The sequence below is a fragment of the Thalassospira sp. TSL5-1 genome, assembly GCF_001907695.1.
Taxonomy (GTDB): Bacteria; Pseudomonadota; Alphaproteobacteria; order Rhodospirillales; family Thalassospiraceae; genus Thalassospira.
Window position 1 is genome coordinate 1,786,630 of the sequence record NZ_KV880637.1, and the last position, 57,671, is coordinate 1,844,300.

General features: G+C 52.2%; 53 protein-coding genes (2 of these 53 only partly in view). 14 read left to right on the plus strand and 39 right to left on the minus strand.

What is annotated here, in order from left to right; all coding sequences use genetic code 11:
- On the plus strand, positions 1-759 hold the 3' portion of the coding sequence (gene recQ / locus LF95_RS08470) for a DNA helicase RecQ (RefSeq protein WP_073954522.1). It extends 1,107 nt beyond the left edge of the window; only the last 759 of its 1,866 coding nucleotides appear in the window; its start codon lies off the left edge, out of view; it ends in the stop codon at positions 757-759.
- A 14-nt stretch (positions 760-773) separates the two neighbouring features.
- On the opposite strand, the gene LF95_RS08475 is transcribed toward recQ, so the two are convergent.
- From LF95_RS08475 to dapA, 4 genes are all read right to left on the minus strand, one after another.
- The gene (locus LF95_RS08475; protein ID WP_252509697.1) at positions 774-1,262 is read right to left on the minus strand and encodes a glutathione peroxidase; all 489 of its coding nucleotides are present in this window, start codon (positions 1,260-1,262) and stop codon (positions 774-776) included.
- A gap of 106 nt (positions 1,263-1,368) precedes the next feature.
- Positions 1,369-2,028, minus strand: a complete 660-nt coding sequence (locus tag LF95_RS08480) for a sulfite oxidase-like oxidoreductase (RefSeq protein ID WP_073954524.1) — start codon at positions 2,026-2,028, stop codon at positions 1,369-1,371.
- A gap of 126 nt (positions 2,029-2,154) precedes the next feature.
- Complete coding sequence (gene smpB, locus LF95_RS08485; RefSeq protein ID WP_073954525.1) at positions 2,155-2,631, minus strand: SsrA-binding protein SmpB; 477 nt, start codon at positions 2,629-2,631, stop codon at positions 2,155-2,157.
- A 30-nt stretch (positions 2,632-2,661) separates the two neighbouring features.
- Positions 2,662-3,540: a 4-hydroxy-tetrahydrodipicolinate synthase gene (gene dapA, locus LF95_RS08490; RefSeq protein ID WP_073954526.1), complete on the minus strand. Its 879-nt coding sequence runs from the start codon at positions 3,538-3,540 to the stop codon at positions 2,662-2,664.
- Between the two features lie 176 nt (positions 3,541-3,716).
- On the opposite strand from dapA, the gene LF95_RS08495 reads away from it, so the two are divergent.
- Entirely contained in the window at positions 3,717-5,792 is a 2,076-nt protein-coding gene (locus LF95_RS08495; protein WP_073954527.1) for a lytic transglycosylase domain-containing protein, read from the plus strand.
- 91 nt (positions 5,793-5,883) lie between these two features.
- Entirely contained in the window at positions 5,884-6,573 is a 690-nt protein-coding gene (locus LF95_RS08500) for a haloacid dehalogenase type II (protein WP_073954528.1), read from the plus strand.
- Positions 6,574-6,732: 159 nt separating this feature from the next.
- Here LF95_RS08500 and LF95_RS08505 read toward each other — a convergent pair whose 3' ends face one another.
- Positions 6,733-7,185: a bactofilin family protein gene (locus LF95_RS08505; RefSeq protein WP_073954529.1), complete on the minus strand. Its 453-nt coding sequence runs from the start codon at positions 7,183-7,185 to the stop codon at positions 6,733-6,735.
- On the minus strand, positions 7,145-8,485 hold the full coding sequence (locus LF95_RS08510) for a M23 family metallopeptidase (RefSeq protein ID WP_073954530.1): 1,341 nt from the start codon (positions 8,483-8,485) through the stop codon (positions 7,145-7,147). The genes LF95_RS08505 and LF95_RS08510 overlap by 41 nt, the downstream gene beginning before the upstream one ends.
- Positions 8,486-8,709: 224 nt before the next feature.
- Here LF95_RS08510 and LF95_RS08515 point away from each other — a divergent pair, with 224 nt between their 5' ends.
- Both LF95_RS08515 and LF95_RS08520 read left to right on the plus strand, forming a co-directional pair.
- Complete coding sequence (locus tag LF95_RS08515) at positions 8,710-9,201, plus strand: phosphatidylglycerophosphatase A family protein (RefSeq protein ID WP_073954531.1); 492 nt, start codon at positions 8,710-8,712, stop codon at positions 9,199-9,201.
- Positions 9,198-9,722, plus strand: coding sequence for a CinA family protein (locus LF95_RS08520; RefSeq protein WP_073954532.1), 525 nt, complete (start codon positions 9,198-9,200; stop codon positions 9,720-9,722). The genes LF95_RS08515 and LF95_RS08520 overlap by 4 nt, the downstream gene beginning before the upstream one ends.
- 44 nt (positions 9,723-9,766) lie before the next feature.
- Here LF95_RS08520 and LF95_RS08525 read toward each other — a convergent pair whose 3' ends face one another.
- From LF95_RS08525 to tpiA, 12 genes are all read right to left on the minus strand, one after another.
- Positions 9,767-10,228 carry a type II toxin-antitoxin system RatA family toxin gene (locus LF95_RS08525; protein ID WP_073954533.1) on the minus strand — a complete coding sequence of 154 codons (462 nt, stop codon included), beginning with the start codon at positions 10,226-10,228 and terminating at the stop codon, positions 9,767-9,769.
- Positions 10,229-10,278: 50 nt separating this feature from the next.
- A complete protein-coding gene (lipA, locus tag LF95_RS08530) occupies positions 10,279-11,253 on the minus strand; it encodes a lipoyl synthase (protein WP_073954534.1) in 975 nt (324 codons plus the stop codon).
- 125 nt (positions 11,254-11,378) lie between these two features.
- A complete protein-coding gene (gene lpdA / locus LF95_RS08535; protein WP_073954535.1) occupies positions 11,379-12,776 on the minus strand; it encodes a dihydrolipoyl dehydrogenase in 1,398 nt (465 codons plus the stop codon).
- Between the two features lie 90 nt (positions 12,777-12,866).
- Positions 12,867-14,186 (minus strand): pyruvate dehydrogenase complex dihydrolipoamide acetyltransferase, encoded by a 1,320-nt coding sequence (locus LF95_RS08540; RefSeq protein ID WP_073954536.1) that lies wholly within the window; start codon positions 14,184-14,186, stop codon positions 12,867-12,869.
- A gap of 65 nt (positions 14,187-14,251) precedes the next feature.
- Positions 14,252-15,697: a pyruvate dehydrogenase complex E1 component subunit beta gene (locus tag LF95_RS08545; RefSeq protein WP_073954537.1), complete on the minus strand. Its 1,446-nt coding sequence runs from the start codon at positions 15,695-15,697 to the stop codon at positions 14,252-14,254.
- Positions 15,698-15,754: 57 nt separating this feature from the next.
- A complete protein-coding gene (gene pdhA, locus LF95_RS08550) occupies positions 15,755-16,765 on the minus strand; it encodes a pyruvate dehydrogenase (acetyl-transferring) E1 component subunit alpha (RefSeq protein ID WP_073954538.1) in 1,011 nt (336 codons plus the stop codon).
- Between the two features lie 382 nt (positions 16,766-17,147).
- A complete protein-coding gene (locus LF95_RS08555; protein WP_073954539.1) occupies positions 17,148-17,477 on the minus strand; it encodes an FtsB family cell division protein in 330 nt (109 codons plus the stop codon).
- Between the two features lie 286 nt (positions 17,478-17,763).
- On the minus strand, positions 17,764-19,038 hold the full coding sequence (eno, locus tag LF95_RS08560) for a phosphopyruvate hydratase (protein WP_073954540.1): 1,275 nt from the start codon (positions 19,036-19,038) through the stop codon (positions 17,764-17,766).
- 113 nt (positions 19,039-19,151) lie between these two features.
- The gene (gene kdsA, locus LF95_RS08565) at positions 19,152-20,009 is read right to left on the minus strand and encodes a 3-deoxy-8-phosphooctulonate synthase (RefSeq protein WP_073954541.1); all 858 of its coding nucleotides are present in this window, start codon (positions 20,007-20,009) and stop codon (positions 19,152-19,154) included.
- A gap of 28 nt (positions 20,010-20,037) precedes the next feature.
- On the minus strand, positions 20,038-21,666 hold the full coding sequence (locus tag LF95_RS08570; RefSeq protein ID WP_073954542.1) for a CTP synthase: 1,629 nt from the start codon (positions 21,664-21,666) through the stop codon (positions 20,038-20,040).
- Positions 21,667-21,781: 115 nt separating this feature from the next.
- On the minus strand, positions 21,782-22,138 hold the full coding sequence (gene secG / locus LF95_RS08575; RefSeq protein WP_073954941.1) for a preprotein translocase subunit SecG: 357 nt from the start codon (positions 22,136-22,138) through the stop codon (positions 21,782-21,784).
- Between the two features lie 415 nt (positions 22,139-22,553).
- A complete protein-coding gene (tpiA, locus tag LF95_RS08580; RefSeq protein WP_073954543.1) occupies positions 22,554-23,312 on the minus strand; it encodes a triose-phosphate isomerase in 759 nt (252 codons plus the stop codon).
- Positions 23,313-23,642: 330 nt separating this feature from the next.
- Here tpiA and LF95_RS08585 point away from each other — a divergent pair, with 330 nt between their 5' ends.
- Both LF95_RS08585 and trpE read left to right on the plus strand, forming a co-directional pair.
- Positions 23,643-25,535, plus strand: a complete 1,893-nt coding sequence (locus LF95_RS08585) for a SurA N-terminal domain-containing protein (protein WP_073954544.1) — start codon at positions 23,643-23,645, stop codon at positions 25,533-25,535.
- 89 nt (positions 25,536-25,624) lie between these two features.
- Complete coding sequence (gene trpE, locus LF95_RS08590; protein ID WP_073954545.1) at positions 25,625-27,121, plus strand: anthranilate synthase component I; 1,497 nt, start codon at positions 25,625-25,627, stop codon at positions 27,119-27,121.
- A 101-nt stretch (positions 27,122-27,222) separates the two neighbouring features.
- Here the strand turns inward: trpE and LF95_RS08595 are convergent, their stop codons facing one another.
- A complete protein-coding gene (locus LF95_RS08595; RefSeq protein ID WP_252509698.1) occupies positions 27,223-28,299 on the minus strand; it encodes a divergent polysaccharide deacetylase family protein in 1,077 nt (358 codons plus the stop codon).
- 334 nt (positions 28,300-28,633) lie between these two features.
- Here LF95_RS08595 and LF95_RS08600 point away from each other — a divergent pair, with 334 nt between their 5' ends.
- The 5 genes from LF95_RS08600 to lexA all read left to right on the plus strand — a co-directional run bounded on the left by LF95_RS08600 (position 28,634) and on the right by lexA (position 32,423).
- Positions 28,634-29,206 carry an anthranilate synthase component II gene (locus LF95_RS08600; protein WP_073954546.1) on the plus strand — a complete coding sequence of 191 codons (573 nt, stop codon included), beginning with the start codon at positions 28,634-28,636 and terminating at the stop codon, positions 29,204-29,206.
- 32 nt (positions 29,207-29,238) lie between these two features.
- Positions 29,239-30,273 carry an anthranilate phosphoribosyltransferase gene (gene trpD / locus LF95_RS08605; protein WP_073954547.1) on the plus strand — a complete coding sequence of 345 codons (1,035 nt, stop codon included), beginning with the start codon at positions 29,239-29,241 and terminating at the stop codon, positions 30,271-30,273.
- Positions 30,270-31,067 carry an indole-3-glycerol phosphate synthase TrpC gene (gene trpC / locus LF95_RS08610; RefSeq protein WP_073954548.1) on the plus strand — a complete coding sequence of 266 codons (798 nt, stop codon included), beginning with the start codon at positions 30,270-30,272 and terminating at the stop codon, positions 31,065-31,067. The genes trpD and trpC overlap by 4 nt, the downstream gene beginning before the upstream one ends.
- Before the next feature lie 43 nt (positions 31,068-31,110).
- Positions 31,111-31,590: a cyclic pyranopterin monophosphate synthase MoaC gene (moaC, locus tag LF95_RS08615; protein WP_073954549.1), complete on the plus strand. Its 480-nt coding sequence runs from the start codon at positions 31,111-31,113 to the stop codon at positions 31,588-31,590.
- Between the two features lie 119 nt (positions 31,591-31,709).
- Positions 31,710-32,423: a transcriptional repressor LexA gene (gene lexA / locus LF95_RS08620; protein ID WP_073954550.1), complete on the plus strand. Its 714-nt coding sequence runs from the start codon at positions 31,710-31,712 to the stop codon at positions 32,421-32,423.
- Between the two features lie 18 nt (positions 32,424-32,441).
- Here lexA and LF95_RS08625 read toward each other — a convergent pair whose 3' ends face one another.
- Positions 32,442-34,451: a ComEC/Rec2 family competence protein gene (locus LF95_RS08625; protein WP_143181970.1), complete on the minus strand. Its 2,010-nt coding sequence runs from the start codon at positions 34,449-34,451 to the stop codon at positions 32,442-32,444.
- Positions 34,452-34,699: 248 nt separating this feature from the next.
- Between LF95_RS08625 and gltX the strand changes: the two genes are divergently transcribed.
- Together gltX and LF95_RS08635 are read left to right on the plus strand one after the other, a co-directional pair.
- Positions 34,700-36,109 (plus strand): glutamate--tRNA ligase, encoded by a 1,410-nt coding sequence (gene gltX, locus LF95_RS08630; RefSeq protein WP_073954552.1) that lies wholly within the window; start codon positions 34,700-34,702, stop codon positions 36,107-36,109.
- 112 nt (positions 36,110-36,221) lie between these two features.
- Positions 36,222-37,529, plus strand: coding sequence for a citrate synthase (locus LF95_RS08635; RefSeq protein WP_073954553.1), 1,308 nt, complete (start codon positions 36,222-36,224; stop codon positions 37,527-37,529).
- A 179-nt stretch (positions 37,530-37,708) separates the two neighbouring features.
- Here LF95_RS08635 and LF95_RS08640 read toward each other — a convergent pair whose 3' ends face one another.
- The 19 genes from LF95_RS08640 to LF95_RS08730 all read right to left on the minus strand — a co-directional run.
- Positions 37,709-38,149, minus strand: a complete 441-nt coding sequence (locus tag LF95_RS08640) for a VOC family protein (RefSeq protein ID WP_073954554.1) — start codon at positions 38,147-38,149, stop codon at positions 37,709-37,711.
- Positions 38,150-38,268: 119 nt separating this feature from the next.
- On the minus strand, positions 38,269-39,468 hold the full coding sequence (gene lpxB, locus LF95_RS08645; protein WP_073954555.1) for a lipid-A-disaccharide synthase: 1,200 nt from the start codon (positions 39,466-39,468) through the stop codon (positions 38,269-38,271).
- Positions 39,461-40,306: an LpxI family protein gene (locus LF95_RS08650; RefSeq protein ID WP_073954556.1), complete on the minus strand. Its 846-nt coding sequence runs from the start codon at positions 40,304-40,306 to the stop codon at positions 39,461-39,463. Before LF95_RS08650 ends, lpxB begins: the two co-directional genes overlap by 8 nt.
- The gene (gene lpxA, locus LF95_RS08655) at positions 40,287-41,090 is read right to left on the minus strand and encodes an acyl-ACP--UDP-N-acetylglucosamine O-acyltransferase (protein ID WP_073954557.1); all 804 of its coding nucleotides are present in this window, start codon (positions 41,088-41,090) and stop codon (positions 40,287-40,289) included. The genes LF95_RS08650 and lpxA overlap by 20 nt, the downstream gene beginning before the upstream one ends.
- Positions 41,091-41,092: 2 nt before the next feature.
- A complete protein-coding gene (fabZ, locus tag LF95_RS08660) occupies positions 41,093-41,542 on the minus strand; it encodes a 3-hydroxyacyl-ACP dehydratase FabZ (RefSeq protein WP_073954558.1) in 450 nt (149 codons plus the stop codon).
- A gap of 11 nt (positions 41,543-41,553) precedes the next feature.
- On the minus strand, positions 41,554-42,573 hold the full coding sequence (gene lpxD / locus LF95_RS08665) for a UDP-3-O-(3-hydroxymyristoyl)glucosamine N-acyltransferase (RefSeq protein WP_073954559.1): 1,020 nt from the start codon (positions 42,571-42,573) through the stop codon (positions 41,554-41,556).
- Positions 42,573-43,151: an OmpH/Skp family outer membrane protein gene (locus LF95_RS08670; protein WP_073954560.1), complete on the minus strand. Its 579-nt coding sequence runs from the start codon at positions 43,149-43,151 to the stop codon at positions 42,573-42,575. The genes lpxD and LF95_RS08670 overlap by 1 nt, the downstream gene beginning before the upstream one ends.
- Entirely contained in the window at positions 43,151-45,418 is a 2,268-nt protein-coding gene (gene bamA, locus LF95_RS08675) for an outer membrane protein assembly factor BamA (RefSeq protein WP_252509699.1), read from the minus strand. The genes LF95_RS08670 and bamA overlap by 1 nt, the downstream gene beginning before the upstream one ends.
- A gap of 50 nt (positions 45,419-45,468) precedes the next feature.
- Positions 45,469-46,575: an RIP metalloprotease RseP gene (gene rseP / locus LF95_RS08680; RefSeq protein ID WP_073954562.1), complete on the minus strand. Its 1,107-nt coding sequence runs from the start codon at positions 46,573-46,575 to the stop codon at positions 45,469-45,471.
- Positions 46,576-46,604: 29 nt separating this feature from the next.
- Positions 46,605-47,771 (minus strand): 1-deoxy-D-xylulose-5-phosphate reductoisomerase, encoded by a 1,167-nt coding sequence (locus tag LF95_RS08685; protein WP_073954563.1) that lies wholly within the window; start codon positions 47,769-47,771, stop codon positions 46,605-46,607.
- A gap of 40 nt (positions 47,772-47,811) precedes the next feature.
- On the minus strand, positions 47,812-48,627 hold the full coding sequence (locus tag LF95_RS08690) for a phosphatidate cytidylyltransferase (protein ID WP_073954943.1): 816 nt from the start codon (positions 48,625-48,627) through the stop codon (positions 47,812-47,814).
- A complete protein-coding gene (locus LF95_RS08695) occupies positions 48,611-49,351 on the minus strand; it encodes an isoprenyl transferase (protein WP_073954564.1) in 741 nt (246 codons plus the stop codon). Before LF95_RS08695 ends, LF95_RS08690 begins: the two co-directional genes overlap by 17 nt.
- Before the next feature lie 2 nt (positions 49,352-49,353).
- Positions 49,354-49,917 (minus strand): ribosome recycling factor, encoded by a 564-nt coding sequence (frr, locus tag LF95_RS08700; RefSeq protein WP_073954565.1) that lies wholly within the window; start codon positions 49,915-49,917, stop codon positions 49,354-49,356.
- 2 nt (positions 49,918-49,919) lie between these two features.
- Positions 49,920-50,651 (minus strand): UMP kinase, encoded by a 732-nt coding sequence (gene pyrH, locus LF95_RS08705; protein WP_073954566.1) that lies wholly within the window; start codon positions 50,649-50,651, stop codon positions 49,920-49,922.
- Between the two features lie 161 nt (positions 50,652-50,812).
- On the minus strand, positions 50,813-51,736 hold the full coding sequence (gene tsf / locus LF95_RS08710; protein ID WP_073954567.1) for a translation elongation factor Ts: 924 nt from the start codon (positions 51,734-51,736) through the stop codon (positions 50,813-50,815).
- Positions 51,737-51,825: 89 nt separating this feature from the next.
- Entirely contained in the window at positions 51,826-52,608 is a 783-nt protein-coding gene (rpsB, locus tag LF95_RS08715) for a 30S ribosomal protein S2 (protein WP_073954568.1), read from the minus strand.
- 197 nt (positions 52,609-52,805) lie between these two features.
- Positions 52,806-56,291 (minus strand): DNA polymerase III subunit alpha, encoded by a 3,486-nt coding sequence (dnaE, locus tag LF95_RS08720; protein ID WP_073954569.1) that lies wholly within the window; start codon positions 56,289-56,291, stop codon positions 52,806-52,808.
- Between the two features lie 93 nt (positions 56,292-56,384).
- Positions 56,385-57,119, minus strand: coding sequence for an ABC transporter ATP-binding protein (locus LF95_RS08725; RefSeq protein WP_073954570.1), 735 nt, complete (start codon positions 57,117-57,119; stop codon positions 56,385-56,387).
- A protein-coding gene (locus tag LF95_RS08730; RefSeq protein WP_073954571.1) for a lipoprotein-releasing ABC transporter permease subunit crosses the window boundary here: on the minus strand, positions 57,112-57,671 show its end. The gene runs 691 nt beyond the window's last position; the window shows 560 of its 1,251 coding nt (coding positions 692-1,251); its start codon lies off the right edge, out of view — the gene reads right to left on this strand; the stop codon is at positions 57,112-57,114. Before LF95_RS08730 ends, LF95_RS08725 begins: the two co-directional genes overlap by 8 nt.

The following is a 57,671-nucleotide window of genomic DNA, read 5'->3' on the forward strand; positions in this document are numbered from 1 at the left end:
CCCGATGCCCAGAAACGCATTGAACAACGCAAGCTCGATGCCCTGATCGGCCTGGCTGAAACCACGAAATGTCGTCGGCAGGTTATTTTGTCCTATTTCGGCGAGACCGACACCAAACCTTGTGGCAATTGCGACACCTGCCTGGAACCCGTTGACACATGGGATGCCACTGATGCGTCTCGCAAGGCCCTGTCAGCAGTTTATCGCACCGGACAACGATTTGGCCCTGGCCATGTCATCGAAGTGTTGATGGGCCGTAATACCGAAAAAATCCGCCAAAATGGCCATGATAAAACCACTGTGTATGGATTGGGCAAGGACATCGCCCAGCCACAATGGCGGTCGGTTTTTCGCCAGCTGCTGGCAATGGGTTATTTGCAGGTCAATGAAGAAGGCCATGGCGGCGTATACTTAACCGAAGACTCCCGTCCGGTGCTGCGTGGTGAAAAGGTCGTTGAAATGCGGCTTGATGCCAGCGAACGTAAACGTGCCACAACACAACGCCTGCGAGATTTTGATACCTTTTTCGAGGACGAAAGCGACCGCGAAATGTGGGAGGCCCTAAGGCGGCTAAGGCGCGAACTAGCACAGGAACAAAATGTGCCGCCCTATGTCATTTTTAATGACCGGACACTTTCCGAAATGGTGAAATTCAAGCCGCGCAGCTTAAACGAAATGGCCGCCATTAATGGTGTTGGCGCCAAAAAGCTGGATCAATACGGGCTTGTCTTTCTCGACATTACCGATGGGCGCAAATAGAACAGGCAACATCATCACTGCTTTTTTGACAGGGCATCCGTAATCGCCTGTTGCAGTTTTTCATCACCCGGGGTCACGGCACTTGAAAAACTCGCCAATAACTGACCATCCCGCCCAACCAGATATTTGTGAAAATTCCATTTTGGTGCCTGTTCCGGGCCAAGCTCATCCCGCGCCCATTTATAAAACGGATGTGCTGCCTCCCCGCGAACAGACTGGCGCGTGGTCATGGGAAAATCGATGTTAAAGCTGGTGGTACAGAAATCGGCAATTTCCTGATTATCTTTGTATTCCTGCCCGCCAAAATCACCAGACGGCACGCCTAACACGACAAGCCCTTCATTCTGGCGTTTCTGCCAAAGGCTTTCCAACCCGTCATATTGAGGTGTGAAACCACAAAAGGAGGCCGTATTCACAATCAACACCGCCTTGCCGGCAAAAGATTTCAACGGCAGTTCTCCGCCATCGATAGACTGAAAGTTAAAATCATGGGCACTTGTCATTTCGCCTCCTGTGGCGGGCAGTGTTCCTACAAAAACGACGCCAGTAAAAAATAGCCAGTTTCTTATGCGTGACCACATACCTCACCTCTCATTCAGGGCTGGGGCATCAGCTATATCTTTGTTCAGTCCAGGGGGCTGCATTATTGTGATACCCGCGCGTTTCCCAGAAACCCGGCTTGTCGGTGGCAGAAAAAGTAATTTCGCGGACCCACTTTGCGCTTTTCCAAAAATATAACTTCGGAATAATCACGCGCACCGGGCCGCCATGTTCGTCGGTAAGGGGCTTATCCTGCCAGTGATGTGCCAGTAACACATCCTCATCTAGAAATTGCTCGCGTGTTACATTGGTTGTGTAACCATCATGGGCGGTAAACAGCACATATTTTGCTTTATCTGTCGGGCGCACCAGCCGGGCCAGTTCCAAAGCAGAAACACCCTGCCAGTGGTTATCGTAACGCGACCAGGATGTGACACAATGAATATCGCTTTGATCATAAAAGGCTGGCAAATCGAGGAACTGTAACATTGTCAGGGAAACCGGATTTTCCACTTCACCGCCAATTGACAACGCCCAACTTGACGGATCGACATGCGGCGTAATCCCAAGATCAAGCACCGGCCAGTCCTTGACCTCGCGCTGGCCGGGCGGCAAACGGTTCTCGCGATTGACATCCTGTTTTCCGGTTAACAGGCGCCCTTTTTCTGCCCATTGCTGCTTGGCAGCAATCAGCTTTTCACGAATGGCACCCGAGAATGTTTCGGTCATGTCCTGCTTCCTCCTGCCCACCTGATACGAAAAATGGCACAGACACGTTCACCATGTCTGTACCATTTTATGTTTTTCAGCCTGCGACATTGATCACAACTTCATGATCAAACAGAGCAAGGCATCTTATCCATGATCGCGAAGAATACGGGCCTTGTCGCGTTGCCAATCACGTTCCTTGATGGCATCGCGTTTATCTGCCTTGCGTTTACCTTCGGCAATGGCAAGTTCCAGCTTGGCAATTCCGCGATCATTGAAATAAATTTTCACCGGCACCAATGTCGTGCCCTTTTTATTGACGGCATCCGACATCTTGGCGATTTCACGTTTATGCAGCAGCAATTTACGCGGGCGTCGCTCTTCATGCCCAAAGGGCATCTTACTTTGGTATTCGGGGATATAGGCATTGATCAGCCACACTTCCCCATTCTTCGGTTCGGCATAGGATTCCTGAATGTTCCCCTTGCCTTCACGAAGCGATTTCACTTCGGTACCACGCAAGGCCAGCCCCGCCTCGAATGTTTCCAACAGGAAATAATCAAAACGAGCCCGGCGATTTTGCGCCACCAACTTATTGTTGCTGTTCTCTTTTTTTGCAGCCATATCAAAAACTTGTTGGCCGGCCCCTGTTTATCAGGAAAGAATACCGGCTGATTTCAGTGCGGTTTCAACGCGCCGTTTGGAGTCGTCGGCAATTTCAACCATCGGCAGGCGCATTTGCGCCGTGCAAAGCCCCAGAAGCGATGCCGCATATTTGACCGGACCAGGATTGGCCTCGCAGAACATCGCCTTATGAACCGGCATCAGTCGATAGTTCAACTCCTGAACCTTGGCGATGTTCCCGTCACGCCAGGCATTATGCAAATCAGCGCACAAACGCGGTGCAATATTGGCGGTAACAGAGATACAGCCATGACCACCCTGTGCCAGAAACGGCACAATAGACCCATCCTCGCCAGAGAGCTGGCAAAAATCAGGCCCGGCAGCGATACGCATCATGGCCGGGCGTTCCGGATCACTGGTTGCATCCTTCACCCCAACAATACGCGGCAATTTCGCCAGTTCGGCCATTGTTGCAACGGTCATATCAATCACCGACCGGCCCGGAATATTATAAATAATAATCGGAATATCGGTCGAATCGTGAATGGCCTTATAATGTGCCAACAGGCCAGCCTGGGTTGGCTTGTTATAATACGGCGTCACAACAAGGGCCGCATCGGCACCGGCATTTTGCGCATGGCGCGTCAGCGAGACAGCCTCAACCGTCGAGTTTGACCCCGTTCCCGCAATCACCGGGACACGCCCTTTTGCAACTTCAAGTGCCAGTTCAACAACGCGATGATGCTCTGCATGGCTCAGCGTTGGGGATTCGCCCGTGGTTCCGACCGGCACCACACCGGTCGTGCCCTGTTTTATCTGCCAATCCACAAAAGACTGGAACGCTTTTTCATCGATCACTCCGTCCGTGGTGAACGGTGTAATCAAAGCGGTAATCGAACCTTTAAACATCGATGTCTCCAAATCGTAATGCGGATTAAAAAGCGTCGCGAAAATAGCCGTACTTAGCGCCTATCGCAAGCATCAGAACGAATTGTTTTGTCACTGTTTGGCTTTTGTCGGTTTCACTGCCATAATAGCAACCGTCTTGAGCGCAATTTCCGCCCTGAGGCATGAGGGGTTTTTCGATGGCGAATATCACTTTCCGCCGGTTTTCTGCGTGTGCAGCAACCTTTGGCGCTGTCTGGCTTATCACAGCTGGCAGTCCTTATAATTTGGCACGTGCAGCAACGCCCGAGCCATCACCGCTTGTTCTTTCGCCGCCTTCGCCAGCTTTTTCCAAAGTCAGCCGGGCACGATTGAACGTTTTTCTTGATGCCCTGGAAAACGGGGATACGAAAAACGTTGCCGATCTGCTGCCGTCATTTGACGACCCGCTTTTGCAAAAGGCGGTTGAGTGGATGTGGCTGATCAGCCCCAACTCCAATCGCTCCTTTGCCGAAATTACCTCGTTTATTGACGCCAACCCCAACTGGCCCAGCCAGGCTCTGCTGCGCCAGCGCGCCGAAGAGGCCATGACCGACGCCGTACCGGATTTTGAAATTCTGGCTTGGTTCAAACGCTCGGCCCCTGTTACGGCGGATGGCGCAACCCGACAAATTTCCGCCCTTTTATCGGTTGGCGAAAAGGATGCCGCCATTACCCTGATCCGCCATAGCTGGATTAACGAAGATTTTGGCACAGGCCAGGAAAAACGTTTTATCGACCGATATGGCAAATATATTGATGAAGTGACACACGAGGCCCGCCTCGACCGCCTGTTGTGGGAAGGTAGAACACACCCTGCCAGCCGCATGATGAAATACGTCAATGCGGATTACAAAAAACTGGCCGAAGCCCGCCTGGCACTGCGCGAACGCAAAAGCGATATCGACGCAATCCTTAAAAGTGTTCCGCAAAAGTACCGCAACAACCCCGGCCTTATGTATGAACAGGTCCGCTGGCGGCGCATTAATGACGACGACAAGGATGCCCGCGACCTGTTGCTGCACAAGGCAAATGATCTGGCCTATATTTCGATCCGGCCGGAATACTGGTGGACGGAAAAGGCTATTCTTGCCCGCCGTGCGCTGCAGGAAGGGTATATTACCGATGCCTACCGGTTGGTTGCCAATCACGGACAAACCGAACCGGCCGACATTGCCGGTGCGGAATGGTTGGCAGGCTGGATCGCGCTTGAATTTTTAGGCGATTCGCAAATCGCCCTGCAACATTTCCAGAACCTGTATGATGTGGTGCAATATCCCATTAGCCAGTCACGCGGGGCCTATTGGGCCGGGCGGGCCTGCAAGGCAATGGGCGACAGGGAGCGCGCCAACAAATGGTTCCACCTTGCCGCGGACCATGCCCACACATTCTATGGCCAGCTTGCCAATGATGAATTGGGTGGTGCCGTCCATTATCAGGTGGAACAGGCGCACCCGACGCCAGAACAGCGCAAGCGGTTTGAAAACAATGAACTAACCAAAGTTTCGCGCGAACTTGGGGATATGGGCCTGGGCAATATTATTCGTCCCTTTATCATGGCGCTGGTGGACCAGGCTGACAGCCCGGAAATGCTGGCAATGGCAACCGGGCTTGCCTCGGAATATGGTCGAACCGACCTGGCTGTGATTGCCGCAAAGCGGGGCATTCGTTCAGGCGGCGGCTATCTTGATGCTGCCTACCCCGTTTATGACTTGGTACCTGGCGGTCAAGAACCTGATCCGGGCCTCGTGCATGCCATCATGCGTCAGGAAAGCCTGTTTAACCCCGGTGCGGTTTCCTATGCCGGTGCACGCGGCCTGATGCAGCTTATGCCTGCTACGGCCAAGCGTATGGCAAGTCATTTAAACATGCCCTACAGCGTTAACCGACTGACCGAAGACCCTGGCTTTAATATTCAACTGGGGCGTCACTATCTGTCCAAGTTGCTGGATCGCTGGAATGGTGCCGAAATTTTGACCATCGCGTCCTATAATGCCGGTCCGTCGCGGGTGAAGGAATGGATTGAAGAATATGGCGATCCACGAGACCCGGAGGTGGACCCGATCGACTGGATCGAGATGATTCCCTACAAGGAAACCCGCAATTATGTTCAGCGAGTGATGGAAGGCACATATGTCTATCGCCGCCGTTTTGCCCGTGATGAAATTGCCATGAGCCAGGAAAACGCTGCCGAGGTCGATAAATCAGCAAAGCCAATAAACAAGCCGCAAAAATAGGATAGCGCCTGATCGGCTATCCTCGAAGGGTTGCCAATTGCAGTTTAAATGACACCTAAAATCCAGGTGACAGAAAACGAGGCCTGACCAAATGACTGAATCCGCTATCTCTTCCTGCCGCGCCTTTGTGTTTGATGCTTATGGCACATTGTTTGACGCAAATTCTGCCATCAAACGCTGTCAGGAAAATCTTGGGGACGACGCCGAAAAACTGTCGGAACTGTGGCGCCGCAAGCAGCTTGAATATACATGGCTGCGCAGCCTGATGGGTGACTTTTCGGACTTCTGGAATGTCACGGGCGATGCACTGGATTATGCAATGGCGGCAATTGGCAAAGACGACCCCGTGTTACGTTCACGCCTGATGGAAACCTATCTTTCCCTTGATACCTTTCCTGAAGTCGCACAAAGCCTACAAACACTAAAAGAGAATGGCCACAAATTGGCAATCCTGTCGAACGGGGCACGGCATATGCTGATATCGGCGGCAAAATCATCGGGAATTTTATCGCTGTTTGATGAAATATTGTGTGTTGATGACATACGCACCTACAAACCCCATCCCAGTGTTTATCAGTTGGCGACAGATAAATTCGAACTCGAGGCTGGCGACATTTCATTTCAGTCGTCAAACGGCTGGGATATTGCCGGGGCCGGACATTTTGGTTTCAAGACAGCTTGGATCAATCGTTCCGCTCTGCCCGTCGATCATCTGCCGCACAAAGCCGACTTAACGTTAAACGGGCTTGACGAACTGCCACCCCTGACACGCAAGGCATAGGTGCCTTAAAGCGATTTGTCTTTAAACACCTAGCGGTGCAACATCCTAAAAAACAGCCAGGTTGCGACCGCAGCCTGGCTGTTTTAACAATGTCTCTGTAGCATGTGGCTTCCGTTCCATATTGCGAACAGAACCTAAAAACGTTGTTAAAGTAAAGACTTATACCTCTTTTTTCACGTTTGAGGCGACAATCTTTCCTGCCTGGATGACCGTCAGACCATTCTCTTCAACATTTTCGATCCGGCGACAGTGACCTTCAAGATGGGCACCCGGTTCAATGGACAGAGTCTCGTGTAAAATATCGCCAATCATCTTGGCTGAATCCGCCAAAGAAACGTCTTTGGCTCTGATCTGACCCGTTATTTTACCGCAGACCCGTACTCTGTCCGCAATAATTTCACCGCGGACTTCCCCATGCTGACCAATGGTCAGGTTACGTGTCCGAATATCTCCATCGACAAATCCATCGACCTGTACATCGGACTCAGAAATCAAATCTCCAGAAATCCGAAGATCGGAACTGATGACTGAAAGCCCCCCTGCCTTTGCAGAAGACGAAGAGGCATTGGTGTTATTTGTGCTCGTTTGTGTCTTGCTTGATTTTGAAAACATATTGTCCCGCCTTTATGAACTTGATGGGATCGATCTGTTTACCGTGTAGCAGGACTTCATAATGGACATGACTTCCTGTACTGCGGCCCGTACTCCCCATCAACGCTACTTCGTCTTGATATTTGACCTTCTGGCCCTTCTTAACGAGGACCTTCATAAGATGGCCATACCGGGTTTTAAGGCCGTTTCCATGATCAATTTCGACCATTTTGCCGTAGCCACCCGTCCAGCCAGCATGTGTCACCACACCAGGTGCGGTAGAATAAATTGGTGTTTTCATTGGTGCAGCCAAATCAACACCCGAATGAAAAGACCATTTTCCGTTAAAAGGATCCTTACGTTTACCAAAATTGCTGGAAACGTAATAATTCTCCGTCGGCTCCCCCAAGGGCAAACGATTAATCACTTTCTGCAGGCTTGCCAGTTGGTCCATACGGTTGCCAACCGCCAAAGCCGCATTCATAAACAATTCGTCTTCCGGCGTTTCCGGTTCAAACTGAATAAACGGCCCGCCCACACCGGCATCAAATACACGTTTCACATCACCATTCATCGCATCGTCGGTCAGTTCCTTGATAGGAACCCCGGTCATTTTCAAGACCGATTTCAAATCGGCAATCGATGATCCCGCATGCGCGGCAACCCGTTCCAGTGCCTGTTTTTGCACCGTATGCAAGTCGGTTATGCGTTGATGCGCCTGAGCCAGTTCACCCTGAAGGGCTTTAGAGCGCGAAATCGCCTGATCACGTTCGCGCATCACCCGCGTCATGACCGTTTCAACAGTTTCAAGTTCATCACGCAGCGCAATATTGCGATTGGTTAAACCGTCAATCTGCTGGCCCAGCGCATTCATCTGGTTATCCATAGATGACCGCAATGAGGAAATACGGCCTTTTTCCTTTTCACTGTCCGCCAGTTTCAAGCTAAAGTCCTGGACACGGGCCTGCAACTTCAGGTTCTTTTCCGCCATATTCAAAAGATTGTGGTGCGTATCCTCCATCTGAGAAGTGATTTCGCTAAACTTCTTTTGACTTTCGGCAACCCGGTTTACCAATTCGCTATAGGCCATCTCGCTGCGAAAAAGCTGTTCTTCGCGCATATCAAGCCGATGGCTAAAATAGTAACCAACACCTGTCGCAGAAACCGTCCAGACAATTGTCAGCGCGCCAACAGTACCAACAACCAATTGTCGACGACGTCCCAACCGAACCTGTGTTACAGAATCATTGGACCGAACAAGAATTTCTCTGTCCGGAAACCACTTCTCAATTATATGCTCGAAACGTCCCACCAATGACATCTGTCCGGCTGCACCTTAATTTTTATGTCTCATTTTCAACATCAATGCCGGAACCCCCCGATTGATGCTGACGTTTATCCCAAAACCCAATAAAGTCACGCTACCTTCTAGAAAGCAGCGTGGCAAGTACGTTAACACTTCTTTAATCCCAAAAAGCCTCGCGTCTCCGCCAATTGGCTATATAAGTCAAATCGCCATATCCATTAGCCATATGCGAAAGTGTTATGCGTCTAAACCAAGTTATTATAACCGCATCTGCCACCTGGTTTTACAGTGGCAAGTTTCCCAAGGCCCCCGGAACAGCGGGTTCATTCGCAGCTCTGCCTTTTGGCTGGCTGCTTATCGCAACAAGTGGCAACACAGGGCTCTTAATCGCAACGGCCATTGTCTTTATTTATGGTGTATTCGTTGCAGATTCCTATAGCAAAATGATCGGTATTCACGATCCCGGTGAAATTGTGATCGATGAAGTCGCGGGTCAATGGATGTGTCTGCTGCCGTTACCACTATCCTCAGGTCCGATGGATATTGTCTGGATGCTGTTGGCTTTTGTTGTTTTTCGGTTCTTCGATATCTGGAAACCCTGGCCCATTCGCTGGGTTGACCGTCGTGTCGGCGGCGGATTTGGCATTATGCTGGACGATATTTTTGCCGGTGCCTTTGGCATGATACTCCTTGCCGGTATTGTTCATCTCGCAGGAGGTTTTCTAAAATGATTCCCGATCCGGAAATACTTGCTGCTGCGAGCACCATCATCAACTTGTGCCGACGTCACGGCGAAAAAATTGCCACTGCCGAAAGCTGTACCGGCGGACTGATCGGCGGCTGCCTGACGGCGGTTGATGGCAGTTCCAGCGTGGTCGATGGCGGCTTCATTACCTATTCAAACGAAGCTAAAATGGCCATGCTTGCTGTTCCTGGCAACATGCTGGCCGAGTTTGGCGCCGTATCGGAACCCGTTGCCCGGGCGATGGCTGAAGGTGCGTTGCGCCACAGCCCACTTGCCACACTTACAATTGCCGTCACTGGCATTGCCGGGCCCGGTGGTGGCAGTGAGGAAAAACCGGTCGGACTGGTTCATTTCGGCTGTGCGGCGTCAGATCGCCCCACCTTGCATCAATCCCACATTTTTAAGGGCGACCGTCACGCTGTCAGGCGACAAACAATCCTGATGGCATTTGATATGATTCAGGAAATGCTGACGTTACACGGTACTGATAAAAGTTCAGCGCTATGATTAAGGATTTTCTTCCTGCTATATTCAATCACTGACGATGCAATTTATGAAATCCGGGAAGAAGCGATACCATTATCGCCATAAACCTGCCGGGCGCGATTTTCAAACGAACCGACCATCAATTTGACCGCTTCGTTAAAAACCATACCGATCATTTTTTGCAAGATGGCGGATTTAAATTCAAAATCCACATAAAAATCCAGCAAGGTGCCACCGTCCTCAGACGGCTCAAATTCCCAATGATTATTGAGATATTTGAAAGGTCCTTGCAGATATTCAACATCGATCCGTTGGGGACGATCCAGCGTCACCTTTGAGGTATATTTCTCGCGGAACATCTTAAAACCGATCACAAGATCGGCATGCAATTCATTACCGTCACGTTTACGCACCCGCGATGCAGCACACCAGGGCAGAAACTCAGAATAGGAATCGATATCAGCCACGAGATCGAATAACTGTTCCGGCGTATAGGGCAGCTTTCTGCGCTCCGCATGCGTCGGCAAAGGAAACTCCTACAGGTGTGAACGGTAAAGTGATTGCAAATCGGCGCTGCTTATTCAGCAGCGCTCGGCTTTGCTGTGGCGGCCAGTTTCTTTTCGCGGGCGGCCCGCATCTCAGCAAAATCACGATCCGCATGATAGCTGGACCGCGTCAACGGCGTTGAGGCAACCATCAAAAAGCCCTTGGCGCGCGCCATCGAAGCATATTCCTTAAACTCATCGGGCGTAACAAACCGGTCCACCGGAGCATGTTTCAGGGTGGGCTGCAAATACTGGCCAATTGTCAGAAAATCAACATCGGCAACACGCAGGTCATCCATCACCTGGCTCAGTTCATGGCGCTGTTCCCCCAAACCAACCATCAGGCCGGATTTGGTAAAGATCGTCGGGTCAATCTGCTTGACGCGATCAAGGATTCGCAGTGACTGATAAAAACGGGCACCCGGACGAATGGACGGATAAAGCCGCGGGACAGTTTCCAGATTGTGGTTAAACACATCCGGGCGTGCCTTGGCGACGATCTCGACGGCACCGGGTTTATCACGGAAGTCCGGTGTTAGAATTTCGATGGTGGTTTCCGGCGATTTATGCCGAATGGCCTCGATCACGCGGGCGAAATGCGTTGCCCCGCCATCGGCAAGATCGTCACGGTCAACCGACGTAATCACAACATGCTTGAGGTCCATGTCAGCAACCGCCATTGCCAGATTTTCCGGCTCGAACGGGTCAAGCGCATTGGGCATACCGGTTTTAACATTACAAAACGCACAGGCACGGGTGCAGGTATCGCCCATGATCATGAAAGAAGCATGCTTTTTCTGCCAGCATTCGCCGATATTCGGGCAGGCAGCCTCTTCACAAACCGTATGCAGCTTCAGGCCTCGCGCCAGATCACGCGTTTCCTGATACCCTTTCGAGGTTGGTGCCTTAACGCGAATCCATTCCGGCTTGCGGCCAGAAGGGCGATCCGGGTTCTTTTGCTTTTCAGGGTGCCGAAGAGCTCGCACCTCGTTGCGCGTCGTGGACATTTAAACCTCCGAAGGGTGGAACGGGCGGCAATGTGCCGCCCTCCCGCCAAATTGTCAAACCGACATTCGACATAGCCGATACGACAGATCGTCACAGAGATCAGCCGTATTGGCAATATAGTAGCTTAGAAATGAATTGCACGGCCATAGGCATCAAGAACAGACTCATGCATCATTTCCGAAAGGGTCGGATGCGGGAAGACGGTGTGCATCAGGTCTTCCTCGGTCGTTTCAAGGCCCATCGCCACAACAAATCCCTGGATCAGTTCAGTCACTTCCGCACCCACCATGTGGGCGCCGAGCAATTCGCCGGTCTTGGCATCAAAAACGGTCTTTACCAGACCTTCCGCTTCGCCCAAAGCGACTGCCTTGCCATTCCCAATGAAGGGGAATTTGCCAACCTTGACGTCATAACCGGCTTCCTTGGCTTTTGCCTCGGTCAGGCCAACACTGGCAACCTGCGGATGGCAATAGGTGCAGCCCGGAATTTTGCGCGGATCAATCGGATGAACGTTTTTAACGCCAGCAATTTTTTCAACACAAATCACACCTTCATGCTCGGCCTTGTGAGCCAGCATGGGCGGGCCAGCGACGTCACCAATCGCATAAATGCCCGGTTCCGCCGTGCGGGAGAATTCATCCGTGCCAATCACATTGCGATCAACCTTGACCTTGGTGGTATCCAGACCAAGATTTTCGGTATTGCCAATGACACCAACAGCAGAAATCACCCGGTCAACCGTCAGTTCCTGTTTCTTGCCGTCTTTGGTTTCAATCGTGACAACAACATTATCCGCATTGCGCTTCAGATTGGCGACCTTGGCTTCGGTCAGAATTTTCATCCCGTCCTTGGTCATCATCTTTTGCGCCAGCGCAGCGACTTCCTTGTCTTCGACCGGCATGATCTGCGGCATGATTTCCACCACGGTCACATCCGTACCCATGGTGTGATAGAAGCTGGCAAATTCAATACCAATCGCGCCAGAGCCGATAACAACTAGGCTTTTGGGCATTCTGTCAGGCGTCATCGCCTTTTTATAATCCCAAACCACCTTGCCATCGGCTTCCAGCCCCGGAAATGCACGTGCACGTGCGCCAGTGGCAATAATGTAATGCTTCGCCGTGTAGGTACCTTTGTCTTTGCCTTCAACAACGACCTTTTTCGGGCCATCGAACTTAGCTTCACCATTGATGACAGTGACCTTGTTCTTTTTCAAAAGATGGCCCACACCACCGGCAAGCTGCTTGGAAACACCACGCGAACGCTGAATAACGGCCTCAAAATCAAAGGACGGCTTTTCGCACGACAAGCCATATTCTTTGGCATGCGTCATGTTGCGATAAACTTCGGCCGAACGCAGCAGCGCCTTGGTAGGAATACAGCCCCAATTCAGGCAAATACCACCCAGATGTTCACGCTCAACAACAGCCGTTTTCAGACCAAGCTGGGCTGCGCGGATGGCTGTTACATAACCACCAGGGCCAGCACCAATCACAATAACGTCGAAATTACTATCCGCCATTTTGCATCTCCTTAATCTGTTTAACTCAACAAACAGATATTTAATTCAAAAGTTTGCGGGGACTTTTTAAAGTCCCCGCCTAACCCGTCCTTAAAGCAGCATGCTTAGCGGATCTTCGATCAGTTTTTTGAATTCAGCCATGAATTCGGCGCCAACGGCACCATCAACCACACGGTGGTCAACCGACAGCGTGCAGCTCATGACTGTTGCAATGGCAAGCGCACCATCCTTGACGACCGGGCGCTGTTCGCCAGCACCAACAGCCAGGATACAACCCTGCGGCGGGTTAATGATGGCAGCAAAGTCCTTGATGCCAAACATACCCAGATTGGAAACCGAGAACGTTCCGCCCTGGAATTCCTGGGGCTGCAACTTGCCGTCGCGTGCCTTGGCAGCCAGTGCTTTCATCTCGGTCGAGATTTCGGCAAGGCCCTTGCCTCCCGCATTACGGATAACCGGCGTGATCAGGCCACCATCAATGGCAACAGCAACGGAAATATCCTGCTGCTTGCACTGCAGAATAGCAGCATCGGTCCAGACTGCATTGGCGGCCGGAACGCGCTTGAGCGCGATCGAGGACGCACGAATGATCATGTCATTGACCGAAATCTTGACACCCTCGCCCGCTTTTTCATTCAGTTGCTTGCGAACGGAGAGAAGATTGTCGATTTCGCAATCGATGGTCAGATAGAAATGCGGAACCTGTTGTTTGGATTCCGTCAGACGACGGGCAATCACCTTGCGCATCGTCGTATTCGGAATTTCCTCATATTCAGGCAGCCCAGTCAAATCCGGGTTCCAGCCAGAAGCAGCCGGAGCCTTGGACGCCGGTGCGTCAGCTTTGGCTGCAGCAGGGGCGTCGGCCTTGGACTCAGATTTGGCAGCGGATTTGTTACTAAGGGCGGCTTCAATATCGCGTTTGACGATACGGCCACGCGGACCGGAGCCATCTACACCCGAAAGCTCCAAACCTTCCTGCGATGCAATGCGGCGGGCAAGCGGGCTTGCCTTGATGCGCTCACCATCCTTGCTGGAGGTCGGAGTGTTAGACGTTCCCAAAGCAACATCCTTGCTCTCGGATTTTTCTTCCTTCGGTGCCGATTCTTCGGCATCACCGCCAACATCGGGACCAGATGTATCAGCGCCCTCAAGCGCCGATTCATCCTCGTCTTCTTCCAAAAGAAGGGCAATAACGGCATTTACGGCAACACCCTCGGTGCCTTCCGACACGAGGATTTTACCAATTTTACCTTCATCAACGGCTTCGACTTCCATCGTCGCCTTGTCGGTCTCGATTTCGGCAAGGACATCACCGGACTCAACCGTGTCCCCTTCCTTGACAAGCCACTTTGCCAAGGTGCCTTCTGTCATCGTCGGCGAAAGCGCCGGCATCAGAATTTTAACTGGCATTGATGCAATCTCCCGGTAACCGGGGCGGCAGCAGATTCACTGCGCCAACCCCTGTCCGTTTTTGTTTAACGATAGCATACGGCCTTGGCCGCATCGACGATGTGCTGGTCCTGCGGCAATGCCAGGACTTCAAGGTTGGCCGCATAGGGCATCGGCACATCTTCGCCGGTCACACGGGCAACAGGCGCATCGAGATAATCGAACGCATGTTCCATGATAACCGATGCGATTTCCGCACCAATACCGGCAAAGTGCCAGCCTTCTTCACAGGTGACGATACGGTTGGTTTTCATCACCGAACGCACAATCGTGTTCACGTCAAGCGGGCGAATGGTCCGAAGGTTGATAACTTCGGCCGAAATCCCCTCTTCTGCCAACTTCTCAGCAGCCTTAAGCGCCTTGCCCACCATGATCGAGAATGCAACGATGGTCACATCCGTGCCTTCTCGTTCGATCTTGGCCTGTCCAATCGGCAGGACGAAATCATCATCATCCGGCACTTCAAAGCTCTGGCCATAAAGGATTTCGTTTTCAAGGAACACAACAGGGTTCGGGTCACGAATGGCAGCTTTCAGTAGGCCTTTTGCATCGGCGGCCGAATAAGGTGCAATCACCTTCAACCCCGGGCAATGTGCATACCAGGAAGCATAGCACTGCGAGTGCTGTGCACCCACACGGGCAGCAGCACCGTTCGGGCCGCGGAACACAATCGGGCAACCAAGCTGGCCACCGGACATGTAAAGCGTTTTCGCAGCCGAGTTGATGATATGGTCAATGGCCTGCATGGCGAAGTTGAAGGTCATGAATTCAACAATCGGACGCAAACCCATAAAGGCTGCACCTGTGCCAAGGCCGGTAAAGCCATATTCAGTGATCGGGGTGTCAACAACACGCTTGTCACCGAATTCGTCCAGCAGGCCCTGAGTAACCTTATAGGCCCCCTGATACTGCGCAACTTCTTCACCCATGACAAAAACATTTTCGTCGGTCCGCATTTCTTCGGCCATTGCATCACGCAGGGCCTCACGAACGGTCTGGGTTTTGAATTTGGTGTAGGTTTTTTCATCGCGTGTCTCGTTCATGACACTCATGGCACGCGGTTCGTTCTCGGCACGTTCAATGGCGCCTGACGCCTGAACCGGCGCAGCAGACGACGATGAAGAAGAAGACTTCTCGGAAGATTTTTCTTCCTTTTCGTCGGCATCATCGGCCTTCTGTGCGGCCTTGGCCTCACCCGGGTTGACATTATCAAGGGCTGATGCGTCTTCACCTTCCTCAAGGATATAGGCGATAACGGCATTGACCGCGACATTTTCAGTCCCGGCATCAACGATCAGCTTGCCAATGGTGCCTTCATCGACGGCTTCAACTTCCATTGTCGCCTTGTCGGTTTCAATTTCGGCAAGAACGTCGCCAGACTGGACGGTGTCGCCCTCTTTGACGTTCCACTTGGCAAGGGTGCCTTCGGTCATTGTCGGCGACAATGCAGGCATCAAAACTTCAATCGGCATGGTTCCCCCTCTTTGCGGGAAAATTTCTGGTCAAAAGCGGATTTTGCAAAGTCAGGGTCAGACTTCGATCAAAATATCGGTAAACAGCTCGGACCGATCCGGTTCCGGGCTGTTCTGCGCAAATTCCGCTGCTTTGGCGACCTCTGCCTTAACTTCCTTGTCGATCTCCTTGAGACCGTCTTCATCAAGGATGCTTGCATCGATCAACAGCTTCTTGACCATGTCGATCGGGTCATGTTCCTTGCGCATCTTGTCGAGCTCGTCTTTCGTCCGGTATTTCGCCGGGTCAGACATGGAATGCCCGCGATAACGATAGGTTTTCAGCTCAAGAATGAAAGGCCCGTTACCGTCGCGGCAATGCTTGATTGCGCGTTCACCAGCTTCCTTAACGGCCAAAACATCCATGCCGTCCACCTGTTCGCCGGGAATACCATACGCTTCGCCACGCTGATAAAGATCCGGGCTGGCCGAGTGGCGCTGGGTCGAAGTGCCCATGGCGTACTGGTTGTTTTCAATGCAGTACACAACCGGCAACTTCCAAAGAGCCGCCATATTGAAAGATTCATAAACCTGCCCCTGGTTGACAGCGCCGTCACCAAGATAGGTCAGACAAACCTTGTCTTCACCGCGATATTTATAATTAAAGGCAATACCGGTACCCAGCGGAACCTGTCCGCCAACAATACCGTGGCCGCCATAAAAGTTCTTTTCCTTCGAGAACATGTGCATGGAGCCGCCCTTGCCGCGAGAGTAACCACCCTCACGACCGGTAAGTTCCGCCATGACACCAGCGGAATCCATGCCGCAGGCCAGCATGTGCCCATGATCGCGGTAGCTGGTGATCACACCATCATCGCCCGATGTTGCAGCTTGCATACCTACAACGACAGCTTCTTGACCGATATAGAGGTGACAGAAGCCACCGATCAGCCCCATGCCATAAAGCTGGCCGGCCTTTTCTTCAAAACGGCGGATCAGAAGCATGTCGCGATAATATTTAAGGAGATCGTCACTGCTCGCCTGGTTGTCGGCGCGCGTCGTGGCACGTTTGCGTTTTGTGGTCGCCATGATTCCTCCCGGTGGATGGCTCGCTTAAGCTTCTTTGAAAAGCAGCTTAATTCGGTATTGGACCACCGAAATAACTACCCAAAACAACTGACATAAGCAAGCAATCTTGCGTCCTCTAACACCTTGTTTTGCAATGCACAATCACAAATAAACTGATATCAGGTTAATTGGAATTTTCCGCGCTTAAATGATATTTTGTTAATAATCAGTCGGTTGGCCAGTTCCTTTAAAAATGGCTCTTTCCCGACCGTCACAAATGCTGTGATTTTATGAAAACAATTTTGATGAATGAGTTTTCACCTTCGCATACGCGACAAAACAGCTGCTGCCAAGATTTGCGCCGCGAAAAACCGAACATACCCAGATGCGGAAATTTCTGAAATCAGGGCTGGTCATAACCGTTATGATGAAAAATGATAACGTCGTCAGGATTGGCCATATCCAGCATGGTGCGTGCCCGCTCATCTAAAAGATCGGGATCCAGGCTTCCGGGACGCAATGCTTTTACGCGCTGCTCCAAAAGTTCCCGACGGGCGCGAATGTCGTCTCGCAGCTTGACGATCTCAGTCACCCGGTCCTGCATGGACCAATAAGCCAAAAGCCCCCGATCCCCTTCCACACTGTGAAAGATGAAATATACCATCACCGTAAAGGCAAAAACCGGCGCTATGGCCTGCCGAAACCGACGAACTACCGGTGCTGATGACGACATTTCAAAATGAGCCCTAGTGAATGAACAAATTCCCCAATCAGGAAAAATGTTTCTATATCGTGACGATAAAACAACATAGGTTATTTCATCGTAAATTTATAAGGTTACGGTACCGAAGAACGAAAATGCACGATCAATTAGGCCAATTTAAACCCAACAAGGTAAAAAGAGTTTTAAAACAGGCGGTTTTTATTGCTGCATTTACGATCAGTTAACAATTCGTAAACACAAAAAGGCCACCCGCAACAGGTGGCCTTTTGCATCCGTTTCGATCAGGAAACAGATTTTATTTTTTCAGGATCGCGCGGCCCGGATAACGGGCAGCCAAACCAAGCTGTTCCTCGATACGGATCAACTGGTTGTATTTTGCCAACCGGTCGGAACGCGACAGCGAACCGGTTTTAATCTGGCCGCAATTAGTGGCAACGGCCAGATCGGCAATAGTTGAATCTTCGGTTTCACCCGAACGGTGCGACATGACGGCGGTGTAACCAGCACGATGCGCCATTTCAACCGCTTCAAGGGTTTCGCTCAGCGTACCGATCTGATTCACTTTGACCAGGATCGAGTTGGCAACCCCCTGAGAAATACCATCGGCCAAACGCTTCGGATTGGTCACGAACAAATCATCGCCGACGAGCTGGATTTTATCGCCAATCTCGCGGGTCAACGCAGCCCAACCGTCCCAATCGTCTTCGGACATCCCGTCTTCGATCGAAAAAATCGGATATTTTGCAGCAAGTTCGGCCCAGTATTTGACCATACCTTCTGAATCGAAGGTTTTGCCTTCACCTGCCAGAACGTATTTGCCATCCTTGTAGAACTCGGTAGATGCCGCATCAAGCGCTAGCATCACATCATCGCCCGGACGATAACCGGCCGCCTCGATCGACTTCATGACATAGCTGATCGCAGCTTCGGTCGATGCGATGTTCGGCGCAAACCCACCTTCATCGCCAACCGAAGTGCTCAGACCGTCGGCCGAAAGCGATTTTTTCAGGTTATGGAAAATTTCAGCACCCATACGAATGGCATCGGTACCCGATTCAGCCGAGACAGGAACGATCATGAATTCCTGAACGTCAATCGCGTTATCGGCATGCTCGCCACCATTGATGATATTCATCATCGGCACCGGGAGAGAGCGGGCATAAGAACCACCAATATAACGATACAGTGGCAAACCGGCTTCCTGGGCCGCGGCCTTGGCAACAGCAAGTGAAACACCCAGAATGGCATTCGCACCAAGACGGCTTTTGTTTTCCGTTCCGTCCAGGTCAATCATCGCCTGGTCAATTTCGATCTGCTCTTCGGCATCGACACCGGCCAGAGCTTCAAAAATTTCACCATTAACGGCAGAAACAGCCTTGGTAACGCCCTTGCCCAGATAACGGTCTTCTTTATCACGCAGTTCGACAGCTTCGTGCGCACCAGTCGATGCACCTGACGGAACGGCTGCCCGACCAAAGGCGCCACTTTCCAGGGTGACATCAACTTCAACGGTCGGGTTGCCCCGGCTGTCCAGAATTTCGCGCCCGCGAATATCAATAATAGCGGTCATGACGAAACATCTCTCCTTACTGACATGTTGAACGACCCGAAAAGCGGGTCGCATCGGTTACAGCATAAAAGAAATGCCGCCACAAATATGGCGGCACTTTGTATTAAGCCTTATTATGCGTCGAACATATCCAGACGAACCGGATTGGCCTTCGCAACGGCATCGAATTCCTTCAGAATCGAAAGCACTTCAGGAAGCTTGCCGAGAGGAATTTGATTGGGTCCGTCGCTGATGGCGGCGTCGGGATTGTCGTGGGTTTCAATGAACAATGCCGCGACACCAACAGAAACTGCAGCGCGCGCCAAAACGGGGGCGAATTCGCGCTGTCCGCCTGTTGTTCCGCCCTGCCCGCCCGGTTGCTGAACCGAATGGGTTGCGTCAAACACAATCGGATAGCCCTGTTGGGCCATCGTGGGAAGTCCACGGAAATCAGTTACCAGCGTATTATAACCAAAGCTGGTTCCCCGATCACAAAGCATGATATTTTCATTGCCCGCTTCGGCAATTTTGTTGGCGACATTCGCCATGTCCCAAGGGGCAAGAAACTGCCCCTTTTTGACATTGATCGCTCTGCCCGTCGCGGCTGCCGCGACCAAAAGATCGGTCTGGCGGCACAGGAAAGCCGGGATTTGCAAAATATCCGCAACACGCGCCACAGCTTCACACTGATCCGGCAGGTGAATATCGGTTACAATCGGCAAACCGGTGACATCCTTAACTTCGCCCAGAATGTCAATTCCCTCGTTTAAACCCACGCCACGCTTGGATTTATTGCTGGTACGGTTCGCCTTGTCGAACGAACTTTTATACACCAGCCCGATGCCCATTTTTGCTGTCAGTTCTTTAAGGGCTGCTGCCATTTCCAGCGCATGCTGGCGACTTTCAATGGCGCACGGCCCGGCCAGCAAGGCAAAAGGCTTATCATTTGCAAATTCGATATTACCGACTTTGACGGTTTTAATCGTGGTCATTTCAACATCCCCGGACGTTCAAACAGTCTTAGACCAGACGGCTGCGTTCTTTGGCAGCCTTGATATAGGACACGAACAGCGGATGCGGGTCCAGCGGACGTGACCGAAGCTCCGGATGGAACTGAACACCGACAAACCACGGATGATCCGGATATTCGACAATTTCCGGCAAACGGCCATCCGGCGACAGACCCGAGAATTTAAGTCCCTTGGATTCAAGCTGTTCAAGGAAGTTGATATTGACTTCATACCGGTGACGATGACGTTCCAGCACGGTTTCAGAACCATAAATATCGCGGGCACGTGTCCCGGCAACCAGTTTGCACTCGTAATTGCCAAGGCGCATGGTCCCCCCCAGGTCATCTTCACCGCTGCGGCGTTCAACCCGGCCACCATCCTTTGACCATTCGGTCATCAGGCCGACAAGCGGCACTTCCGTCGGGCCAAATTCCGACGAGGACGCATTGGTAATGCCAGCCAGATTGCGAGCTGCTTCCAGAACGGCCATCTGCATACCAAAACAGATCCCGAAATACGGCACCTTGTTTTCACGGGCATAGCGCGCAGCCGCAATTTTTCCTTCCGCACCACGTTCGCCAAAGCCACCCGGAACCATAATGGCATCCAGCTTGCTGAGGCGTTCGCTAACATTTTCGTCTTTTTCAAGATCGTCAGATGCAATCCATTCAATCTTGACGCGAACCTTGTTGGCAATGCCGCCATGTGTCAGGGCCTCGGTCAAAGACTTATAGGCATCGGGCAACTGAATATATTTACCAACAATACCGATTGTCACCTCGCCTTCCGGGTTGCGAACGATATCGCAAATATTTTCCCAACGCCCCAGATCCGGCTCCTGGGCCTGAAGACCAAAGTGATGCAGAACTTCGTTATCAAGGCCATATTTATGGTAGCTGATCGGCACTTGATAAATATTGTCCACGTCATAAGCGGGGATCACCGATGCTTCGCGAACATTACAAAAACGCGCAATCTTGCGACGTTCATTCACCGGGATTTCGCGATCACAGCGGCACAGCAGCACATCAGGCTGAATACCAAGCGATTGCAATTCCTTCACCGAATGCTGGGTCGGTTTGGTTTTCAACTCGCCTGCCGACGGAATATAAGGCACCAGTGTCAGATGCAGGAACATGGTGCGACCATCGCCCAGTTCGTTGCCCATCTGACGGATCGCTTCAAGGAATGGCAGGCTTTCGATATCCCCAACCGTCCCGCCGATTTCCACCAGAACAAAATCTTCGGTCGCGTCGCTCTGGACGAATTCCTTAATGGCATCGGTAATATGCGGAATGACCTGAACGGTCCCGCCAAGATAATCGCCACGGCGTTCGCGTGCGATCACCGAGGAATAAATACGCCCGGTGGTCACGTTATCGGAACGACGCGATGAAACACCGGTAAAGCGTTCATAGTGACCAAGATCAAGGTCGGTTTCAGCCCCATCTTCGGTCACATAGACTTCGCCATGCTGATACGGGCTCATGGTGCCCGGATCGACGTTGATATAGGGGTCCAGCTTGCGCAAACGAACGGTAAAGCCACGCGCCTGAAGCGAGGCACCCAATGCAGCAGAAGCCAGGCCCTTGCCCAACGAAGAAACCACGCCACCAGTAATGAAAATATAACGGGTCATATCCATGCCTCATCTCAAAGCACAAAGCCACGGTTACGCAACTTGCAAACCGGGGAGCAAACAATTCAAAAATTGAGGCGGCAATTTTGCCGCCTCTGATATCGGTATTTAGCTATTAACGTGTCGGCGCTGCCGGTCCGCTATCTTGTTGCGGCGCCGGAGAAGGTGCCGTTTTATCAACATCAGACGTGGCCGCAGGCGCAGGTGCCTGATCCAGAATGGATGTCGATGCAGCACGGTGATTGCTCAACAACGCCAGAGCAAGGCTTGTGATCATAAAGGCCGCAGCCAGAATTGCCGTTGTGCGGGTCAGAAGGTTCGCAGCACTGCGCGAACTCATGACGCCGAAACTACCGCCACCGCTATTGCCGCCGCCAATACCAAGTCCGCCGCCTTCACTGCGCTGAACCAGAATTACGGCAATCAAGCCGATCGCAAGAAGCAGGTGGATTACCAGAATGACAGTCTGCATGGCCTCAAAACTCTTGACTTGTAAATCCGGCGGCAGGCTGTTTGCTGCCTGACCGGGCAAAATTTGATGCGTGTTTAACGCGTTTTGAAACGGTTGGCTAGTCTGTATTTGGCACGCGCCAAACCACAAAATCACCAACCGCAAAAAATAACCGACACCCTGATTTGAACAGGGTGTACATCAACTATCTATTTTTCGGGAGAATTCCCGGCCTGAAGCAAGGAAAGTTCCTCGCGCCGGGAACACATCTTCGCCGATCATACTCGAAAATGCAAGACTGCCATGTTCATTCTGGCACTTAATCTTGAAAAATATGATCGCAGCCAACTTTCCCGCCCGCCGGAACGACAACCCTGTAATCAGACAACATGTATCAATAAGGCATCGCTCCCGCTGGCGACCGAAAACCGCCCCGTCATTTGCAGGCGGAAATAATTCCCCAAAAATCCTCGACCTTCAGACTGGCACCGCCGACAAGGGCCCCGTCAACATTTTCGACGGCCAGAAGTTCTGCGGCATTGGACGGCTTTACCGACCCGCCATAAAGAATGCGAAATGCCTCGGCATCGGCAAAACGTTCTTTTAATTTACGACGAATGGCAGCGTGCATTTCCTCGACATCGGCAACGGCAGCGGTGCGCCCCGTGCCAATTGCCCAGACAGGCTCATAGGCAATCACGGTATTTTCTGCCGTCGCATCTTCGGGCAGGGAAACATCCATTTGTCCGCAGACAACGGCAATTGCCGCGCCAAGGTCCCGTTCCTGTTCGGTTTCCCCCACACAAACCACTGCCGTGAGACCGGCACTATGGGCCGCGATTATTTTCTGGCGAATGACCGTGGAACTTTCACCGTGATCGGCACGACGTTCAGAATGCCCCAAAATGACATGGGTTGCGCCAATATCTGACAGCATGGATGCCGCAATGTCACCGGTATGGGCACCGCTTTTGTCAAAATGGCAATCCTGCCCGCCCGCATGAATGTCACAATGCCCCAGCACGCCAACAACATCAGCCAGCAGGGTTGCCGGCGGGCACAACAAAATATCGCACTCTGGTCGCTCGCTTGCGCCCGACAGCTTGCTGGCAAGGCCACTGGCAAGCGCCAGTCCGTCATCACGCAGACAATTCATTTTCCAGTTACCGGCAATCAGGGGACGACGATCAGACATTGAAACCTTCCTCGACTTTATATGATGATGCGCCTGCCATTCGGCAAAGCAGGAATTGCGATGACAACCGCCTTCATCATGCGTGATCACTTATGACAACGTTTCCGAAGCGCGTTCTATCATGCCTGCGCCCGGGGGAAAAGCCCGCTTTCCTCCTCTTGTCACCGCATTTCAGAGGGCTTATGCAATCGGGTGTTGCCGCCCTATCCTCCTCCCATTAAGATGCGCCTCCGATCCGCACGGTTTTGACCCATTACCGGCACCGTTTTGGCAAAAAGTTGCCGGCCAACACGCGCCGGTGCGACGCAACGAATTGTTAGGCTACGGAATATGCTTTCTGGCATTCGCACATTTTCTCAATCCATCTTTGCCAAAATTCTTTTTGGCATTATCGCGATCAGCTTTGTCATATGGGGGCTGAATGCCTCGATATTGAATCTTGGCAATTCCCGCGAAGTCGCCGAAGTTGGCAGTCAGTCTATCACGCCTGTCGAACTGGACCGTGCGTTCAAACGCAATATCGACAAAATGCGTCGGGTTTTTGGCCCCAGCTTTGATCAGCAACAGGCGATCCAGATGGGACTTCTGAACAATACGGTTCAGGGGCTGGTCTCGCAGAAGCTGCTTGAAGAAAATGCCCAGGATATCGGCATTGGTATTAGCGACGAAAAAGTTCGCAGCAGCATTTTCAACAACAAGAATTTTCAAAGCCAAACAACCGGCCAGTTTGATCGCAAGCAGTTCGAGCAGATTTTATACCAAAACGGTTACAGTGAAGCCGAATTTATTGAAGGCATGCGCAGCGACCTAATGAGCCAGCAGGTTGTCACCAGCCTCGAAGCCGCCAGCACCCCGCCGGCACCGATGGTCAAAGCCATTGCAGCTTACCGCAATGAAGACCGCAGCGGCCGGTTCGTGACCCTGGGCGACGATGATATTGATCCGATTGAAACGCCGTCCGACGACGTTCTGAAAAAATATTATGACGACCATGGCGACCAGTTCACGGCGCCGGAAACCCGCAATGCAACCCTTGCCCTGCTGACGGTTGATGGCATTGCCAAAACCATGACCGTTACGGACCAGGAAGTGCTGGATGCCTACAATCAGCGCATTGCCGAATTTCAGACGCCGGAAAAACGGGCTGTCGAACAAATCCTGTTCGCACCGAATGAAAAGGAAACTGCCACCGAAGCCTACAAGGCGCTTCAGGGTGGCGAAGACTTCATGAAGGTTGCCACCGAAAAGGCGGGTATGAAGGAATCGGTTGTCAAACTGGGGGAATTCACCAAGGAGAACATGCTGCCTGCTTTGCGTGACACCGTGTTCAGCCTGCCCGAAGGTGGTTATTCCAAACCTGTTGAAACCGCCCTTGGCTGGCATATTCTGCGCGTTACCTCCATTACCCCGGCTCATGAACAAAGCCTGGATGAAGTCCGCGAACAGGTCGAAAATGGCGTCAAACGCCAAAAAGCGGAAGACCAGATTTTTGATATTGCCGCCCAGCTTGATGATGAACTGGGTGCCGGTACCAGCCTGAAGGACGCCGCAGAAAAAGTTCATGCCCAGCTTTACAATCTGACCGACATCAAAAAAGGACAGGATCTGGGCCAGGGCATTCCCGATAGTCAGGAAATCAATGCCAAGATCTATGAACTTAATGAAGGTGACGAAAGCTTCCTCGAAGAAACCCAGACTGGCGACCGCTATGTCGTAAGCGTCACCAAGGTAACGCCGTCCGCCGTCAAACCTTTTGAAGACGTGCGTGACGACGTAATTGCCGACTGGAAGGTCGAGGAAAAACAACGCCGCCTGGCCGACAAGGCCGATGCCCTTGCCGCCCGCATCAATGACGGCAGTGCGAAACTTGAAGCCATCGCCACCGAGCTGGACAACAGCATCGATGAAACCGGTGAAACAACCCGCGATGGTCGTGGTCTTTCTGCCGATGCCAGCCCTGCCATTGCCGGCGCCCTGTTCGACCTTCAAAAAGGCAAGGCAAAATCGGTTAACGGTGCCAATGGTGTTGCCGTGGTTGTTCTGGACAATGTCAAAGCGGCAAATACCGATCTTGGCAAAGACGATCCCATCATTGCCGAGTTACAGGACAGCCTGAAGCAGGACATTGTCTCGCAATATCTTGATTACCTGCGCGACAACATTTCTGTCAGCGTCAATAATTCCGTGATCAACGGTCTTTACGCCCAAAATGCTGCCAATTAGGCCAGCCTGACCAATCAGGGCGATCCGGCAGCGGGTCGCCCTTTTTTCATTCCTATCGCATTTTATTTGGTTTTGATCGGATTGCCGTTATGGATATCAAACCGGATTTTGAAACATTTACCCGAAATCATCAGGCAGGCATCGCCCAGGTCGTCTATACCTCTCTCACAGCCGACCTCGATACACCTGTTTCAGCCTTCCTGAAGCTGGCCGAAGGCCTGCCCAACACCTACCTTCTGGAATCGGTTGAAGGAGGTGCCAGCCGTGGACGCTATTCCTTTATTGGTTTTAAACCGGACCTGATCTGGCGCTGCTTTGGCGACCGGGCCGAAATCAATCGCCGTGTAATGGCCGATGCCGATGATTTCACCGCCCAGGATCAAAAACCGCTTGATGCTCTAAAAGCCCTGATCGCCGAAAGCCATATTGACCTGCCCGACCATCTCCCCCCCATGAGTGCGGGCCTGGTCGGTTATATGGGGTATGACACCGTCCGTCTGATGGAAAAGCTGCCCGATGAAAATCCGGACAACCTGAATGTGCCCGATGGCATTTTCATCCGCCCAACCATCACGGCCAGCTTTGACACCATTGCCGATACGGTAACGGTTGTCACCCCGGTGCGCCCGGAAGAAGGAATAGATGCAAAGGCTGCCTATGACCTGGCCTGTGCCCGTCTGAATGATGTGGTACAACATTTCCAGCGCAATCTGTTTATTGACAGGCGTTCGCGCTCCGTACCGCAGGATCTGCCCGAACCGGAAGTCAGCGTGGACGAGGCGGGCTATCACCAGATGGTCGAACGCGCGAAAGAATATATTCGTGCCGGGGATATTTTTCAGGTCGTGCTGTCACAACGCTATTCACTGCCTTACCGCCTGCCGCCTTTTGCCTTTTACCGGGCATTGCGGCGCATCAACCCCTCGCCCTTCATGTTCTATCTTGATATTGGCGGTTTTCAGGTTGTTGGGGCAAGCCCGGAAATTCTGGTGCGTCTACGCGATGGTGAAGTTACCATTCGGCCAATCGCAGGCACCCGCAAACGCGGCAAAAATTCGGAAGAAGATAAATTTCTGGCCCGGGACCTGCTTGATGACCCGAAAGAACGCTCGGAACATCTGATGCTGCTGGATCTGGGCCGTAATGATGTGGGCCGGGTATCGCAGCCGGGCACCGTGCGGGTTACCGACCGCGAAACCATCGAATATTATTCGCACGTCATGCACATCGTCTCAAATGTCGTCGGCCAGATTGACCCGCAATATGATGCGATGGATGCGTTAAAGGCAGGCTTTCCCGCCGGAACCGTTTCGGGTGCCCCCAAAGTCCGTGCGATGGAGATCATTGACGAGCTGGAACCAGTGCGTCGAGGCATTTATGCGGGCTGTATCGGTTATATTTCGGCTGATGGATCGATGGATACCTGCATCGCACTGCGTACTGCGGTGATCAAGGATGAAACAATTCATATTCAGGCCGGTGCCGGTATCGTCGTGGATAGCAAACCCGAAATGGAACATCAGGAATGCCGCAACAAGGCAGGTGCCCTGATGGCAGCCTGCCGCGAAGCACACCGTTTCGCCTGAGACAGCAACAACCTGACGACCAAAAACAAATAAAAAAGCGGATGCCTTATGATCGGGCATCCGCTTTTGTTATCATCACAATATCGCACGAATAAAGGTGCTCAACCCGTCACCTTCACCCCGTTTCGGCGAATAATATCGGTTGCCGGCACAAAAACAAAACCGGCCGCCTGCATTTTGGGAATCCATTTATTGAGGGCTTCCAGCGTCAAATCACGCGGATGACCAATGGCAACGGCATAGCCTCGCTTGCGCGCAACACTTTCCACCCGGTCCAGCATTAGGCTGATTTTTGCCGCGTCATCCGCATCATCCAGAAACACATCACGCTCGATGGCTGGAACATCAAACTTTTGCGCTTCCTGATATCCGACCGATTTTGCACTGGTCCGCGAGTCCAGGAACATAAGCCCTCTGGCCTTCATCACCTGCATGACAACGGCCATCCGTTCCGGATCAGCGGTAAACTTGCTGCCCATATGGTTGTTAACGCCGACATAACCTGAGAAACGGTCGAGCATCCAGCTCATTTCATTGAGGATGGCAACCTTGTCATAACTGGTCAGAAGCGCATGCGGACCAGGATCAACCGCCCTGGAAGTGGGTTCCATTGGCATATGCAGCATAATCTCGTGACCACGTTTGCGCGCCGTTGCCACCTGTTCTGGCAAATGCGTGGCATATGGCAAATAGGAAAGCGTAATCGGGGCTGGCAATTCTGCCGCGCGTTCCGTTCGCGGTTTATCAATGCCGGCATCATCAATGATAATGGCAATGACAGGCGCATTCCCCGTATCAGGTACATGGGTTGCAAATTTTTGCCAGGCCAGTTGCGTGCCCGGCACAACACCTTTATCCGGCACAGGCAATGGTGTTGGCGACGGCGTTACGTTTGGCAAAGGATTCACTCGTGGCTGCGGGATCGCCTCAGTCTGCCCATTATTCATTTCGTCAGATGGACGTTCAACCATATAGCCGGGCCGATTTGGGGCATCATATCCCTTGGAAAAATCCATCTGCGGCTGTTTTTGCCGCCCGGATGGCGCAGACACGTCAGGTGCCGTGCTCTTGTCTGCCAAGTCGCTGACCGCCTTATGTGCGGCACGATCCAGCTCGAGCATACTTCCCGCTGCAATCATCGCCGAAACAGCACCGGCCACCATTGCAGCACCAAGCATCAACCGCCTAAACCCACCAGGCTTTTTAGTGGTTTTCTTGCCTGCTTTTGTTTTACTGCGAGGTGCAGTTTTTTTCTTTTTTGCCGGTGTTGAGCGCCGTGCCACGCCGTCTCTCCAATCCATGAAATTCGGGTCTTGATGCCCATAAAAACGCAAATCCGCCCTGCCCGATCACAGGCAAACCGGTTTCCAGATCATCTCTGGCAGCGCATTCTTAGCCGATCTCTGGTTAGCAGCCTGTTAAAGCCTGAAAAACACAACCTCTACCGCTTGACGTAGCGGCAATGCCGTTTATTCTCGCCCGGTCTAAAACACAGAAGGCTTCGGGATAGCGATGTATCTGCTCATCGATAATTATGACAGCTTCACATTTAATTTGTGGCATTTTTTACGTGAACTGGGGCCCGAGGTCAAAGTTGTCCGAAATGACGAAATCAGCGTTAAGGACGCCCTGGCAATGAAGCCGGAAGGGATTGTCATTTCGCCCGGCCCTTGCGACCCCGACCAGGCCGGAATTTGTGTGGACCTTATCAAAGCTGCTGCCGGACAGATAAAACTTCTTGGCGTTTGCCTGGGGCATCAGGCTATCGGCGCGGCTTTTGGTGGTGATGTGATACGTGCACCACAATGTATGCACGGTAAAACCGACGCCATGCACCACGAAGGCAAAAGCGTTTTTAAAGGCCTGCCAAATCCAGTCACGGCAACACGTTATCATTCCTTGGTGGTGGATCGTACAACCCTGCCCGATTGCCTAGAAGTTACGGCGCACAGCAATGACGGGCTGATCATGGGGCTACGTCATCGCACCCATGAAATACATGGTGTCCAGTTTCATCCCGAAAGTATCGCTTCGGAACATGGACACGACCTTTTAAAAAATTTCATCGATTTCTCCGCCGCCTGAAGTGTCCGGAGCTAAAACAAGGGGAACATTCCATGTCCACGGAACATGATCTCAAGCCGACACTGGCCAAAGTTGCCACTGGCGCCACCCTGAGCGAGCAAGAAGCCGAGCAGGCCTTTGACGTTTTGATGTCCGGCCAGGCGACCCCGTCACAAATGGGGGCCTTTTTGATGGCGCTACGCCTGCGTGGTGAAACAATCGAAGAAATTACCGGCGCGGCCCGTGTGATGCGGGCAAAGGCAACCGGCGTTACGGCAAGCCCCGATGCTGTTGATACCTGCGGCACGGGCGGTGATGGCAGCGGGACCTATAATATTTCGACGGCAGCCGCCATTGTTGCCGCAGCGTGTGGTGCCAAAGTTGCCAAACACGGCAACCGTGCGGCATCCTCAAAGTCCGGTTCGGCAGACGTCCTGGCGACACTTGGCGTCAATATTGATGCTGACATCTCGCTTTTGGAAAAATCGCTTACACAGATTAACTTGTGCTTCATGATGGCACAGCGCCATCATTCGGCGGTGCGCCACGTTATGCCAACCCGTGTTGAAATGGGTACACGCACCATTTTCAACCTTCTCGGCCCGCTGGCAAACCCGGCAAAAACCAGGCAGCAAGTTATTGGCGTCTTTGGCAAAGAATGGGTTGAACCGATTGCCCATGTCCTGAACCGCCTTGGCTCCCGTCACGCCTGGGTCGTTCATGGCGATAGCGGACTTGACGAAATTTCTGTCACCGGCCCGACCTTCGTTGCCGAGGTCAAGGACGGCAAAGTTACCACATTTGAAATCAATCCTCAGGATTACGGCATTCGCCTTTCAACACTTGCCGAACTGAAAGGCGGCGATGCGCAAACCAACGCCACGGCGATCCGGGAATTGCTCGCAGGCAAGAAAAACGCCTATCGCGATATCGTTCTGCTCAATGCAGCTGCGGCCCTTGTTGTTACGGGGATTGCCAAAGACATTGCGGATGGTATCGCAAGATGCGAAACCGTCATCGATAATGGCAGTGCCGCGAAAACGCTGGAACAGTTGGTGGCAATATCGAACGAAGGAAATGCAGCATGAGCGACGTGCTTGAGAAAATTTGCAACGACAAACGCGACCATGTCAGCGCCTGCAAAGCCCGGAAGCCCCTGGCTGACCTTACCGCCGAAGCCGCAGCACAATCTGCCCCACGCGGTTTTATCGCAGCACTTGAAACATCAATTGCCGCTGGTCGCTATGGACTGATTGCCGAGATCAAAAAGGCATCACCGTCAAAAGGTCTGATCCGCGCTGACTTTAACCCGCCGTCACTGGCCCAGGCCTATCAGGCTGGTGGTGCTAGCTGCCTTTCGGTACTCACCGACATTCCGTATTTTCAGGGTGACGATTCCTATCTGGTTGCGGCCCGTGCAGCAGTTGACTTGCCGGTATTGCGCAAGGATTTCATGGTTGATCCCTATCAGATCACCGAGGCCCGCGCCCTGGGAGCAGACTGCATTTTGCTGATCATGGCCGCCCTTGATGACAGCTTGGCAGCAGAGCTTGAATCTCAGGCACATGAATTAGGAATGGATGTACTGGTTGAAGTGCACAATGCACCAGAGCTTGAGCGCGCCCTTAAACTGAAATCAAAGCTGATTGGTATAAACAACCGTAATCTAAAGACTTTGGAAGTATCCCTTACGACAACCGAGCAATTGGCCGAAATGGTTGATGACAACCGTTTGCTGGTTTCCGAAAGCGGTATCTTCACGTCTGATGATCTGGCCCGCATGGGTAAAGTGGGGGCAAAATGCTTCCTGATCGGCGAAAGCCTGATGCGACAGGATGATGTTGAGGCAGCTACCCGGGCGCTTCTGACAAAAGCAGCCTGAGGTCTAAAAACGCCTGCGACGGCGCGATAACCGGAATGCGACAATGACCCCAAAACTGACCCATTTTGACGATGGCGGAAACGCCGTGATGATTGACGTTTCGACAAAGTCGGTAACGGCGCGCACGGCAACGGCCAAAGGCCGGGTTGTCATGCAGGCTGGCACAGCAGAGCTGATCGCAAGTCACGGCCATAAAAAAGGCGACGTTCTCGCAATTTCGCAACTCGCCGGCATTATGGGCGCAAAACGTACTGCCGATCTGATCCCGCTATGCCATCCCCTGCCCCTTGATTCGGTCACCGTCACACTGACCCTGGCCGAGGATCAACCCGCCGTCGACATAATGGCGACCTGCAAAACATCAGGTCGCACCGGTGTGGAAATGGAGGCACTAACTGCTGTCTCGATCACCGCTTTGACTGTCTTTGACATGTGCAAAGCCGTCGATAAAACCATGCAGTTGACCAATATCCGGGTCATTTACAAAGATGGCGGAAAATCCGGCACATTTATTGCCGACTGAATTTTATAAGGACACGGTTTAAGTGTTCTTATTACGCGCAAGACGCTTGACCACCAATCAGAACCAAAGTAGAACATTAATGTATTCGATTTGTTCTTATTTGGGTCCGGGAAAATGCCATGCTAACGCGCAAGCAATATGAATTGCTAGTCTATATCGACAATCACCTTCGCGATCATGGTATTTCACCTTCGTTCGATGAGATGAAGGAAGCCTTGAACCTGAAATCCAAATCCGGCATTCACAGGTTGATTACCGGACTTGAGGAACGCGGTTTTATTCGCCGCCTTGCCCATCGGGCGCGCGCCCTGGAAGTGCTGCGCCTTCCCGACAATAACGACGATGACGCCCCGAGCCCCGCTGGCTCTGCGCGTGTTACCCCCATTGCATCGGCGCGAAAAACAACCCATCGCCCGGCAATGGTCCCCTCGGCCTTTTCCGAAATTCAGGAAAGCGTCTCCCTGCCCTTATATGGCCGGATCGCTGCGGGTACCCCGATTGAAGCCCTGCGCGATCAAAGCACACAGGTTCAGGTTCCTGCGGCCCTTTTGGGCACAGGGGAGCATTACGCCCTTGAAGTTTCGGGTGATTCCATGATCGAGGCAGGTATTCTCGATGGTGATACGGTCCTGATTCAACGGTGTGAACAGGCCAATGACGGCACCATCGTTGTTGCCCTTGTTGATGATAGCGAAGCAACCCTCAAACGCATTAAACGTGGTTTGGGCCAGGTCTTGCTGGAACCGGCCAATGCCCGCTATGAAACACGCGCCCTGCCGCCAGAACGTGTTCAAATCCAGGGTCGGCTGATTGGCCTGCTACGTCAGTATTAATGCAGGCATCCATTCAAATCAGCGGCCGCCAATGATGATCCAGGACCAATTGCCGCTGGTCTGCCTTACCGTCTCATATCGCGATGGTGATTGCTGATCACCCAGAAATACGGCTACACCGCCCTGCCACCACAACACATCGTCATCAATAACCAGCGGCGATCTATCCGATCCGTTACACGCAGAAACCGGAAAATCCTGTTTCAGGATAACAATCACATCCGCATGGCGACAAAGATAAAATGGATCATCTATTTTATCTGATATAACAATGGTTTTTCCATTTTTCTTAAACCAGCATCGCTCTTGATCACAGTGCTTTGCTGCATTTTTTTCTGGTGCAAAACCAGTTCCGAAACGGGCATTCCAGATGTCACGGTGAAAACGGCTGACTCTGTTATTAAAAACCAGATGATCACCCTGTTCTTGATAAAGCGCCCAGTCTTTCTGGTCCCCTCCTACCAACAGATCAGGCGATTGTACGCCTATAATCGCAATTGCAGCGCCCACAGCAGGAACGATTGCACATAGCCACAGCACACGTTGTCGCCAAATTATCAGCCATAACAAAGCCAGCATCGCCAAAATAACAGCCAAGGCCGGAGGCTGCGCAATATGCCAAAGCCCCCAATCCTGACGGGCGACAAGATGGGCCAGCGCAATCAGCATATCAAGACCGGGAGCCAGAAAACCAAGAGCGATTCCTTCCAGCCCAAAGGGCAATAAAACCAGAACCGCAACAATGCCTGGCATAATCCAGAATGCCATCAAGGGAATCGCAACCAGGTTTGACAGCACGCCCAAAAGCGAAATGCGCCCAAAATGGAAACCAATGATGGGTGCCGTTACTGCCGTCACCATGATGCCGGTAATAAACAACGCAAACAGATACCGCCCGATACGCTGCCAAACAGGCAAATCACGCTGCGGCGAAACCAGTCGCCCGCCTTTGCCTTGATAAAAAGCAACAAGCACCGTTACCGCCGCAAATGACAGTTGAAAACTGGCCCCTAAAATCGCGTCGGGACGCAAAACCATAACAATGACCGCAGCAATTGCCACCAGCCGCAAAGATATGGCCCGACGGTCCACCAGCACGGCAAACAGCACGATTGCCGTCATCACAAAGGCACGCTGGGTCGGCACCGTAGCCCCAGACAGCAGCAGGTAAAAAGTCCCGATAATAAAGCCAGCAATCGCCGCCCATTTTTTGATCGGATATCGTAGAGCAACAGACGGAAACAGAGCCAACCCGAAACGAACCGTGAAAAACACCACCCCACATAAGAGCCCCATATGAAGCCCTGATATCGCCAATAAGTGGGCCAAACCGGATTTGCGCAAATCCTCTGCCAGTTCCGGCGCAACGCCGCCGCGTTCTCCCACCAGAATGGCGTTGGCAAGCCCCGCCTTGGCCGGTTCAAGCCCATTATCGATCCGGGCCATAATGGCCAAACGAATTCTTTCAATTGCCTCAAAAAATCCAGTGTCGGCTGTCTGATCACGATCAATCCGGTAACTGCGCCCCAAGGCAAAGCCGGTTCCGCCAATCCCGTCAAAATACAGGTTTCTGGCAAAATCCGGATCCCCGGGTGTTTCAGGTACGCTAAGCGGGAAAATCTTGGCCTTTCCGCTAAAATAATCTCCGGGACGCACAGCAATATCGCCCGAAAGCGACAACCTGACCTTTTGCGGCAATTGATCACGAGATAATCCGGCTATGTCATCAGGAGTAATCACCAACCGGGTGCGCCCGTTTCGCGGTTCCAGTGACAGAATTTTGCCCTGCAAATTTTCGGTATAAAGCGTCTTCTTAAGGACAGGTCCTTGCAGCATATACAAATGTGCCTGGACGATTCCGCCGCCAAGCACGGCAAAAACCAGCATTAACCAACAAAAAAACGGGATAACATAATGACGACTCAGCCACATACCGGCGAGCGCGATCAACAGCGCAAAAGCCAGTAAAATATCCGAAGGTTGCGTCTTAAGCGAAAAATACACCGCCTGACCCAACCCAAGGAACATGGCACATGACAAAATCCATTTTTCCCGGTCATCTGCCAACGCTGTTGCAATATGCTCAAAAACAGCGTTAAGACCTTGAAAAAAATTAATTTGCCGCCATCTTATGCGACGAATGTTTAATGGTATAACGCGCCTCGGGCTTTTATCTATCATCCACTGTGGTGCAACAGCATTCCGAATATGATATAGCCTGCACGCCAAATGTCTTAACGACAAGCGACAACATCCAGAAAAAATGGATAAAGCGAATGACGGTTGTTACCCGTTTTGCCCCGTCTCCGACAGGGTTCCTGCATATTGGTGGTGCACGTACCGCCCTCTATAACTGGCTTTATGCCAAACATACTGGCGGCAAATTTTTGCTGCGTATTGAAGATACAGACCGGGAGCGCTCGACCCCCGAAGCCGTCGATGCAATTTTTGCCGGTTTGAACTGGCTGGGCCTGAACGCTGACGAAGAACCCGTCATGCAGTTCGCCCGCCGCGACCGTCACGCCGAGGTTGCCCATAGCCTGGTTGAAGCCGGCAAAGCATATTTCTGTTATTGCTCGCCCGAGGAACTGAGCGAAATGCGTGAGAAAGCCCGCGCAGAAGGCCGCCCGATGAAATATGATGGCCGCTGGCGCGACCGCGATGCGAGCGAAGCGCCGGAAGGGATTAAACCCGTTGTTCGCCTTAAGGCACCGCTTGAGGGTGATTCTGTCATCCATGATCAGGTTCAGGGTGAAGTAAGGGTGGCGAACGACCAACTCGACGACTATATCATCCTGCGTGCTGATGGCACACCAACCTATATGCTGTCTGTCGTGGTCGATGACCATGACATGGGCATTACCCACGTCATTCGCGGTGATGATCACTTGACCAACGCATTTCGCCAAAAGGCGTTATATGATGCGATGGGCTGGGATGTTCCCACCTTCGCCCATATTCCGCTTATTCACGGACCGGACGGCGCGAAACTGTCCAAGCGTCATGGCGCGCTTGGGGTTGAAGCCTATCGCGACGAAATGGGTTTCCTGCCGGAAGCCATTAATAACTATCTGTTGCGCCTGGGCTGGGGTCATGGCGATGACGAGGTCATCTCTACCGAACAGGCCATTGAATGGTTTGACATTGCTGATGTTGGCAAAGGTGCATCACGCTTTGACTTTGCTAAACTGACCAACCTGAACGGAATTTATATACGTCAGGCTGAAGATGCTCGCCTCGCCGATCTTATCGCACCTACCGTTGCAGCTGAAATTGGCGCCCGCGATTTAGATGCAGTGCAAAAACAAACCTTGATCAAGGGCATGTCAGGGCTTAAAGAAAGAGCCAAGACTCTTACCGAATTGGCTCAGTCTGCCACTTTCTATGTGTCAAATGGCGTCCTATCTTTCAATGACAAGGCACAGGCATTGATTGACGGTGCCCCTGCGGGACTGTTCGCTGCACTGGCGAATGAACTGGCGGGTCTTGATACCTGGCACGAAGAAGCCATTGAGGCTGTTGTCAAACAGTTAGCAGAAAGCAAAGACCTGAAACTGGGCAAAGTCGCTCAGCCTTTGCGCGCTGTTTTAACAGGCTCCAATTCTTCACCGGGCATTTTTGAAGTAATGCATGTGCTCGGCAAACCCGAAACGCTGAACCGCATCAAAAAATACGAGGCGGCATAACAGCACCAAAAAAAGATCGGGAAAACTTTAGTCTGTTTGCGCTTTGTGCGCTGCGGCATTATGCTGCACCCAATCGAAAACCATGTTCGTTAACAGGGAAGGAAAAAAAGTCATGGCTCAAAATTCCAAGACTTCCCATACCGTGACGCTTACCGACAATTCCAATGGCAAGTCGTACGAGCTTCCGGTACTTGAGGGAAATATTGGACCGTCGGTCATCGATATCCGCAAACTTTATGCAGATACCGGTTACTTTACCTATGACCCCGGCTTTACCTCGACTGGTAGCTGTGAATCGACGATCACGTATATTGACGGCGACAAGGGCATCCTGCGTCACCGTGGATATGCGATTGACGATCTGGCTGAAAAAGCTGACTTCCTTGAAGTTTGCTACCTGCTGCTTTACGGCGACCTGCCCAACAAGGCAGAACGCGACAAATTCCGTGGCGACATCACCATGCACACAATGGTGCATGAGCAGATGCGCAATTTCTATAACGGTTTCCGTCGTGACGCCCACCCGATGGCGATCATGTGTGGCTCTGTTGGTGCGATGTCTGCTTTCTATCATGACAGCACCGACATCAGCGACCCGAACCAGCGCCTGATTTCCGCCTATCGCCTGATCGCAAAAATGCCGACCATCGCGGCGATGGCCTATAAATACTCCATCGGTCAGCCGTTCCAGTATCCGAACAACAATCTGTCATATTCAGAAAACTTCCTGTCTATGATGTTTGGCGTTCCGTGCGAAAAATACGAAGTCAATCCGGTATTGGCCAAAGCAATGGATCGTATCCTGATCCTGCATGCGGATCATGAACAGAATGCGTCGACCTCGACCGTTCGTCTGGCCGGTTCTTCGGGCGCAAATCCGTTTGCCTGTATTGCTGCTGGTATTGCCTCGCTTTGGGGCCCGGCACATGGCGGCGCAAACGAAGCCGTTCTGAAGATGCTGAACCAGATCGGTGATGTGAAAAACATCCCTGATTTCGTCAACAAAGCCAAAGACAAGAACGATCCGTTCCGTCTGATGGGCTTTGGGCACCGGGTTTACAAAAACTATGACCCGCGCGCCAAAGTGATGCAGCAAACCTGCCATGAAGTTCTTAAGGAACTGAATGTTCAGGATCCGCTTCTGGATGTTGCTCAGGAACTTGAACGCATCGCACGCGAAGACGAATATTTCGTCGAAAAGAAACTGTATCCGAACGTCGATTTTTATTCGGGCATCATTTTCAAGGCGATGGGCATTCCCGAAAGCATGTTCACCGTTCTGTTCGCCGTTGCGCGTACGGTTGGCTGGATTGCCCAGTGGAAGGAAATGATCGAAGATCCTTCACAGAAAATCGGTCGTCCGCGTCAGCTTTTCATTGGCGACGTCGAACGCGAATTCAAGGAAGTCGATGCCCGCTAAACGCGGTCTATCCTGCTTCCTGTCAGCCCCCAAGGGATGACAAGAAAACAATGAACTCCCTGCCCTGCGGCGGGGAGTTTTTTTGTTGGACAAAGCCCAGGCCCCATAAAAAAAGCCCCCGAAGCGGGGACTTTTTCATCATATGACTTTGTCAGATAAAACAGCGAAGTATCCGAAAATTACCAGTTGCCGGTATTTCCCATGCTGGCCCACGGTTCTGCTGGCGCAAGAGATTCGCCCTTTTGCAAGAATTCAATGGAAATACCATCAGGCGAACGCACAAAGGCCATATGACCATCACGCGGCGGACGGTTGATGGTGACACCGGCATCCATCAATTTCTGGCACAGCGCGTAAATGTCATCAACCTCGTAGGCAAGATGACCAAAATTACGGCCCCCGGTATATTCCTCCGGATCCCAGTTATAAGTCAGTTCCAGTTCTGGCGCTTTGTGCGCCTTGGCATTTGCTACATCCTGCGGCGGGGCAAGATAAATCAGGGTGAAACGCCCTTTTTCGCTTTCGATACGGCGGGTTTCTTCCATACCAAGCAGGTTGCAATAAAAATTCATCGAGGCTTCAACGTCTTTGACGCGTACCATCGTATGCAAATAACGCATAAAAACAGACTCCGATCTAATCCTTTGAAATGACGAAAACTTAAAGCAAATCGGTGATCTTGAGAACCGGCAACTTTAAAAACTTTCGCCAACTCGTTATCACGTCTTCCAAATCTGGTTTATTTGCCCTTAAGCGCAAGCCTTAAAACAACATCGGCAGCTTTGTCACTGGGGGGGCTTTGGCCAAATCCCAGCAATGTCGTAGCTTCTTCAAAACCGGCAAGTTGCACCTCGCGCGCCTCTCCCGGCTCAACAAAGCGTTTCATCGCAGCATAAAGCCCGTCCGATGTGCAATCTTCCTGCAAATATTCCGGTACCAGCTTGCGTCCCAGAACAAGATTAATGATCGTGACAGTATCGATTTTTAAAAGTCTCCGCGCAAGCCAGGCGCTCGTGGTACTGACACGATACCCAATGACATGCGGCACACCGACAATCCCCAGCTCCAACGATACGGTTCCAGACGCCGCTAATGCGGCGTGAGTGCAGCTAAAGGCATCCCGACGCTCCTGATCGGTTGCCACTACAATGGTCTTTACAGGCCATTCAGCAACGGTCTGGCGAACAACATCTTCAACCTTGCTCACCGTTGGCATAACAAAGCAAAATTCGGGATCATCCTGTGCCAGACGCACAACAACATCGCGAAATACAGGCAACAGTCGCCCGACTTCGGAATGGCGGCTACCGGGCAATATTGCAATCACCCTGGTTTCATCGCGCAGGCCATGCTGCACGCGAAAACGGCTTGCATCACCACCGTGGCGTTCTTCAACGGCAGAATGGCCGATGAAAGTGGTCGGCAGGCCTTCACGCTCGAAATACGGGGGTTCAAACGGCAAAAGTGCCAGCAGGTGATCCAGAAACTTCGCAATTTTTCGCGCCCGACCGGGACGCCATGCCCACACCGATGGTGCGACATAATGAACCAGCGGAATACCGGAATGAGCGAGCTTTTTGCCGACACGAAAACTGAAATCGGGTGCATCAATCGTAACAACAATATCTGGCCGTTCGGTTATCGCCAATTCGGCTGTTTCCCGAATACGACGTAAAAGACGCGGAATATGCGGAATAACTTCAGCCAGCCCCATTACCGACATTTCATTCATCGAAAACAGGCTTTGCATGCCCTCGCCGATCATGCGTGGACCGCCAACACCGATAAAACTGACATCACGATATTGGCGCTTTATGGCCGCCATTAAACGACCGCCAAGCTGATCCCCCGATGCTTCTCCGGCAACCAGCATGATTTTCAAAGGACGCTTGTCCGACAATGCCAAGTTTTCAATGCTGTTCTCGATCGAATCAATCATGAGTCGTGCCGCCCGTTTCTGGCAGACCAATTAAAAAAAGCCCCAACTGGTTTGCTTTTTCTATCACTGCATCCCGATCAATGATCATGGTGCCCCCGGCTTGCACCGCAATCCCGGCTAATCCTGCTACATGGGCCTGCTCGATGGTCGTAATGCCAATGGCCGGTAGATCAAGCCGTTTGTCCTGTTGCGGCTTGCTGGTTTTTACCAACACGCCGCCGGCGCCCGGGCGGGCATAGCCGGCAGAACGGCGAATCATTTCGTCCGTTCCTTCAATGGCCTCGACCGCCAGCACCAGCCCCTGCTGGACAATACATCCCTGCCCCACATCAACACTGCCGAGAATTTTGGCAATTTCCAGCCCGCGTCTTGCGTCACTCAATGCCTGCTCGTCGGGGGAAACCGCCCCCAGAGTACCCTCAGGCGCAACGAGATCCACCATAATCTCGTGCGCACCGACAAGCCGGAAACCATCCCGTTCCAGCTCCTGCCCAATAATACGCAGCAGGCCATCGTCGCCCAGCGATTTGAAACCGATTTTTGCCAGCAATCTGGCACCCCGCAAATCCGGGCGAATAGAAGCGAATGATGGCCGTTTTACCTTGCCAGCCAAAACAACATCAACGCAGCCTTCGGTTTTTAACCGTGACAGGATTTTTCCGGCCGCCCCCAGCCGGATAACCTCATAGGGGGCTCCCAGCGCATCAGGGTCCTCGCAATGCCCCTCAAGCGCAACAACGAACACCGCCCGCCCCGATGCCTTTGCAGCATCGACAAGGCGGGCGGGAAGATCACCACCACCTGCGATCAGGCCAATTTTACCCTGCGGAGCTGTCATATTTCGGGGTACAGACAGAGCGTGTGCTCTCTGCTTTCAGAAAATTAATGATTTCCATGACCGGCCCGACATCAGCAAAGTCCTTGGCGACTTCCTCGACACGTTCAGCCAGCGTTCCCTCATGTGCGAACACAAGACGATAGGCTTTGCGCAGAGAATGGATCGTTTCACGATCAAAACCACGACGTTTGAGACCGACAATATTGAGCCCGGACAAATAGGCGCGATTGCCAATAACCGACCCATAAGGAATAACGTCGCTTTCAACGCCCGTCATACCGCCAATCATGGCATGCCGCCCAATGCGAACAAACTGGTGAACTGCAGATAACCCGCCCACAATGGCAAAATCATCGACATGCACATGCCCCGCCAGTGTTGCATTATTGACCAGGATACAATGGTTGCCCACCATGCAATCATGGCCAATATGCGCCCCCGCCATGACCAGGCAGTCATCCCCTACCGATGTCAGCATGCCGCCGCCTTCAGTGCCAGGATTCATGGTGACACCTTCACGGATTTTGGCGCGTTTACCGACCACTAACCGCGAGGCCTCGCCCTTGAATTTAAGATCCTGCGGCGCATGACCGATCGAGGCAAAGGGAAAAACAACACTTTCGTCGCCCATCGTGGTGTGTCCTGCGACCACCACATGCGAATGCAGTTTTACCCCATCCCCCAGAACCACCGAAGCGCCCACCATGCAATAGGGGCCGATTTCGACATCCTGACCGAGCTGCGCACCGTCTTCGACAATTGCTGTCGGATGCACGTTTGCCATTATCAATTATCCCGGATCATCGCAGCAATCGTTGCTTCGGCAACAACCACGCCGTCAACACGAACTTCACTTTCAAATTTCCAGACCGGCCCGCGGCTTTGTTTTTTACGCACATGGATGTGCATCACATCACCCGGCACAACCGGCTTGCGGAAACGTGCACTATCGATGCTCATAAAATAAACCAGCTTGCCTTCTGAATCAGCGCCCAGCGTATGCACCACCAAAATAGCAGCGGTTTGTGCCATTGATTCGATAATCAGCACACCCGGCATAATCGGCTGCTGCGGAAAATGACCGGCGAATTGCGGTTCATTCATCGTCACATTTTTAATACCGACGGCCGATTCATCTGCCGCAATATCAATGACCTTGTCGATCAGCAGGAACGGATAACGATGCGGGATCATCTCCAGAATACGCTGGATATCAACATTTGCCAGTTCGGTCATAAACAGTGCCCTTATTTCTTTTTTCGTATCAGTCGCGACAACGCAACTGTCTGCTTGTGATATTCCATCATGGGGACAGCCGGGCTGCCGCCAACAACATCGCCCGGTTTCATGTCTTTCATGACGCCGGCCTGTGCCGCGATTTTTGCACCATCGCCCAATGTCAGATGCCCGGTAATACCGGCCTGGCCACCAACAACGACAAAATGTCCAAGTTTCGTCGACCCGGAAATGCCGACCTGTGCCACAATGACACAGCCCATGCCCATTTCAACGTTATGGCCGATTTGCACCAGATTGTCGATACGGCAACCATTGCCAATCACGGTATCAGGCCCTGCACCCCGGTCGATGGTTGCATTGGCCCCGATCTCGACATCATTGCCGATAACAACGCGCCCCAATTGCGGGACTTTCAGGTGCCCCTGCGCCCCCATTGCAAAACCGAAACCATCCTGGCCAATACGTGCGCCTGAATGAATAATGCACAAATTGCCAACCAGCGTATGTGTCAGTGCGGCACCCGGACCAACATAGCATCCCTGGCCAACAACAACACCACGGCCAATAACGGCATTGGCGGAAATACGGCTACCGTCCCCGATTTCCGCGTTTTCCTCAATAACGGCACCGGGATCAATCTGGACATTATTGCCAATACGCGCGCTGGGATGAATATGCGCAGATTGGGAAATGTCACCATTTGCCGCTTCGGCAGGATAAAACGCCGTCGCAGCCTTGGCATAGGCGCGATAGGGATCGTCACTGGTAAAAACGATCATCCCTTCCGGGGCGCGGTCGGCAAATTCCGGCCTGGCAAAGCATGCACCGGCCTTACTGGAAACAAAGGCATCAATATATTTGCGATTATCAAAAAAACTCAGGCAGGTTTCATCTGCAACCTGCAAAGGCGCCACATCGACAAAAGACCGGCTTGCGCCGGTCGTTTGTACAAGCGTTGCACCGGAAATCCTGGCGATTTCCGCAGCATCGAATGGCCCTTTGCGTTTAAAAAAACGCCTATCTGCCATCAGGAACCTTCCTTGAATTCAACAGTCAAAGACGGAATTGCGGCGTTGATTTTATCAAAAACCTCTTTGGTCGCATCCATCGCATTGGCATGAAGAATAACCTGGCTTTTGTGCAGAACCAGCGTTGCTTTGCGCTCTTCGGCAACGTCGGCAATAATTTCAATCAGTTTCTTTTGAAACTTGATCCGCGCCTCGTTCACAGCTTCATCCAGAACCTTGTTGCGGCCCTGGGCGAATTTCTGAAATTCAGCCACTTTCTTTTGAAATTCTGCACGTTTCTGCTGCAGCACATCGGCACTTAACAAGGTGCGCTGCTGGGCAAGTTTCTGGTCTTCATCACGAAGCGCCTGCTGGCGCTTCTCGATTTCCGACTGATAGGAGTCACGACGCTTCTCCACCTGCTTTCGCATATCCTGCATTGCAGATGCTTCACGCATGATGCCTTCAAAGTCGACGATCATGACAACTGCCGTCGTATCCTTTGGCGCGGCGGTTGTCTGGGCATGCGCCTGCACGCCCAAACCCGTTACCATCAAGGCAATCAGAAGAAATCTTTGGGCCGTTTTCATCATATACATCAGAATCTGGTTCCGAAATTAAGTCGGAACACTTCCTCTTTGTCATAATCTTCTTTGAGAATAGCCTTCGACAGGTCAACACCAATCGGGCCGAACGGAGATTCCCAGCCTACCCCAACACCAACAGACCCACGCAGTGATCCCGTATCATAAATTTCACCGGGACGATCGCCATCAACCCCCCATGATGAACCGAAGTCCGAGAAAACACGTCCCTTAAGCGCAAATTCGGACGGCAGCCCCAGCGGGAAATCAAGCTGAACTGTACCGGCATAATAGAATTTGCCCCCAACGGCATCATCACTTGCCTTGTCACGCGGACCGACCCCCCCGGCCGAAAAACCGCGCAAGCTTGAACCGCCAAGCAGGAAACGCTGCGAAATACGCGTATCTTCGCCAATCCCGAAGATATACCCCGAAGACCCCTTGGTGCTCAGAATCCATTCTTTCTGACGATCCAGCGGGAAGTAATAGCCGGCGGAAACACGCGATTTAAGATAACGTTCCGAGCCACCAAAACCGGCAAGATCGTTGGAAATTTGCGCAAAATACCCATCTTTCGGGGAAACCGAGCTATCACGCTGATCATAGGTCAGAGTCTGACCGATGGAAGACTCGGTAAATTTTGGATCTTCATCACGCAGAAGACGCGCAGCGTTCGTTTTGACATCAGAGTATTCGTCAACTTCAAACCCGTAGCGTACCTGCTGGCTCAGATGTTCGGTGAAGTTGTAACCGGCGCGCAAACCAAAACCGGTTTGTTTTTCATCATATGAACTTGCATCCTGATTGTCATGTTCACGACGAAAAACATCAAAACCGGCACTGACATCCCTGTTCAGGAAATAGGGCTCGGTGAAGGACAGATCAACCTGACGGTTTCTGCCACCAATGGTGAAGCCCAGACGTAAATCCTGGCCCCGCCCCAGCAGGTTACGTTCACGAATGCCTGCCTGCCCAAACGGCCCCTGGTCCGTACCGTAGCCTGCACCAATCGAGAATTCGCCAGTTGATTTTTCATCAACATCAACCTCGACAACCGATTTGTCCGGCTCGCTGCCCGGGAGAGTTTTGACGTCTACCGTTTTAAAGAAGTTCAGGTTTTCGATACGCTGGCGCGAACGGTTCAGTTTGGAACTGCTAAAAGCGTCGCCTTCAACGAACCGGACTTCTCGACGGATAACCTCGTCAAGTGTCCGCACGTTCCCAACAATATCAACACGTTCGACGTAAACCTTCGGACCTTTGGTAATGTTGAACGTCACATTGATCGTGTTATTTTCGCGGTCCCGTTTGATGTCCGGTTTGATGTCAACAAACGCATAACCGCGATCACCAACATAATCCGTCAGTGATTTGATCATGTCTTCAACGACGTCAGAGTTGTACCAGTCGCCTGGTTCAACCTTGATCAAGGGTTGAAGTTCATTGACGTCAAGTTTGTCAATCTCGGAATTGATCTTGATATCACCAAACTTGTAACGTTCGCCTTCATTGACGGTGTATGTGATAAAAAAGTCGGAGCGATCCGGCGTCAGTTCGGCAACCGAAGAAAGCACCTGGAAATCGGCATAACCGGCCGAAAGATAGAAGCGGCGCAGCAATTCGCGGTCAAAAGTCACCCGGTCTGGATCATAATTGTCGTCCGAAGTAAGAATTTTCCACCAGGCACTGGTCGTGGTCCGGATAACCCCCTGAAGCTCGTCATCATCAAAGGCCTTGTTACCGACAAAGTTGATGCGACGCACACCGGTTGCTTCGCCTTCATTGATTTCAAAAACAAGGTCAACGCGATTCTGATCGCGCTGAATGACTTTTGGCGTCACGGTGGCAGCAAAGCGCCCCGAACGACGATACAGATCAAGAATGCGCTGAACGTCGGCCTGTACCTTCGTCCGGGTATAAACCACACGCGGCTTTAACTGAACTTCAGACGTCAGTGCGTCGTCTTTCAGGCGTTTATTCCCCTCAAAGGCAATCCGGTTGATGATGGGGTTTTCCACAACCTTTACCACCATCGTTCCATCCTTATAGGAGATGGAAACGTCCGCAAACAGATCCGTCGCAAACAAAGCCTTGAGCGAGTCGTTGATCTTTTGCGGATCATATTCATCACCCGCGCGGACCTTGAGATACGCATCCACCGTACCGGTTTCGATACGGTTATTCCCTTCCACGCGGATCTGCTGGATGGTGGGATAGTTCTGAGCCTGAGCATCCACCGGCAGGAATACCGGAGCCGTGGCGCCCGCAAGGGCTACCATCATCGCAGCAGTTCGCATTTTTCGCAGCAAAACCAACCCCCTGATATGTGCAGTCATCCGCCGGCCAGGCCCTTGAAGAAATTCCAGACGCCCAGATGCGACAGATCATTCCATGTTGCAAAAATGATTAAGCTGAATACCAAACCCGCGCCCAGACGGAAACCATATTCTTGCGCTTTCGCACTCATAGGTTTACCGCGCAACGCTTCGATCAGGTAAAAAACCAGATGTCCGCCATCAAGAAGCGGAACTGGCATAAGATTTATCAACCCAAGACTAACCGACAGATAGCCCATGAAAGACAGCAACGGTGCAATTCCACCTTCTGCCACCTGACCAGACATCTGCGCAATCCGGATCGGTCCACCAAGTTCCGAACTATCACGCTTACCTGCAATCATTTCGCCAATCGCGCTGAATGTTTGCGTGACAATTCCGAAAGTTGTGTTAACGCCATTCCCGATTGCGTCAAAAATTCCGTCGCGATGGGAAACAAATTTACCCGCACTCACACCAAGGCGACCAAAGGTGGTGGCATCGGGTCCCTTCCCCTCGGTCACTGCCTGCGGAGTTGCTGGAATATCAAGGGTCTCCCCTCCCCGTTTAACAGTCAAATCGACCTGCTGGCCCGGTTTTTCATGGATCAGAACGTAAAGTTCGTCAAACCATTCAATCTGTTTTCCATCAACAGCAACAATCTGGTCATTTGGCTGCAATCCGGCGGCGGCAGCTGCGCTATCGGGGGAAACTTCGCCAACGACCGGCAAGGCTCGTTGCTGGCCAACGGCGGCAAACAGCACCGTAAAAATGACAATCGCGAAAATGAAATTCGCCAAGGGACCGGCAAAAACAATCGCTGCACGCGCCAGAAGACCCTTGTGATGAAAAGCATATTTGCTTTCTTCCTCGTCGAGGTCATCGCGCATACCCGCACTGGCCGGGTTCATGTCACCATACATCTTGACATAACCGCCCAAGGGCAAGGCGCTGATTTTCCAGCGCGTTCCGCTTTTATCGTTCCAGCCAACAATTTCAGGGCCAAAACCGATAGAAAAGGATTCGACCTTCACGCCCGCCTTGATTGCGACCCAGTAATGTCCGTATTCATGTACAAAAACCAGTACAGACAAAACAAAAAGAAACGCAAGAATAGTAACCATCTAGCAGTGTTCCTTGGTACAGACGGGCCTTAACGGGCCGTTTGGGTGATCAAGTCTTCGGTGCTGCGACGCGCAATATCATCGATGACAAATACATGGTCGATATCCACCAGCTTTTCATACGAATGGGCGGCCATGATTTCTTCGACAAATTTTGCAATATCCAGAAACCCAATGCGCCCGGCCAAAAAGGCCGCAACGGCAACTTCGTTCGCAGCGTTAAGAACAATAGGCAGGGTGCCCCCACTTCGCAAGGCTTCACGCGCCAAACGAAGGGCAGGAAAACGCTCGGTATCGGGGGCCTCAAAACTGAACTGACCGATCGCGGAAAAATCAAGCCGTGGTAACTGCAATTCCAGCCTGTCAGGCCATCCAAGGGCAAAAGCAATGGGTGTACGCATATCCGGCGTTCCCAATTGAGCAAGCACAGACCCATCGACATATTCAACCATGCTGTGAATCACGGATTGTGGATGCACCAGAATTTCAATTTGGGCTTCCGGCACAGGGAACAGGCGACAGGCTTCAATCAGTTCCAGGCCCTTATTCATCATGGTCGCAGAATCGATCGAGATTTTAGCGCCCATACTCCAGTTCGGATGGGCCAACGCCTGTTCACGGCTGACACCGGCCATATCGGCCATCGACCAGGTCCGGAACGGCCCGCCTGAAGCCGTTAGCAAAATGCGCTCGACCTTATCCGTCGCGTCACGGTCCAGAACCTGAAAAATCGCACTGTGTTCGGAATCAACCGGGATAATCGTGGCGCCAAACTGGCGCACCTCGGCCATCATCAATTCGCCCGCACAAACCAGCGTTTCCTTATTGGCAAGACCAATGACCGCCCCCCGCCGGATCGCTGCCAGAGTGGCACGCAAACCTGCAGCCCCGACAATACCGGCAATCACGATGTCGCTGGGTCGTTCGGCTGCCTCAATCAGGGCATTTTCCCCTGCCCCGGCTTCAATACCAGTGCCGGACAAAGAAGATTTCAGATCATCAAAAAACACCGGATCGGCGATTACTGCATACCGCGCATCAAGCTCGATTGCCATTCGGGCAAGTTCAGCAACATTGCGATGGGCTGTTACCGCATCAACACGGTAACGGTCAGGATGGGCACGCACCACATCGGCGGTGCTTTTACCGATTGAACCGGTAACGCCCATAATGCAAACAGATTTCGTCACCGACATCCGGCACCAATCTTAAAAACCGGCAAAACACCTGCACATATCAGTGCAGGGTTAAACCAAAAAAATAAACAATCACAAACGCAACAGGCAGAACCGACAACATGCCATCGGCCCGGTCCAGAAAACCACCATGACCAGGAATCAGGTTGCTGCTGTCTTTTACACCAAAACGACGTTTAAGGGCAGATTCTGCAAGATCTCCGACCTGCGCCACAATCGCCAAGGCCGCACTGGTCAGGGTAATCGCCACAATAGACGTGCCGCCACTAAAAGAAACAATCAATCCACCGATCAGCCCTGCACAAATCATGCCGCCCACCAACCCTGCCCAGGTTTTTTTCGGGCTGAAACGCGGTGCAAGCTTCGGTCCGCCAATCGCCCGTCCAAAAGCATAAGCCCCTGTGTCCGTCGCCCATACCGTCAAGAACAACCACATAATCAGCAAAAGACCATCCGGATGCCACGCCCGCATCCATTGAACAGCCAACGCAGCAGCGGGGATAAAAACAGTCCCGGTTAAAACCAAAACCCGTTCCCGCCCGCTTGCAAGGGTCGTAATCGCTGCTGCAACGATTACCGGCAACAGGGCCATCGCCGCAGGAGAAGTCGATTCCAGGTACATTGACAGAGCAAGACCAATGCCGGAAATCACTGTTAAAGGCATTGCGCGGCCTGGAGCGCACATACGCATCCATTCCCATAACATGGCAATGCTAAATACAAGGACAAGAAGGCCAAACCACGGAGAGCCAAACCAAACAGCAGCAATAGCGACCGGCGCCATCACCAGGGCGGACAAGACGCGCAAACCAAGACCGGATTTACCTGTACCTGTTACATCAGAGGACTGCGCCAAAACGCCGCTCCCGCCCGGCAAAATTCTCAATTGCCTGTTCCAGATGTTTCCGATCAAAATCAGGCCATAACACATCGTCAAAGACGAATTCGGTATAGGCACATTGCCATAAAAGGAAATTGCTGATGCGCTGTTCACCACTGGTACGAATAAGCAGGTCTGGATCAGGCATTCCTGCCGTTGCGAGGCTTTCTTCGATCATACCCTCGGTCACGTCGGATGCGGAAATCTCGCCCTGCTCAATACGCCGAGCAATAGAGCGCATGGCATCGGCAATTTCGGCACGCGAACCGTAACTCAGTGCTATCGTCAGCTTTAATCGGGTATTTTCTGCCGTTCGCTTTTCGGCGTTTTTCAGCAATTCCTGGATGTCATCGGCAAAACGGGTGCGGTCTCCGATCACCCGTATACACACCCCGTTTTTATCAAGCACGGCAAGTTCGCGTTTGATAAACAGCCGAAGCAACCCCATCAAATCGCTCACTTCCCCTTCTGGACGCTTCCAGTTCTCGGTAGAAAATCCGTACAGGGTGAGAAATTCGATTCCAATATCGGCAGCCGCCTCTACCGTGCGACGTACCGCCTCCACCCCGGCACGATGGCCGAAAGTGCGAGGTTTACCACGCGCACGCGCCCAGCGTCCGTTGCCATCCATAATGATGGCAACATGACGCGGCAAAAGTTGGCTGCCCGAAGGCTTGAGGTTCGATGCCAGAACAGTCATGGTCAGACTTGCATGATTTCCTGTTCTTTATGAGCGAGAGCATCATCAATCTCGCCAATGACCTTGTCGGTCAGCTTCTGAATTTCTTTTTCCTCAGAACGAAGAATATCTTCAGAAATTTCGCTGTCTTTTTCCCATTTTTTCAGCTGATCCATACCGTCGCGACGGACGTTACGCACTGAAATACGGGCCTGTTCGGCATATTTACCCGCAACCTTGCCCAGTTCGGCACGGCGTTCCTCGTTGAGGGCGGGAATCGGCACACGGATAAGCGTACCATCCGCCGACGGGTTAAGACCAAGACCCGCATTGCGAATGGCCTTTTCGACAGCTTTGACCATCGATTTGTCCCAAACCTGAACCGACAGCATACGGGACTCAGGAACACTGACCGAACCAACCTGGTTCAGTGGTGTCATTGCGCCATAGGCTTCAACCATAACAGGATCAAGAAGACTTGCACTGGCACGTCCGGTCCGCAAACCGGTAAATTCCTTTTGCAATACTTCAAGCGCCCCTTCCATACGGCGGGTGAGGTCCTTTTTTAGGCCAGCAACGTCAGACACCTTCAGTCTCCATTCGAAATAATCGTAAATGTACCCTTTGCACAAACAACGTCGGCAAAAGCACCCGGATTATGCAAAGAAAATACAATTACCGGAATATCATTTTCGCGCGCCAAAGAAATAGCGGAAGCATCCATAACACGCAAATCTTTCGCAAGTACATCCATATATGTCAGTTCGTCGTAACGAACCGCATCAGGATTGGTCTTGGGATCAGCTGTGTAGACACCATCAACCTGTGTGCCCTTTAACAAAGCATCACAGCCCATTTCAACCGCGCGCAACGCAGCAGCGGTATCCGTGGTGAAAAACGGGTTGCCAGTACCGGCCGCAAAAATAACAACGCGGCCTTTTTCCATATGGCGCACGGCGCGACGGCGAATATAGGGTTCACACACCGACGACATCGGAATCGCCGACTGAACCCGGGTCTGAACACCGTGGCGTTCAAGCGCGTTTTGTACCGCCAGGGCATTCATGATTGTCGCAAGCATGCCCATATAGTCAGCGGTTGCGCGTTCCATCCCCTGTGATGCCCCTTTGACACCGCGAAAGATATTACCGCCACCAATCACCATGCAGACTTCCGCGCCCATATCATGGACCGCCTTGATCTCGCTGGCGATACGATCAACCGTATCCGGGTCGAGACCATATTGCTGTTTGCCCAACAGACCTTCGCCGGACAATTTCAACAGCACACGACGAAACTTCAACGGGCCGTTTTCTGCCATATCCAGATGCCTCTCAATGCGGATTTTCGCCACCAAACAACAAGGTAGCCTTCTTCAGATATAGAAAGACCGGCGAGCAACAGGGTGTTATCACTCTGAGGACCCCGCCGGTCTGGATCATACACGAATTGACACCTGACGCATCAATTCGATCAGATTTCTTACTTCTTCAGCTGCTCTGCAACTTCAGCAGCAAAGTCTTTTTCTTCCTTCTCGATCCCGTCGCCGAGTTCAAAACGGATGAATCCTTTAAACGTGATCGGCTTGCCAGCGTCTTTGGCAGCGTTTTCAATCACGGTTTTGACCTTGTTTTCACCGTCGATCACGAAAGTCTGCTCAAGCAGAACGACCTGTTCGTAATATTTACGAATACGGCCTTCGATCATTTTGGCAATAATTTCGTCCGGACGACCGGATTCTTTGGCCTGCTCGGTCAGAACGGCTTTTTCACGCTCTACCAGTTCCGGATCCAGATCATCGATGGTTGCTGATGCCGGATTGGTTGCAGCAATGTGCATGGCAATCTGCTTGCCAAGACCTTCAAGAACAGCAGCGTCAGCTTCGGATTCCAAAGCAACCAGAACGCCGATCTTACCGAGGTCCGGAGCGATAGAGGCATGAACGTAGGATGCAACAACACCCTTGTCGACCGAAACAGAAGCAACGCGACGCAGGTTCATGTTTTCGCCAATGGTGGCGATCATGTGCGTAACCTGCTCTTCGACATTACGCGAAGTACCCGGAAATGCAGTTGCCTTCAGCGCATCAATGTCACCATTGGCAACGATACCGAGTTCTGCAACCTGGGAAACGAATTTCTGGAAATCTTCGTTACGCGAAACGAAATCGGTTTCAGCGTTCAGTTCGATAACGGCACCCGAAGTACCATTAACTGCGACACCAACCAGACCTTCGGCAGCAACACGGCCTGCTTTCTTGGCAGCAGCAGCAAGACCTTTGGTGCGAAGCCAGTCAACGGCTGCTTCAAGGTTGCCATCGGTTTCGGAAAGCGCCTTTTTGCAGTCCATCATGCCAGCGCCGGTGGTTTCGCGAAGCTCTTTCACGAGAGCAGCGGTAATAGCCATTTTTAAAGCCCCTATTACGCGATCAAGTGGATAACACCTAAAGAAACGGCGGCATGATAGCCGCCGCTTCCCTGGGTATAAAATGAAATTTAAGCGGAAGCAGCCTGATCGGCAGCTTCGGTAGCAGCAGCTTCCTGTGCCGGCAGTTCTTCGGCTTCGCCGAGGTCTGCACCAGAAGCCGTCATTTCGGCCTGGATACCGTCAAGAACGGCACCAACAAACAGGTCACAATACAGCTGGATAGCGCGGATCGCGTCGTCATTGCCCGGAACCGGATACTGAACGTCTTGCGGGTCCGAGTTCGAGTCCAGAACAGCAACAACCGGGATATGCAGGTTGCGTGCTTCATGGATCGCGAGAGATTCTTTGTTGGTGTCAACCACGATAATAATGTCGGGCAGACCACCCATGTCCTTAATGCCGCCCAGAGCGCGTTCCAGTTTGTCACGCGAACGGGTCAGGTTCAGGATTTCTTTCTTGGTCAGGCCTTCAGCGCCAGAATTCAGGATTTCGTCCTGTTCTTTCAGGCGTTTAATCGAACCCGAAACGGTGTTCCAGTTGGTCAGCATACCGCCGAGCCAACGGTGATTCACATAATACTGGCCGCAACGCTTTGCAGCTTCGGCGATAACCGGCGAAGCCTGGCGCTTGGTGCCAACAAACAGAACACGGCCACCAGCAGCGGTCACGTCGCGAACAGCCTGCATCGCACGATGCAGCATCGGAACGGTTTCCTGCAGGTTCAGGATATGAATGTCGTTACGTGCACCAAAGATGAACGGTTTCATCTTCGGGTTCCAGCGACGGGTGTGGTGACCAAAGTGAACGCCGGCTTCCATGAGCTGACGCATGGTAAAGGTTGGCAATGCCATGATAATTTCCTACCGTTTTCCGGTTAATACCTCCGTGGGAAGGAATTTTGCCACCTGGCAAAACACCGGATGGACGACCATAAAGGGATCGCCACGCTCCCACGTGTGATGTTCGAGGCGGGTTTTAGCGCCGCCCCCCGCAGATTGCAAGCCCTAACTACACGTTTAGGGCCACAAAAACCGCAATAAAAGGCCGGTCAGATCTCTTCGGCAAATTCCACACCAGGAATCGACCCGACCGCACCGATCAATGATGGACCAACCTTGAAATGGTCAGCCAGTTCGACTTCCGCAATGCGACCATCGGAACAAACCGATGAAATATTCACAAGCCCTCGGCCTCTGCCCGACTTTTCAAGCAATTCTCGAATTTCGGTAATCGGTTCCGGGCGGGTCAGCCGAATGCGAATACCTTCGGCCGCACCGGCAACGGCCTGCTCCAAATCCTCGACCCGCTGGCCCTGAATGCGCAATTGACCTTCCCGTATTTCTGCTGAAACCAGCAACAGCATCGGACGACCCGAATTAATGATTTCCTTATAGGCAGCCCAGGTTTCGGCCCAGAAGGCCACTTCAAAACTGCCCGTAGCATCAGAAAGCATAACAAAGGCAAACTTGCTGCCGTTCTTTTTGGAAATCATCTCGCGGGCATTGATCAATGTCCCGGCAAGTTTGATCGACCCCTTATTTTGCGCCCGCATTCGGGCTTCAAGCTCGACATAGGGGGCAACACCAATACGCTGAAGACTTTTGCCAAAGGTATCAAGCGGATGGGCTGACAGATAAAAACCAATAGCCGAAAATTCTTCGGTCAGTTTTTCCATCGGCACCCAGTCGCGGCCGTCAGGCAGACGAATGGTATCTTTGCCAAATCCGCTGTCATCGCCAAACATGCTGATCTGGTCGTTATTTCGGGCCTGCATTTCACGCTGGGATACGGCCAGGATTTTATCGACATTTTCAAACATGACGCGGCGGTTATCATGCAGGCAATCCAGTGCCCCTGCCCGCACCAGATTTTCCAGCAGACGCTTATTCAGCGCCCGGCTATCAATACGCGATGCAAAATCGGTAAGGTCCTTAAACGCGCCCTGCTGTTCACGGGCATTAACAAGGCTTTCCATCGCCGCGTCACCCACATTGCGCACCGCAGCCAGTGCATAGCGAATTTTGCGCACGCCACCATGATTTTCCACGGTAAAGGCAACGCCGGATTTATTGACGCAGGGCGGCAAAATTTCAATTTTCAGGCGTTCGACTTCCTGTTTGAAAATTGCCAGCTTGTCTGTGTTGTGCATATCCAGCGTCATCAACGCGGCCATAAATTCGACCGGGTAATTCGCCTTCAGATAAGCCGTTTGATAGGCCACAAGCGCGTAAGCTGCCGCGTGCGACTTGTTAAAGCCGTAAGACGCAAATTTGGCAACCTGGTCAAAAATGTCCGATGCCTGCTGACGATCGACATTGTTCTTTTCCGCCCCGTCCACAAACAGCGAACGCTGCTTTTCCATTTCCTCGGCAATTTTCTTACCCATCGCACGGCGCAACAAATCTGCGCCGCCAAGCGAGTAACCAGACATAATCTGGGCAAGCTGCATGACCTGTTCCTGATAGATCATGATGCCATAGGTTTCTTCGAGGATCGGCTTGAGCATCGGGTGCATGTAGTCAGGCTCTTCGCGCCCGTGCTTACGTGCAATATAATAGGGAATATTATCCATCGGGCCGGGACGATACAGCGCCACCACAGCGATAATATCTTCCAGGGTATCCGGTTTCAGGCCGCGCAACACATCCTGCATACCCTGGGATTCAAGCTGGAACACCCCAACCGTTTCCGCCGCCGACAAAAGCTTGAACGATTGCCGGTCATCAAGCGGAATGGCACTGATGTCAAAATCCTGCGGCACATCATCGCGCAGGCGCATCAAATTCACGGCCTCGATAATCACCGTCAGGGTTTTAAGGCCCAAAAAGTCGAACTTAACCAACCCAGCATTTTCAACAAACTTCATGTTGAACTGGGTGACGGGCATATCCGAACGCGGATCACGATAAAGCGGAACCAGTTCATCCAGGTCACGGTCACCAATCACCACACCGGCCGCATGGGTAGATGAATTTCGATACAGCCCCTCAATTTGCATGGCAATGGTCAGCAGGCGGTCAATATCCGGGTCCTCGCGCGCGATGCGGCGCAGGTCCGGTTCCATATCAATTGCTTCTTTTAGCGGAATCGGCTTAGCCGGATCGCCGGGTATCATTTTACAGATTTTATCGACATAGCCATACGGAATGCCCAGCACACGGCCCACATCGCGCACGGCGGCCTTTGCCTGCAATTTACCGAAGGTAATAATCTGGGCAACACGGTCATAACCATATTTGTGCTGCACATATTCAATCACTTCGCCGCGCCGGTCCTGACAGAAATCGACGTCAAAGTCAGGCATCGAGACACGTTCCGGATTAAGGAAACGTTCAAACAGCAACGAAAAACGAAGCGGATCAAGGTCGGTAATCAACAGTGCATAGGCCACAAGCGACCCGGCACCGGACCCACGACCAGGCCCGACAGGAATATCATGTTCCTTGGCCCACTGAATAAAATCGGCAACGATCAAGAAGTAACCGGGAAAGCCCATCTGAACAATAATGCCCAACTCGTATTCAAGGCGGGCATTATAGGGCTCGGCAATTTTCTTTTTGTCTTCCTCGGACATGCCCGGACTATAGACGTATTTGTCAAGCCGGGCCTGCAAACCATCAAAGGACCGATGGCGCAATTCGTCAACCTCGGTGCGGCCTTCCCCACAGTCAAATGGCGGCAGAATAGGGTCAATTTTCTCCACATGCCAGGCGCAACGCTGGGCAATGATGACGGTATTGTCGCAGGCCTCAGGTAAGTCGGCAAACAGCTCGCGCATCTCGGCAGCCGTTTTAAAGCGGTGATCCGGCGTCAAACGCCAGCGATCTTCCTGGCCAACAACGGCCCCCTGCCCGATGCAAATAAACACATCGTGGGCTTCATACATATCCACACGCGGAAAATAACAATCGTTCGTCGCAACCAGCGGCACGTCATGTTCGTAGGCCATGTCGATCAGGGCGGGCTCTATCGCCTCCTCCGAAGGCAGTCCATGTCGCTGGAGTTCGATATAAAGCCGGTCGCCAAAAATCTCTTTCAGGCGCAAAAGGCAATCTGTTGCCTTAGGCTGTTGTTCCTCGCGCAGCAGACGGGCAATCGGCCCGGAGGGTCCGCCTGTAAGGCAAATGACATCCTCACAATGCTCGGCAAGATGTTCCAGCAGGGCCTTGGGCGTGCTGCCTGCTTCTGTTGTCATATGGGCGCGGGAAACTATTTTCAGCAGGTTAAAATAGCCGGTTTTGCTTTGTGCGAGTAAAACCAGTTCATCCGGGTCAGGTTCGCGCCCGGCCTTGCCCAGCACCACCTCGGTCCCAAAGCGTTCAATCCCGATCTGCACACCCAAAATAGGCTGCACGCCGGAGCCACTGGCCGCACCGGCAAAGTCAAGCGCGCCAAACATATTGTTGGTGTCGGTCATGGCAGCAGCGGGCTGCTGGTCCGCAGCGCACAGCTTCACCAGTTCCTTGGTCGTTATGGCACCTTCAGCGAGTGAATAGTTCGTATGAACACGCAGGTGGATAAAACCGTTTTCCATTGCCAGCGACCTCGACACCTAAACAAAAGCAAAAAAGCCACGGGCGCCGCAAGGGCGCCCACCAGCCAGATAATTATAAAAACCGCAAACCGATTATGAAAGTGTTTCCGGCTCCAGCTCGACAAGATGACCATCACGCAAGGTAATGATCCGGTCCATCTGACGGGCCAGTTCAGGGTTGTGGGTTGCAATCAGCGACGCAAGCCCGGTTTGACGCACCAATGACACCAGCATGCCAAAAACATTTTCCGCCGTTTGCGGGTCCAAATTGCCGGTTGGTTCATCGGCAAACAAAACATCGGGAACATTGGCAAGCGCCCGGGCGATGGCAACGCGCTGTTGCTCCCCGCCCGAAAGACGTGCGGGGCGATGCTGGGCGCGGGCTTCAATTCCCAGGCATTGCAGAAGTTCCATCGCCCGTGCTTCGGCATCTTTGCGATGAAGACCCGCGATCATTTGCGGAATAACCACATTCTCGATCGCGGAAAATTCCGGCAACAAGTGATGATACTGGTACACAAAACCAATATGATCGCGGCGCATTTGTGTGCGGGCCTGATCCGACAAATCCGTACTGCGCTTTCCCCCAATCGACACAGATCCACTATCAGGGCGTTCAAGCAAGCCGGCAATCTGCAACAGGGTTGATTTCCCCGCCCCTGACGGCCCGACCAGCGCAACGATTTCACCTTCATTAATGGTCAGGTCAACCGACTTCAAAACATCAAGCCGCTCAGCCCCTTGCGCAAAGGATCGAACCACTTTTTCCAGTTTCAGCATCGGTTTCACCTGACGCTGCGCTGCAGATTTTTTCTGAAGGTCACTCATAACGCAGCGCCTCCACCGGATCGAGGCGCGACGCCCGCCATGCCGGATAAATCGTGGCCAGGAAGGACAGGGTCAGCGACATGACGCAAACCATCACCACTTCATTGACATCCAGGTCAGCAGGCAATTGCGACAGGAAATAAATTTCTGCATTAAACAGGTCCGCCCCGGTCAGGCTCTGGATGAACTGGCGGATGCTTTCGATATTTTCGCAAAAAACAACCCCCAGGACCAAACCACTCAGGGTTCCCAACACACCAATAGACGCCCCTGCCAAAAAGAAAATCCGCAGGATAGAGCCACGGGTTGCCCCCATTGTGCGCAAGATCGCAATGTCGCGGCCTTTATCTTTGACCAGCATCACCATGCCGGAAATGATGTTAAAGGCGGCAACAAGAATAATCAGCGTCAAGATCAGGAACATAACGTTCCGTTCGACCTGCAAGGCATTAAAGAAATTGGCATTCGACTGTTGCCAATTCACAAGACGCAATTGCTCGCCCCGCAAATTTTGCAACAGGTCATTCATCGTTCCAGAAAGCCGCGACGGGT

Bases quoted from the DNA above. Each gene is read 5' to 3' on its own strand.
- LF95_RS08475 (WP_252509697.1), bottom strand. From the start codon at position 1,262: ATGACAAGTGCCCATGATTTTAACTTTCAGTCTATCGATGGCGGAGAA.
- LF95_RS08480 (WP_073954524.1), bottom strand. From the start codon at position 2,028: ATGACCGAAACATTCTCGGGTGCCATTCGTGAAAAGCTGATTGCTGCC.
- smpB (WP_073954525.1), bottom strand. From the start codon at position 2,631: ATGGCTGCAAAAAAAGAGAACAGCAACAATAAGTTGGTGGCGCAAAAT.
- dapA (WP_073954526.1), bottom strand. From the start codon at position 3,540: ATGTTTAAAGGTTCGATTACCGCTTTGATTACACCGTTCACCACGGAC.
- LF95_RS08495 (WP_073954527.1), top strand. From the start codon at position 3,717: ATGGCGAATATCACTTTCCGCCGGTTTTCTGCGTGTGCAGCAACCTTT.
- LF95_RS08500 (WP_073954528.1), top strand. From the start codon at position 5,884: ATGACTGAATCCGCTATCTCTTCCTGCCGCGCCTTTGTGTTTGATGCT.
- LF95_RS08505 (WP_073954529.1), bottom strand. From the start codon at position 7,185: ATGTTTTCAAAATCAAGCAAGACACAAACGAGCACAAATAACACCAAT.
- LF95_RS08510 (WP_073954530.1), bottom strand. From the start codon at position 8,485: ATGTCATTGGTGGGACGTTTCGAGCATATAATTGAGAAGTGGTTTCCG.
- LF95_RS08515 (WP_073954531.1), top strand. From the start codon at position 8,710: ATGCGTCTAAACCAAGTTATTATAACCGCATCTGCCACCTGGTTTTAC.
- LF95_RS08520 (WP_073954532.1), top strand. From the start codon at position 9,198: ATGATTCCCGATCCGGAAATACTTGCTGCTGCGAGCACCATCATCAAC.
- lipA (WP_073954534.1), bottom strand. From the start codon at position 11,253: ATGTCCACGACGCGCAACGAGGTGCGAGCTCTTCGGCACCCTGAAAAG.
- lpdA (WP_073954535.1), bottom strand. From the start codon at position 12,776: ATGGCGGATAGTAATTTCGACGTTATTGTGATTGGTGCTGGCCCTGGT.
- LF95_RS08540 (WP_073954536.1), bottom strand. From the start codon at position 14,186: ATGCCAGTTAAAATTCTGATGCCGGCGCTTTCGCCGACGATGACAGAA.
- LF95_RS08545 (WP_073954537.1), bottom strand. From the start codon at position 15,697: ATGCCGATTGAAGTTTTGATGCCTGCATTGTCGCCGACAATGACCGAA.
- pdhA (WP_073954538.1), bottom strand. From the start codon at position 16,765: ATGGCGACCACAAAACGCAAACGTGCCACGACGCGCGCCGACAACCAG.
- LF95_RS08555 (WP_073954539.1), bottom strand. From the start codon at position 17,477: ATGTCGTCATCAGCACCGGTAGTTCGTCGGTTTCGGCAGGCCATAGCG.
- eno (WP_073954540.1), bottom strand. From the start codon at position 19,038: ATGACCGCTATTATTGATATTCGCGGGCGCGAAATTCTGGACAGCCGG.
- kdsA (WP_073954541.1), bottom strand. From the start codon at position 20,009: ATGACCACGATTAAAACCGTCAAAGTCGGTAATATCGAATTTGCAAAT.
- LF95_RS08570 (WP_073954542.1), bottom strand. From the start codon at position 21,666: ATGACCCGTTATATTTTCATTACTGGTGGCGTGGTTTCTTCGTTGGGC.
- secG (WP_073954941.1), bottom strand. From the start codon at position 22,138: ATGCAGACTGTCATTCTGGTAATCCACCTGCTTCTTGCGATCGGCTTG.
- tpiA (WP_073954543.1), bottom strand. From the start codon at position 23,312: ATGTCTGATCGTCGTCCCCTGATTGCCGGTAACTGGAAAATGAATTGT.
- LF95_RS08585 (WP_073954544.1), top strand. From the start codon at position 23,643: ATGCTTTCTGGCATTCGCACATTTTCTCAATCCATCTTTGCCAAAATT.
- trpE (WP_073954545.1), top strand. From the start codon at position 25,625: ATGGATATCAAACCGGATTTTGAAACATTTACCCGAAATCATCAGGCA.
- LF95_RS08595 (WP_252509698.1), bottom strand. From the start codon at position 28,299: ATGCTTGGTGCTGCAATGGTGGCCGGTGCTGTTTCGGCGATGATTGCA.
- LF95_RS08600 (WP_073954546.1), top strand. From the start codon at position 28,634: ATGTATCTGCTCATCGATAATTATGACAGCTTCACATTTAATTTGTGG.
- trpD (WP_073954547.1), top strand. From the start codon at position 29,239: ATGTCCACGGAACATGATCTCAAGCCGACACTGGCCAAAGTTGCCACT.
- trpC (WP_073954548.1), top strand. From the start codon at position 30,270: ATGAGCGACGTGCTTGAGAAAATTTGCAACGACAAACGCGACCATGTC.
- moaC (WP_073954549.1), top strand. From the start codon at position 31,111: ATGACCCCAAAACTGACCCATTTTGACGATGGCGGAAACGCCGTGATG.
- lexA (WP_073954550.1), top strand. From the start codon at position 31,710: ATGCTAACGCGCAAGCAATATGAATTGCTAGTCTATATCGACAATCAC.
- LF95_RS08625 (WP_143181970.1), bottom strand. From the start codon at position 34,451: ATGTTCCTTGGGTTGGGTCAGGCGGTGTATTTTTCGCTTAAGACGCAA.
- gltX (WP_073954552.1), top strand. From the start codon at position 34,700: ATGACGGTTGTTACCCGTTTTGCCCCGTCTCCGACAGGGTTCCTGCAT.
- LF95_RS08635 (WP_073954553.1), top strand. From the start codon at position 36,222: ATGGCTCAAAATTCCAAGACTTCCCATACCGTGACGCTTACCGACAAT.
- LF95_RS08640 (WP_073954554.1), bottom strand. From the start codon at position 38,149: ATGCGTTATTTGCATACGATGGTACGCGTCAAAGACGTTGAAGCCTCG.
- lpxB (WP_073954555.1), bottom strand. From the start codon at position 39,468: ATGATTGATTCGATCGAGAACAGCATTGAAAACTTGGCATTGTCGGAC.
- LF95_RS08650 (WP_073954556.1), bottom strand. From the start codon at position 40,306: ATGACAGCTCCGCAGGGTAAAATTGGCCTGATCGCAGGTGGTGGTGAT.
- lpxA (WP_073954557.1), bottom strand. From the start codon at position 41,090: ATGGCAAACGTGCATCCGACAGCAATTGTCGAAGACGGTGCGCAGCTC.
- fabZ (WP_073954558.1), bottom strand. From the start codon at position 41,542: ATGACCGAACTGGCAAATGTTGATATCCAGCGTATTCTGGAGATGATC.
- lpxD (WP_073954559.1), bottom strand. From the start codon at position 42,573: ATGGCAGATAGGCGTTTTTTTAAACGCAAAGGGCCATTCGATGCTGCG.
- LF95_RS08670 (WP_073954560.1), bottom strand. From the start codon at position 43,151: ATGTATATGATGAAAACGGCCCAAAGATTTCTTCTGATTGCCTTGATG.
- bamA (WP_252509699.1), bottom strand. From the start codon at position 45,418: ATGATGGTAGCCCTTGCGGGCGCCACGGCTCCGGTATTCCTGCCGGTG.
- rseP (WP_073954562.1), bottom strand. From the start codon at position 46,575: ATGGTTACTATTCTTGCGTTTCTTTTTGTTTTGTCTGTACTGGTTTTT.
- LF95_RS08685 (WP_073954563.1), bottom strand. From the start codon at position 47,771: ATGTCGGTGACGAAATCTGTTTGCATTATGGGCGTTACCGGTTCAATC.
- LF95_RS08695 (WP_073954564.1), bottom strand. From the start codon at position 49,351: ATGACTGTTCTGGCATCGAACCTCAAGCCTTCGGGCAGCCAACTTTTG.
- pyrH (WP_073954566.1), bottom strand. From the start codon at position 50,651: ATGGCAGAAAACGGCCCGTTGAAGTTTCGTCGTGTGCTGTTGAAATTG.
- tsf (WP_073954567.1), bottom strand. From the start codon at position 51,736: ATGGCTATTACCGCTGCTCTCGTGAAAGAGCTTCGCGAAACCACCGGC.
- rpsB (WP_073954568.1), bottom strand. From the start codon at position 52,608: ATGGCATTGCCAACCTTTACCATGCGTCAGCTCATGGAAGCCGGCGTT.
- dnaE (WP_073954569.1), bottom strand. From the start codon at position 56,291: ATGGAAAACGGTTTTATCCACCTGCGTGTTCATACGAACTATTCACTC.
- LF95_RS08725 (WP_073954570.1), bottom strand. From the start codon at position 57,119: ATGAGTGACCTTCAGAAAAAATCTGCAGCGCAGCGTCAGGTGAAACCG.